At 45.2% G+C, this 57,671-nt stretch carries 47 protein-coding genes and 1 pseudogene (2 of these 48 only partly in view); 38 read left to right on the plus strand and 10 right to left on the minus strand.

Annotated elements, in window-relative coordinates; translation table 11 throughout:
• Both MKX40_RS13690 and MKX40_RS13695 read right to left on the minus strand, forming a co-directional pair.
• Nucleotides 1-1,380: the 5' portion of a TrkH family potassium uptake protein gene (locus tag MKX40_RS13690; RefSeq protein WP_339242337.1), read on the minus strand. The gene continues 18 nt to the left of window position 1, outside the view; only the first 1,380 of its 1,398 coding nucleotides appear in the window; it begins with the start codon at nt 1,378-1,380; the stop codon falls past the left edge of the window.
• Complete coding sequence (locus tag MKX40_RS13695) at nt 1,364-2,029, minus strand: TrkA family potassium uptake protein (RefSeq protein ID WP_237175555.1); 666 nt, start codon at nt 2,027-2,029, stop codon at nt 1,364-1,366. Before MKX40_RS13695 ends, MKX40_RS13690 begins: the two co-directional genes overlap by 17 nt.
• Nucleotides 2,030-2,339: 310 nt before the next feature.
• Between MKX40_RS13695 and MKX40_RS13700 the strand changes: the two genes are divergently transcribed.
• The 6 genes from MKX40_RS13700 (at nt 2,340) to MKX40_RS13725 (ending at nt 9,440) form a co-directional block, all read left to right on the plus strand.
• A complete protein-coding gene (locus tag MKX40_RS13700; RefSeq protein WP_339242339.1) occupies nt 2,340-3,245 on the plus strand; it encodes an ABC transporter permease subunit in 906 nt (301 codons plus the stop codon).
• A 15-nt stretch (nt 3,246-3,260) separates the two neighbouring features.
• Nucleotides 3,261-4,151, plus strand: a complete 891-nt coding sequence (locus tag MKX40_RS13705) for a carbohydrate ABC transporter permease (protein WP_339242341.1) — start codon at nt 3,261-3,263, stop codon at nt 4,149-4,151.
• A 95-nt stretch (nt 4,152-4,246) separates the two neighbouring features.
• Nucleotides 4,247-5,545: a histidine kinase gene (locus tag MKX40_RS13710; protein ID WP_339242343.1), complete on the plus strand. Its 1,299-nt coding sequence runs from the start codon at nt 4,247-4,249 to the stop codon at nt 5,543-5,545.
• Nucleotides 5,535-5,993, plus strand: a complete 459-nt coding sequence (locus MKX40_RS13715) for an ATP-binding protein (protein WP_339242346.1) — start codon at nt 5,535-5,537, stop codon at nt 5,991-5,993. The genes MKX40_RS13710 and MKX40_RS13715 overlap by 11 nt, the downstream gene beginning before the upstream one ends.
• Nucleotides 5,994-5,997: 4 nt before the next feature.
• Complete coding sequence (locus MKX40_RS13720; protein WP_339242348.1) at nt 5,998-7,677, plus strand: response regulator; 1,680 nt, start codon at nt 5,998-6,000, stop codon at nt 7,675-7,677.
• A gap of 119 nt (nt 7,678-7,796) precedes the next feature.
• Nucleotides 7,797-9,440 carry an extracellular solute-binding protein gene (locus MKX40_RS13725; RefSeq protein WP_339242350.1) on the plus strand — a complete coding sequence of 548 codons (1,644 nt, stop codon included), beginning with the start codon at nt 7,797-7,799 and terminating at the stop codon, nt 9,438-9,440.
• 81 nt (nt 9,441-9,521) lie between these two features.
• Here the strand turns inward: MKX40_RS13725 and MKX40_RS13730 are convergent, their stop codons facing one another.
• Both MKX40_RS13730 and MKX40_RS13735 read right to left on the minus strand, forming a co-directional pair.
• Complete coding sequence (locus MKX40_RS13730; RefSeq protein ID WP_339242352.1) at nt 9,522-9,782, minus strand: hypothetical protein; 261 nt, start codon at nt 9,780-9,782, stop codon at nt 9,522-9,524.
• A gap of 95 nt (nt 9,783-9,877) precedes the next feature.
• Nucleotides 9,878-10,006: a DUF4023 family protein gene (locus tag MKX40_RS13735; protein ID WP_047842809.1), complete on the minus strand. Its 129-nt coding sequence runs from the start codon at nt 10,004-10,006 to the stop codon at nt 9,878-9,880.
• Between the two features lie 204 nt (nt 10,007-10,210).
• On the opposite strand from MKX40_RS13735, the gene MKX40_RS13740 reads away from it, so the two are divergent.
• The 4 genes and pseudogenes from MKX40_RS13740 (at nt 10,211) to MKX40_RS13755 (ending at nt 13,615) form a co-directional block, all read left to right on the plus strand.
• Nucleotides 10,211-10,963 (plus strand): helix-turn-helix domain-containing protein, encoded by a 753-nt coding sequence (locus MKX40_RS13740; protein ID WP_339242354.1) that lies wholly within the window; start codon nt 10,211-10,213, stop codon nt 10,961-10,963.
• 123 nt (nt 10,964-11,086) lie between these two features.
• Nucleotides 11,087-12,250, plus strand: coding sequence for an MFS transporter (locus tag MKX40_RS13745; protein ID WP_339242356.1), 1,164 nt, complete (start codon nt 11,087-11,089; stop codon nt 12,248-12,250).
• Nucleotides 12,251-12,468: 218 nt separating this feature from the next.
• Nucleotides 12,469-12,989: pseudogene (locus MKX40_RS13750) on the plus strand (sugar O-acetyltransferase).
• A 38-nt stretch (nt 12,990-13,027) separates the two neighbouring features.
• On the plus strand, nt 13,028-13,615 hold the full coding sequence (locus MKX40_RS13755) for a sugar O-acetyltransferase (protein WP_339243055.1): 588 nt from the start codon (nt 13,028-13,030) through the stop codon (nt 13,613-13,615).
• 201 nt (nt 13,616-13,816) lie between these two features.
• Here MKX40_RS13755 and MKX40_RS13760 read toward each other — a convergent pair whose 3' ends face one another.
• On the minus strand, nt 13,817-15,250 hold the full coding sequence (locus MKX40_RS13760) for a glycoside hydrolase family 1 protein (protein ID WP_339242358.1): 1,434 nt from the start codon (nt 15,248-15,250) through the stop codon (nt 13,817-13,819).
• A 527-nt stretch (nt 15,251-15,777) separates the two neighbouring features.
• Here MKX40_RS13760 and MKX40_RS13765 point away from each other — a divergent pair.
• Together MKX40_RS13765 and MKX40_RS13770 are read left to right on the plus strand one after the other, a co-directional pair.
• Nucleotides 15,778-16,746 carry a LacI family DNA-binding transcriptional regulator gene (locus MKX40_RS13765; protein WP_339242360.1) on the plus strand — a complete coding sequence of 323 codons (969 nt, stop codon included), beginning with the start codon at nt 15,778-15,780 and terminating at the stop codon, nt 16,744-16,746.
• A 211-nt stretch (nt 16,747-16,957) separates the two neighbouring features.
• A complete protein-coding gene (locus MKX40_RS13770; protein ID WP_339242362.1) occupies nt 16,958-17,251 on the plus strand; it encodes a DUF3817 domain-containing protein in 294 nt (97 codons plus the stop codon).
• Between the two features lie 99 nt (nt 17,252-17,350).
• Here the strand turns inward: MKX40_RS13770 and MKX40_RS13775 are convergent, their stop codons facing one another.
• Nucleotides 17,351-17,488, minus strand: coding sequence for a hypothetical protein (locus tag MKX40_RS13775; protein WP_339242363.1), 138 nt, complete (start codon nt 17,486-17,488; stop codon nt 17,351-17,353).
• A gap of 119 nt (nt 17,489-17,607) precedes the next feature.
• On the opposite strand from MKX40_RS13775, the gene MKX40_RS13780 reads away from it, so the two are divergent.
• The 6 genes from MKX40_RS13780 to MKX40_RS13805 all read left to right on the plus strand — a co-directional run bounded on the left by MKX40_RS13780 (nt 17,608) and on the right by MKX40_RS13805 (nt 24,183).
• Nucleotides 17,608-17,952 carry a thioredoxin family protein gene (locus MKX40_RS13780; protein WP_339242365.1) on the plus strand — a complete coding sequence of 115 codons (345 nt, stop codon included), beginning with the start codon at nt 17,608-17,610 and terminating at the stop codon, nt 17,950-17,952.
• 135 nt (nt 17,953-18,087) lie between these two features.
• Nucleotides 18,088-19,110 carry a LacI family DNA-binding transcriptional regulator gene (locus MKX40_RS13785; RefSeq protein WP_339242367.1) on the plus strand — a complete coding sequence of 341 codons (1,023 nt, stop codon included), beginning with the start codon at nt 18,088-18,090 and terminating at the stop codon, nt 19,108-19,110.
• 116 nt (nt 19,111-19,226) lie between these two features.
• Nucleotides 19,227-20,216 carry an ABC transporter permease subunit gene (locus MKX40_RS13790; RefSeq protein ID WP_339242368.1) on the plus strand — a complete coding sequence of 330 codons (990 nt, stop codon included), beginning with the start codon at nt 19,227-19,229 and terminating at the stop codon, nt 20,214-20,216.
• A 15-nt stretch (nt 20,217-20,231) separates the two neighbouring features.
• Entirely contained in the window at nt 20,232-21,119 is an 888-nt protein-coding gene (locus tag MKX40_RS13795) for a carbohydrate ABC transporter permease (RefSeq protein WP_017688674.1), read from the plus strand.
• Nucleotides 21,120-21,156: 37 nt separating this feature from the next.
• On the plus strand, nt 21,157-22,800 hold the full coding sequence (locus MKX40_RS13800; protein WP_339242370.1) for a sugar ABC transporter substrate-binding protein: 1,644 nt from the start codon (nt 21,157-21,159) through the stop codon (nt 22,798-22,800).
• Between the two features lie 36 nt (nt 22,801-22,836).
• Nucleotides 22,837-24,183: a glycoside hydrolase family 30 beta sandwich domain-containing protein gene (locus tag MKX40_RS13805; protein ID WP_339242371.1), complete on the plus strand. Its 1,347-nt coding sequence runs from the start codon at nt 22,837-22,839 to the stop codon at nt 24,181-24,183.
• A 113-nt stretch (nt 24,184-24,296) separates the two neighbouring features.
• Here MKX40_RS13805 and MKX40_RS13810 read toward each other — a convergent pair whose 3' ends face one another.
• The gene (locus MKX40_RS13810) at nt 24,297-24,704 is read right to left on the minus strand and encodes a hypothetical protein (RefSeq protein ID WP_244660886.1); all 408 of its coding nucleotides are present in this window, start codon (nt 24,702-24,704) and stop codon (nt 24,297-24,299) included.
• 307 nt (nt 24,705-25,011) lie between these two features.
• Here MKX40_RS13810 and MKX40_RS13815 point away from each other — a divergent pair, with 307 nt between their 5' ends.
• Nucleotides 25,012-26,001, plus strand: coding sequence for a hypothetical protein (locus tag MKX40_RS13815; protein WP_339242373.1), 990 nt, complete (start codon nt 25,012-25,014; stop codon nt 25,999-26,001).
• A gap of 57 nt (nt 26,002-26,058) precedes the next feature.
• Nucleotides 26,059-27,147, plus strand: coding sequence for a glycoside hydrolase family 99-like domain-containing protein (locus MKX40_RS13820; RefSeq protein WP_339242376.1), 1,089 nt, complete (start codon nt 26,059-26,061; stop codon nt 27,145-27,147).
• 26 nt (nt 27,148-27,173) lie between these two features.
• On the opposite strand, the gene MKX40_RS13825 is transcribed toward MKX40_RS13820, so the two are convergent.
• Nucleotides 27,174-28,019 (minus strand): AraC family transcriptional regulator, encoded by an 846-nt coding sequence (locus MKX40_RS13825; RefSeq protein ID WP_339242377.1) that lies wholly within the window; start codon nt 28,017-28,019, stop codon nt 27,174-27,176.
• Between the two features lie 122 nt (nt 28,020-28,141).
• Here MKX40_RS13825 and MKX40_RS13830 point away from each other — a divergent pair, with 122 nt between their 5' ends.
• A complete protein-coding gene (locus MKX40_RS13830) occupies nt 28,142-29,599 on the plus strand; it encodes an alpha-L-fucosidase (protein ID WP_339242378.1) in 1,458 nt (485 codons plus the stop codon).
• A 122-nt stretch (nt 29,600-29,721) separates the two neighbouring features.
• Here MKX40_RS13830 and MKX40_RS13835 read toward each other — a convergent pair whose 3' ends face one another.
• Nucleotides 29,722-30,651 carry a ChbG/HpnK family deacetylase gene (locus MKX40_RS13835; RefSeq protein ID WP_339242381.1) on the minus strand — a complete coding sequence of 310 codons (930 nt, stop codon included), beginning with the start codon at nt 30,649-30,651 and terminating at the stop codon, nt 29,722-29,724.
• Between the two features lie 360 nt (nt 30,652-31,011).
• On the opposite strand from MKX40_RS13835, the gene MKX40_RS13840 reads away from it, so the two are divergent.
• Nucleotides 31,012-32,397, plus strand: coding sequence for an exosporium glycoprotein BclB-related protein (locus MKX40_RS13840; protein ID WP_339242383.1), 1,386 nt, complete (start codon nt 31,012-31,014; stop codon nt 32,395-32,397).
• 130 nt (nt 32,398-32,527) lie between these two features.
• On the opposite strand, the gene MKX40_RS13845 is transcribed toward MKX40_RS13840, so the two are convergent.
• Nucleotides 32,528-32,962: a hypothetical protein gene (locus MKX40_RS13845; RefSeq protein ID WP_339242384.1), complete on the minus strand. Its 435-nt coding sequence runs from the start codon at nt 32,960-32,962 to the stop codon at nt 32,528-32,530.
• Between the two features lie 1,002 nt (nt 32,963-33,964).
• Between MKX40_RS13845 and MKX40_RS13850 the strand changes: the two genes are divergently transcribed.
• From MKX40_RS13850 to MKX40_RS13925, 16 genes are all read left to right on the plus strand, one after another.
• Nucleotides 33,965-39,217 carry a S8 family serine peptidase gene (locus MKX40_RS13850; protein WP_339242386.1) on the plus strand — a complete coding sequence of 1,751 codons (5,253 nt, stop codon included), beginning with the start codon at nt 33,965-33,967 and terminating at the stop codon, nt 39,215-39,217.
• A gap of 201 nt (nt 39,218-39,418) precedes the next feature.
• Complete coding sequence (locus MKX40_RS13855) at nt 39,419-40,180, plus strand: YheC/YheD family protein (RefSeq protein WP_339242388.1); 762 nt, start codon at nt 39,419-39,421, stop codon at nt 40,178-40,180.
• Between the two features lie 185 nt (nt 40,181-40,365).
• Complete coding sequence (locus tag MKX40_RS13860; RefSeq protein WP_339243057.1) at nt 40,366-41,538, plus strand: GntR family transcriptional regulator; 1,173 nt, start codon at nt 40,366-40,368, stop codon at nt 41,536-41,538.
• A gap of 221 nt (nt 41,539-41,759) precedes the next feature.
• Nucleotides 41,760-43,061: a glycoside hydrolase family 125 protein gene (locus tag MKX40_RS13865; RefSeq protein WP_339242390.1), complete on the plus strand. Its 1,302-nt coding sequence runs from the start codon at nt 41,760-41,762 to the stop codon at nt 43,059-43,061.
• A 96-nt stretch (nt 43,062-43,157) separates the two neighbouring features.
• Nucleotides 43,158-44,537 carry an extracellular solute-binding protein gene (locus MKX40_RS13870; protein ID WP_339242392.1) on the plus strand — a complete coding sequence of 460 codons (1,380 nt, stop codon included), beginning with the start codon at nt 43,158-43,160 and terminating at the stop codon, nt 44,535-44,537.
• Nucleotides 44,538-44,604: 67 nt separating this feature from the next.
• Nucleotides 44,605-45,471, plus strand: a complete 867-nt coding sequence (locus MKX40_RS13875; protein ID WP_091016580.1) for a sugar ABC transporter permease — start codon at nt 44,605-44,607, stop codon at nt 45,469-45,471.
• Nucleotides 45,472-45,493: 22 nt separating this feature from the next.
• Nucleotides 45,494-46,318, plus strand: a complete 825-nt coding sequence (locus tag MKX40_RS13880) for a carbohydrate ABC transporter permease (RefSeq protein ID WP_339242395.1) — start codon at nt 45,494-45,496, stop codon at nt 46,316-46,318.
• Between the two features lie 18 nt (nt 46,319-46,336).
• Entirely contained in the window at nt 46,337-49,129 is a 2,793-nt protein-coding gene (locus MKX40_RS13885) for an alpha-mannosidase (RefSeq protein WP_339242397.1), read from the plus strand.
• Nucleotides 49,130-49,601: 472 nt separating this feature from the next.
• The gene (locus MKX40_RS13890; RefSeq protein WP_339242399.1) at nt 49,602-50,606 is read left to right on the plus strand and encodes a Gfo/Idh/MocA family oxidoreductase; all 1,005 of its coding nucleotides are present in this window, start codon (nt 49,602-49,604) and stop codon (nt 50,604-50,606) included.
• Between the two features lie 24 nt (nt 50,607-50,630).
• Nucleotides 50,631-51,554, plus strand: a complete 924-nt coding sequence (locus MKX40_RS13895; RefSeq protein ID WP_339242402.1) for an AraC family transcriptional regulator — start codon at nt 50,631-50,633, stop codon at nt 51,552-51,554.
• Nucleotides 51,555-51,566: 12 nt separating this feature from the next.
• Complete coding sequence (locus tag MKX40_RS13900; RefSeq protein ID WP_339242404.1) at nt 51,567-52,664, plus strand: Gfo/Idh/MocA family oxidoreductase; 1,098 nt, start codon at nt 51,567-51,569, stop codon at nt 52,662-52,664.
• Between the two features lie 158 nt (nt 52,665-52,822).
• Nucleotides 52,823-53,536, plus strand: coding sequence for a glycosyltransferase family A protein (locus MKX40_RS13905; RefSeq protein WP_339242406.1), 714 nt, complete (start codon nt 52,823-52,825; stop codon nt 53,534-53,536).
• A 178-nt stretch (nt 53,537-53,714) separates the two neighbouring features.
• Complete coding sequence (locus MKX40_RS13910) at nt 53,715-54,467, plus strand: FCD domain-containing protein (protein WP_339242408.1); 753 nt, start codon at nt 53,715-53,717, stop codon at nt 54,465-54,467.
• Entirely contained in the window at nt 54,464-55,669 is a 1,206-nt protein-coding gene (locus MKX40_RS13915; RefSeq protein ID WP_339242410.1) for a M20 family metallopeptidase, read from the plus strand. Before MKX40_RS13910 ends, MKX40_RS13915 begins: the two co-directional genes overlap by 4 nt.
• Before the next feature lie 2 nt (nt 55,670-55,671).
• Nucleotides 55,672-57,237, plus strand: a complete 1,566-nt coding sequence (locus MKX40_RS13920; RefSeq protein ID WP_339242412.1) for an ABC transporter substrate-binding protein — start codon at nt 55,672-55,674, stop codon at nt 57,235-57,237.
• A gap of 106 nt (nt 57,238-57,343) precedes the next feature.
• Nucleotides 57,344-57,671, plus strand: the start of a protein-coding gene (locus tag MKX40_RS13925; RefSeq protein WP_017688654.1) for an ABC transporter permease. Its footprint extends 590 nt past the window's final position; only the first 328 of its 918 coding nucleotides appear in the window; its start codon is at nt 57,344-57,346; its stop codon lies off the right edge, out of view.

The following is a 57,671-nucleotide window of genomic DNA, read 5'->3' on the forward strand; positions in this document are numbered from 1 at the left end:
GTCCTCTGCATAACCGATTTTGGATGTGCGTTTCTTCTGAGCCAGTGCAAAAGCCAGAGTTAATGGTCCCAATCGTCCTGCAAACATCGTAATAGAGACTATAATTTTACCGGCAACACTCAACTCACTTGTCAGACCCATCGAGAGTCCTGTGGTGCTAAATGCTGAAGTAGCTTCAAACAAAACATCCAGAAAATGATTTTCTAGAATGTCTTCGGATATGGATAGCAGAATGGAAATCCCAAGCACAAAGGCGAGAGAACTTAAGACAACAGCGAGTGCACGCATTACTGTTTCTTCTGCAATTTTACGCTCAAAAGCATGAATCTGTCCGCCGCCCCGAAATGTTTGTATGGTCGCAAGAATAAGGACCACAAAAGTATTGATTTTAATTCCTCCACCTGTTCCGCCGGAAGAAGCCCCAATGAACATTAGGATAATAATGAAAAATTGGGATGTGGCCAACATACTTCCAATGTCAATGGTATTGAATCCAGAGCTTCGAGGAGCAGTACCCTGAAACAGAGAAGCCCATATACGTTCACTGTAAGATAAATCAGCAAACGTAGAAGGGTTCCAACTCTCGAGTAAAAAAATAGTGAGAAATCCAAACAAGTACAGAGAAAAACTACCGATTAACACAATTTTTGAATGAAGGGAGAGCTTTCTCCATGAACGTTTGCGGAATACATCCACAACCACAATGTAACCCAAGCCGCCAATGATAAAGAGCGTAATGACTGTGAGATTAACAATCGGGTCACCAACAAATGGGGTAAGGCTATCACTCCAAAGAGAGAAACCCGCATTATTGAAGGCAGAGATGGAATGGAATATGGCGTAATAGAAAGCTTGTCCCCATCCCAAATCACTCTGCCAGCGCAATGTAAGAACCACCGTAGCCAGAGCTTCAAAAGCAAAGGCTATAAGTACAATATACATGGATAACTTAACCAGACCTTGAGCAGAGGAGGTGTTGGTGGCTTGTTGAATAAGAAGCCTCTGTTTCAAACCAATCCGTTTCCCCAGAATAATGGCAACCATTACACCTAGTGTCATAAACCCCAGTCCACCAACCTGAATCAAAATCATGATGATGACCTGTCCGAATGTTGAAAAGACACTCCCTGTATCCAGTACGATAAGCCCGTTTACACAAATTGCAGAAGTAGCTGTAAACAGAGCATCAATTAACCCGATTGATTTTCCGTTACTGGAAGATACCGGTAGTGCTAACAATATGGCTCCGATCCAGATAAGGGTGAAGAAGATGATCATGATCAGTTGAGGAGGGCTCATATTATTTTTTAGCTTGTTCACAATGGATTCAATCTTATCTAGCGGCGAATTTCCATGTGTGCTTTTATTTCTTTGGTTCATAGTCACTCTCCAGATTCCGAATGTCATCGTTACTGCCTATTAACAGGAGCATATCTCCCGCACGGACTATGTCTTCTGCCATGGGTGAGATATTCAGGTTATTCCCCGTTTTGATGGCGATAACGGTACATCCATATTCTGCCCGAATGTTGAGTTCCAGAAGTGTCTTCTGATTCATACTTAAGGGTGCTTTGATTTCAACCAGATTATAATCTGAAGACAATTCAATGGAATCAATAATGTTGTCTGAGCTAAGCTGATTCCCCAGCCTTGTGGCCATGTCACGTTCAGGATAGACGATCTGATCCGCACCAATCTTGCTAAGCACACTGCCATGGTTATCATTTTTTGCTTTGGCTGTTACTTTGGGTACATTAAGTTCTTTCAATAACAGAGTGGTCAGTATGCTTGCTTGCAGATCTTCGCCAATCGCGACAATGGCGTGTGAAAAATTGCTTGCTCCAAGCTCCATAAGGACTGATTTGTCAGTGCAATCTGCTTGTACCGCATGGGTTGCCACCGTTGAAATCTCCTGAACAAGAGTTTCGCTTTTGTCTACAGCGAGCACTTCATGCCCATTTTTAATGAGTGTGTGTGTCAAGCTTGAACCGAATCGTCCAAGACCAAGTACCATAAATTGTTTTTTCATAATATCCCTCATTGTAATCAAAATAAATAACAGTTTACTCTACACCCTAATGGTAAATATTACATTACGTACACTGGAATGTAAGGTTTCATATCGTAGTTGCAAATTCCTTCCACCATGTCTATGTATAAGCATATCTCAAAAGAGTTCATTCTAATGGCTTAACAATAGAATTGCAACTGATTCGTTTCTTTTTTGGTATGCTTTTGAACTGTGGAAAGCAGTCAACAAAAGATACCTAAAGTAAATAGCCCACACTGTTGCGGTGAAAGGGCTGCTCCTATAATAAACGTTGAAGGAGGAGTCAGCTATGCGTTCCAACTACAAACAATTCATCCGAAACGTTCCGCTTCATCTTATGATTCTACCCGGACTGCTGATTATTATTGTATTCGGTTACATTCCGATGGCGGGGCTCTCTATTGCCTTTCAGGATTTCTCTCCCATTGCCGGATTCAAAAACATGAACTGGGTGGGGTGGGATAATTTCAGGTATCTGTTCGATCTGCCCGGTTTCTCGCAAGTTGTATGGAATACGGTGTTTATATCAACGATGAAAATTGTGTCCGGCTTGGTTATTCCGGTACTTGTAGCCTTATTACTCAACGAGGTTCGCAAGACAGGTTTCAAAAGAACGATTCAGACTGTAATTTATATGCCTCACTTTTTCTCTTGGGTTATTCTGGCGGGAATCATCGTGGATGTGTTATCTCCCAGCACAGGGATCGTTAATATGTTGCTAAAAGCCCTCGGAATTGACCCAATTCAATTCCTGGCCAGTAACGAGTGGTTTCCATACATACTTGTCATCACAGACCAATGGAAAGAATTCGGATTTGGTACGATTATCTATCTTGCTGCCCTCACGAATATTGATAAGTCACTCTACGAGGCCTCTGTTATGGATGGAGCGGGAAGATGGAAACAGACATGGCATATCACACTGCCCGGCATTCGCCCGATCGTCATTTTGATGGTAACGCTTAGTCTGGGGAATGTACTCAACGGCGGTTTTGACCAAGTGTTCAACCTCTATAATCCATTGGTATACGAATCAGGAGATATTCTCGATACGATGATCTATCGGATCGGATTGCAGGATGCACAGTATTCTGTATCCACAGCGTTGGGGCTGATCAAATCTGTCGTTTCGTTCATTTTTATCGGACTTGGTTATTTCTTGGCCTATCGGTTCGCGAATTATCGGATATTCTAGAAAGGAGGCAGAGTCATGCACCACGCTTCAAGAGCCTATCGGTGGTTCCTAGGGTTTAACTACGTCATCCTGACGATTCTTGCCTTGTTATGCCTGTTCCCGATTGTGAATATATTAGCGATTTCATTTAGTTCAAGTGATGCGGTCAAAGCGGGGAGCGTCACATTCTGGCCTGTGGATTTTACATTGTCCTCCTATCAATACATTCTGGAAAATCAGCAATTCCTGAACTCATTCGGCACGAGCCTGCTACGTGTCATTCTGGGGGTTACGACCAATCTGATCTTCACAATTCTGGTAGCTTATCCGCTCTCCAAAGAGGCTGCCAAATTCCGTTCAAGAACAGTCTATGCCTGGATATTCGTATTCACCATGTTATTCAGTGGAGGATTGATCCCGGGTTACCTGGTGGTTAAGGAAGCGGGCTTGTTGGATTCCATCTGGGCTCTAATTTTGCCGGGTGCTGTTCCGATCTTTAATGTACTTCTAATGCTTAATTTCTTCCGGGGATTGCCGAAGGAACTTGAAGAGGCCTCCTGGATGGATGGGGCAGGACATTTCCGCACGCTATGCAGCATCTATCTTCCTATTTCACTTCCCAGTATTGCGACCATCACGCTGTTCGCCATGGTGGGACACTGGAACGCCTGGTTCGATGGCATGATCTACATGAAAAGTCCGGAAGGTTATCCGCTTGCTACATATCTTCAGTCCATGTTACAGCAGGTGACGATGATTCAGAGCGAGATGATGACGCTGGAGGATGCGACACTCTTAAGTCAGGTATCGGATAGAACTACCCAAGCTTCCCAGATCTTTTTGTCCGTTATTCCGATTCTACTTGTGTATCCGTTCCTGCAGCGATATTTCGTTCATGGGCTTGTAGTCGGAAGTGTAAAGGGATAAGATCGGTAGGAGGAAAACCAATCGATTGAGGAGCCGATTTCTGGCTCCTTTTTTGCTATTGAGGTGAGAAGAAAGAGGAGAGGAGAGATGGAACATTGAGATTCATTTGGGGGAGATGGAGAGAGTCATCCATTGTCGTCAAACTGATGATTGCTTTTATACTGGTCATTCTGCCCCTGTACGGGATAAGCATTATGATTACGCAACTCAGCTCCAAACAAATGCAGACGGAGGTGGAGAAGGCCCATGAGTCCAAATTGTACTTCTACCATAATCATCTGCAATTCGAATTGGAGCGGATGAGTGCGCTGGTTACCGAATTTTCATTTGATGAACCCATGTCCACGCTAAGTACAAGAGCTGCGATTATGAGTAGCTATGAAATCACGTCCAGCCTGAACAACATTCACAATAAGTTGGGTCAGATCATGGTGACGAGTCCTTATATTAGTGATGTTGTGTATTACGTTCCCGCTCTGCATAAACGAGTCAGTGCGGCGGACGGGATTCGGGATGTAGAGGATACCGAGTGGAAGAATCTGCTCGCGACAATGGGGAATCTGAATGGCGAATTATCGCATTCCAATAACGTTCTCTATTTCCTGAAAAGTAATCCGTATAACATGAACCATGAGGAGCCACCCAATTTCATATTAGGAATACGCTTGTCTGCTGAAGAACTGAAACATCGTTTGCAGCAACTGTCGGAAACGGGTGAAAGTGAGATTACACTGAGTTTTGGTGAACACCATAATGTAGTCATCTCTTCTTCAGAGCAGGCAGCACCTGTAAAACCGATTCGAACAGTTCCGCCTGAACCGTCTCAGTCCATGCAAGTTACAAAGTTCCAATCTGATTCATATCTCTATTATTCTTTACACGATAAAGATCATTCGTTCACGCTGACGGCCACTATTCCGCAGGATGTGCTGAGCGCACCACTGGAACAATACAACGTATGGTTATGGATGGTGACCTTCATGTCGGTTGTAATTATTATTGTCTTCTCTTTTTCGATCTATAGATCGATTCACCAACCTTTATCGTTGCTCATCCGAGGATTTAGAATGGCTGAACAGGGCCAGACAAGTGTATATATTCCTTCATCCAGAAGGGATGAATTCGGCTATTTGTACTCCCGATTCAACCATATGATAGAACGCTTACATATTTTGATCGATGAGAATTATGTTGCGCGCATTCGAACAAGTGAGGCGGAACTCAAACATCTGCAATCCCAGATTCAACCTCACTTTCTATACAACAGTCTGTTCAGCATCAAGCAAATGGCTGAGGTGGAGAATGTGGAGCTCATTCAGGAATTCACCGACTACCTGGGTCAATATTTCAGGTATGTCTCGGGATTCTCATACGGAGGTATCGTTGAGGGCTGAGATTGACCATGCGCTGGTCTATGCATCCATTCAAAAAATCCGGTTTGGTTCGAGGATTCAATTGGAATTAGAGGATCTGGACGCAAGATACAGAGTCATTTCCGTTCCCAGAGTCATGATTCAGCCGATCGTAGAGAATGTGTTTGAGCATGCACTAGCCAAACGCAGCGAAGGAGGTATCCTACAGATCTCGTACCAAAAGGGCCTGGACAATCTGTCCATTCGCATTGAGGATGATGGGGATCAGTTAAGTCATGAAACATTGAATTATCTGCAATCTGCATTTGAGGAAACAGAGCGGAAACATGGAAACGAAGAGATAACCGGGCTCATCAATGTGAATCAGCGATTAAGAATCAAATTCGGGGCTGGTTATGGTCTTACAGCGCAGCGAAGTGAGCTCGGTGGGTTGTGCATTATAGTGAAGATTCCATGGGAGGGGGAGTAACGTCATGCAGAGAATGCTCATAGTAGATGATGAACCCGTTATTCTGGACGGACTGTATGCGTTTTTTCAAAAAGCAAATCTTCAGGACATGGAGATAATCAAGGCATACTCGGCCTATGAAGCTATCGATTGGCTGAACTTGGTAAAGGTTGATATTGTACTCAGTGATATCTGTATGCCTGGCATGGACGGCATGGAATTAATTGAACAGATTATGGATCGGTGGCCACGATGCAAAGTCCTCTTGCTGACAGGTCATAACGAATTTGATTATGCACACCAAGCTATTCGGAATCCTTGCGTTGTTGATTACCTGTTAAAGACAGAGGGCATGAATCACATTCGGGATGCGGTAGAACGGGCATTAACACAAATCTCCGAAGAGAATGATTTTCGCTACCAAGCTGCATGGTTTCGGAGTAAATTGCCACGAGCGCTGCCCCAGTTACAGCGTCAATTGCTGCTAGATGTGCTTAAGCGAACGGAAAGCCATGATATCATTTCACTTCAGGAAGAACTTGATGCTGTACAGCTACCTTTCGAATCCGATCAACTCGTTATTCCAGTAATCATCCGGGTAGAAGAATGGAACAACTATCAGTCCCAGGCCGATCGCAGCTTAATCCGCTATGCCGTTGCCAATGTTGCAGAGGAACTGCTGCAGGACAAGGCCAAGGTGAAGGCAATTGATCTGGACACTCAGGTCATCGCTTGCTTTATTCAATCGCAGGGGGGGCATCCGCCCCACGTATCTAATACTGAAGGGGAGCGGGGAAGTCAGCTGGATAACTGGCAACAAACTCTTCGTTTTGTCTATGGCACACTGGAGTCTGTGCAGCAATCCTGTGCGGACTGTTTGAACCTGTCCGTATCCATCATGGTTAGTGAGCAGGCGGTAGAATGGAACAGGGTTAATCAGGCTATTGCGCAGTTGCGTCTATCGATTCATGAGAGTCCGGGGCTGGGGATGGAGAAGCTGTTGCGTGTCAAAATCCAGGATAAATTGCCTTACACTCCTAGCATGATGAATCAACAGGGTGTCGTAGTTCTGCATCTGGAGCACATCAAACAGCGAATAACAGCAGGTGACCGGGAGTGGATGGAGTCCTTCCATAAATGGACCGAGGCTGCGAAGAAAGGACTTCAAGATCCGTTCTTTCGAATGAAAACCTATACTGGCGCAGCCAATGTGTTCATTGAAGTCCTACACGAATTAGGACTGTATGAATCGGCAATGGAAGAGATAGCGCTGTCCCGAATGCTGCATTTTGACATCCATACCGCATGGTCCGAACTGGTTATCTTTTATCAATCTGCATACGAATGGATGATCTCCAAACGAAGCAATGCTCGTCTGAATGACCAATCACAGATTCTGATCACGATCCATCATTATATCAAGCACCATCTGGAGGACGACCTCTCACTCACACGGATCGCACAGGAAGTCTCTCTTAACCCTTCTTATCTGTCACGCTGGTACAAACGGATTACAGGCAAAGGCATATCCGACTACATCCATGACCTTAGAGTGGAGCGAAGCAAAGAGTTGCTTCTGGGTTCGACCTGTAAGATGCATGAAATATCTGCGAGGGTTGGGTTTAGCGATCAGCATTATTTTTATCGTTTCTTCAAAAAAGCGACAGGCTGCACCCCTCAAGAGTATCGGGATCAGAAAAGTTAGAGGATTTCTCAAAGGGTAAATCAAAGATACTAGATGTAAACGGGGTACACTCGAAGTGATAGCGCTTCCTTTGTAATATAAAATTATACCTCACGGGAGGAGAAAAAAGGGGGATTCGCATGAATATATCATTCAAGAAGTTTTCATTATTAACATTAACCATGGTACTAGCCACCACACTTGCAGCCTGTTCGTCCGGTGCGGGAAGTGCCGAGAATGAAGCTGAGCCAAACACACAGCAGGATGCGGGAGGACCACTTACGAAATACGACCCACCCATTAAATTAACTTCTACCATGAATGAAACGGGGAAAGAATCGCTAGCCGAAGGAGATACACACGCCAATAACATCTGGACCAGAGGGTATAAGGATGAACTCGGTATTGATGTATCGTACGAATGGATTGTTCCGGATGCCAATTATAACGATAAGATGAATGTTACGCTCGCGAGTGGTGATCTGCCGGATGTACTGAAAGTGAGCGCTGTGCAATTCGAACAACTGCATGAAGCGGGAATGCTGGAGGATCTGACCGAAGTATATGACAAGTATGCATCTGAACTGGTGAAGGAGTTCATGTCTGCTGAAGATGGAGCAGGTTTGAAGCCGGTAACCAAGGATGGAAAAATATACGCCATGGTTAGCTTCCCAGGTTCGTTGGATTCCTCGGATATGATCTGGATTCGTCAGGATTGGCTGAAAAAGGTTGGGCTTGAGGCACCTAAAACCATGCAGGATGTCATCCAAATTGCGGAAGCCTTTACCTTCGAAGATCCAGACGGAAATGGCAAAGATGATACGTACGGCATTGCCTTAAACAAGGATTTACCTATCAACGCGTTCTTGCTCGGCTATCATGGTTATCTCGAAACCTGGATTAAGGATGCTTCAGGTCAAGTCGTGAATGGAACGATCCAACCGGAAGTGAAAGAAGGATTGCGTGAGCTCCAGACTCTGTATCAGAAGGGCGTTCTTGATCCCGAATTTGGCGTTAAAGATTTTGCTAAAATGATGGAGGATGTGAATGCTGGCAAGTCAGGCATGTTCTTCCTGCCACAATGGGCACCTTTCCAGGTTAGCAGTATGATTAAGAAAGACAAGAACATCGACTGGATGCCTTACCCGGTTCAATCGATTGATGATCAGCCAGCAAAAACACAGAACCATCTTAGTCTGGGCGGCATATTTGCTGTTCGCAAAGGTTACGAGCATCCCGAAGCGTTAATTAAATTGCTCAATTTCCAGGCTGAAAAAATGTTTGGTGAGTCTGCGCAGGAAGAACGGGCTGCTTACTTAAATGGACTGACAGGTCTTGGTTTTCATAATGCGACGGTTTCTAACCTGCCAGCCAACAAAAATGTGAAGGCGCAGGACGAAGTGGAGCAGGCGCTTCAAACAGGAGATACGTCCGGATTGGAACTCGAAGCGAAGCTGTTCTATGATGATATTATGGATTATCGGAATGGTAATCTCGACAAGTGGCATATGGAGCGGATATTTGGCCCAGAGAGTTCGCAAGGTGTGATTAAATATTATCGGGATAATGACCTGATTGTCATGAATGAATTCATCTATGCACCAACGAGAACAATGAATACCAAGCAAGCTACGCTGGATAAATTGAGAGCCGAGACGTTCCTGAAAATCATCTATGGTAACCTGTCGATTGACGAGTTCGATAACTTTGTTGCCAATTGGAAGAAACTCGGCGGTGATGAGATTACACAGGAAGTGAATGAAACAATCGCTGCTAATCAATAAAGGATTAATTGTTATAATCCAAGAATGAAAAATGAGAAAATGGTGCTCTCCTAAAGGGAGCACCATTTTTTTCGGGTCTGATTATCTGCGTTTCAATAACAGAACTCCACTGATGGCTGATGTTTTCTGGCGGTATACCACTTTGAATCCAATATCGTTGTCCAACAAACAGTTTAATGCATTGATCAATAATGCCCCGGGAACTAATGTAAATGTACACGGAGCGGTGTTTCCAATCACACGTACGCTTTGAATTCTGCGCGCAGAACCAGGCACGAGCGGATTTCTGGACCAATAGATTAACACCAGATCTGGTTGTCGAACAGCATTGACACGAGCCATACTAATCATCTCTTTTCTATTAAAGGTTCTTAATAGTAGATGAAAAGTAGAGGAAAAGGTGCTAGACAGAAGTCATGCTGTTCAATAAATAGACTCTACTTATTCGTAGAATGCTGTTTCGATGGTAACTTGTCTCCAGGTGTTCCCTTGCCATTGTTTTTATTGTGACGCGCTTTTTCGGCATTTTCATTAACTTTCTTCACAAAATCTTGCGTGCTTTCCATTAAAAATTACAGCTCCTTCCACAAGCAAAATGGGTATCCGATTCTTAATATAACCACTGGAAAGTGATTTTATTTTGGGGACAACGCTTAATTTAATTTTGATTCAAACAATCCCACGTTAGGTGGGACATACTGGACATGGGAAGTATAGCCGTCTAAACTAGATAGACCAGACATAATAAGAAGGGATGCGCCGATCCAAATATGTTGCAGAAATTCGGTTTTACACAATATGAGAGCCAGGTATACGAGGCTATATTTGCACAAGATGAACCGCTTGATGCCACATCCATTGTTAATTACTCGAACGTTCCCAAAGCCAAAATATATGAAGTGCTTAATCGACTGATCGACAAGGGAACGGTGCTGACCACGATGGATGGAAAGAAAAAATTATATATGGCCGTAGATATTCAGTCCGTTATTCATAAGATCAAGGCAGATTTTGATAAAGATATCGAGGAACTGAAGAGTTACAAAATCAAACGTACATTCACGGATGAACATATCTGGACGTTAAAAGATGAATCATCCATTGGATCAAACATTGAACAACTTATCGAGGAAGCGGAATCATCAATTCTTTTCCTGGCATGGAATGAGCGAATGGAGAAATATCGTGAACTGCTGGAGCAGAAGGAAAGGCAGGGAGTGTACGTTGAAGTGTTAGCCGTAGGGGGAATGGAGACCTCCTTAACGCGTAAATACTCGTTGATTCCATTACTTGACGCGCCGGAGCCATCACAACTGCTCATTGTGGATCATGCTTATCTGTTGTTTGCCGGTGTGGAACACGATTCATGGCGAGCCATCAAGACGATGTCCAAACCGATTGTTAAAGCCATGACTGATTATTTCTACCATGATGTTGCCCTTACTCAAATTACAAAAAAATATGGTGACCAACTGTTGCAGGATGCTGAAATCGAGCGATTGCTCACCAGGTTGATCTATTAAACTATTCTCCAAGAGAATAGTTTTTTTGTTATAACTTTATTTGAAAAAACAATGAAAATAACTATTGAAACTTTCATTCCTATGAGTTACTATCGTAGTTGTAACTTTTGAGGAGGATTCAACATGAATAAGAAAGTATATGTGCTTGCTATCGCAGCATTTGTGGTCGGAACCGTTGAACTGATCTTGGGCGGCATTCTGGACCTGATTGCTACGGATCTTCATCTATCCCTGGCTAAGGCCGGATATTTAATTTCTAGTTTCTCACTTGTCTATGCGTTATCTGCGCCGATTTTATTAAATATGACGGCTAGATTCGAGCGTAAAAAGGTATATATGTGTACGCTATTTGTATTTCTGATCAGTAATCTCATCTCTGCGTTCAGCACCAGCTTCTACATGCTGATGGCGGGTAGAGCTCTCGGAGCCGCGACGGGTTCACTTATTTTTGTGCTCTCCCTGACGCTTGCAGCGCGCATTGTGGAACCACAGTATAAAGGACGCGCGGTGGGGACCATTACCATGGGAGGCAGTGCCTCACTTATCCTTGGTGTACCACTCGGTATTTTTGTAGGAAACTTGGCTGGCTGGCGTGAAGTGTTTATGTTGATTGCCATACTGACCGCAGTGGTTATGGTAGCTATCTGGATTGCGATGGATCGAGTGCAGCCGATTCCTGCTGTATCCCTGAAGAAACAGCTTACAGCGCTGTGGAATCCGAAAATGTTGGCAATCCATGCGACGACTTTGCTTGTACTTGCGGGTCATTTGACTTTATATGCGTATTTTACACCATTTCTGCAAGAAACCCTGGGTGCCAGCGCAACGATGGTTACCTTTATCTATATGATGTTTGGGATCGCTGCTGTTGCAGGTGGAGGCATTGGGGGCATGTTATCGGATCGTCTGCATCCTGCTAAAGCGATCGTCATTGTTCTGATTCCCTTTATCGTGAGTATGGCTATCATCCCGTTTAGTGTTCAATTGCCTTTGATTGCCTTCTTGATATTGTTAAGCATCTGGAGTGCACTGAGCTGGACGGTTACACCTGTACAGAATAGTCTGATTATCAAAACGTCACCGGAAACAGCTGAAACACTAATCAGCACCAATTCCGGTATAGCACATGCAGGTATTGCACTCGGTACCTATATCGGTGGCATGGTGATCGATCATTCATCGATTCTGCACACCGGATGGGTCGGCTCTGTACTCATTTTGCTTGGTTTGGTGTCTGCCATCTACGCCATTAGCGTGAAGGAAAAAACCATTCAGGCGGTTGCTTAGAATAAAGAACTTAGACAAAAAATTTGAACCTCTGCAATCCCCTAGTCAATGGGGTGTAGAGGTTTTTGGCTACTTTACGAGATTGTGCGTGAGTAGAATATACTGTTTTCATATAGAGCAAGACTTGTTTTATTCATCGTAATCTATATAATTAAAATAGTTTTAAAAAGTATTATCTAATGTTAAATTATATGATGTGTACCAAGGGAGCAGTGATCATGACTACAAAGACGGAAAAACAAAAAATGCTGGATGGCGAGCTGTACATGGCTTCTGATCTCGAATTGTCTAAGGATCGAGAATATGCACGCAGAATGACGCGCACATTCAATCAAACGACAGAAACGGACGGAGAGCTTAGAACCAAGTTACTGAAGGAACTGTTTGGATCTACAGGTGAACATCTGGGTATGGAACCTAATATTCATGTGGATTATGGATATAACATTCATGTGGGCAATCATTTTTATGCCAACTTTAATTGTACGATATTAGATGTGTGTGAAGTTCGTATTGGAGACTATTGTTTAATGGGGCCAGATGTACATATCTATACAGCTACTCATCCACTCCATCCGCATGAACGCAATACGGGGGCAGAGTATGGCAAGCCAGTCACGATAGGGAATAATGTCTGGATAGGGGGAAGAGCCGTCATAAATCCGGGTGTTAGCATAGGGGATAACATATGATCGTGGGCGGCAATCCAGCCAGAATCATTAGAGAGATAGAGCTTTAACAAATGTATAGATAGAAGGTGGGAAGTGCCAGGATATGATGACTGAAAAAGAAAAATCTCAATTAGGGCTCTTATATAATGCCAATTATGATAAAGAGTTGATTGAAGAGCGTTTGTATGCCAAAGGACTTTGTTACGATTATAACCAGCTCCATCCAGGCAAGATCCATGAACGAGAAGCGTTAATTAAGAAACTGCTCGGGAAAACGACTGATCGTTTCCTGATTGAACAGCCCTTTGTATGTGATTATGGTTATAATATTGAAATTGGTGAGAACTTCTATAGCAATCATAATATTGTCATGTTGGATGGAGGCAAAATCAGTTTTGGAGATAACGTTTTTATTGCTCCAAATTGTGGTTTTTATACTGCTGGCCACCCTTTTGATGTAGAGCAGCGCAATGAAGGTCTGGAGATTGTTGGACCCATCACGGTAGGGAATAATGTGTGGATCGGTGGCGGTGTGACCGTTCTTGCCGGAGTTACCATCGGAGACAATACGATCATTGGAGCAGGGAGCGTAGTGACCAAGAGTATACCGTCTGGGGTGATTGCAGCGGGCAACCCTTGCAGGGTCATTCGCGAGATAACCGAAGAAGACAAAACAAAGTACAGCAGGATGTAGTGAAGAACATATATAGTAAAGAATAGGATAACAGCTAATGAGAATGCCCGATGTTTATCGTTTAACATCGGGCATTTATAATAGCACCCCCCAGACAGTAAACATGCCAAGGTATCGTATAACCGACACTTTTTCACGTAATTTGTTGGGGGATAGACGGATATATCTGTTACATTTGCTAAAACATTTGCTTGAGAAACTTTATCGCTGCAAACTTTTCCCGTTACTGCTGATTACTTCTTTGTACCAATGGAAGGATTTTTTACGGTAACGTTCGAGTGTTCCTGAACCATCGTCATGACGATCAACGTAGATGTAGCCATAACGTTTTTTCAACTGAGCAGAAGACGCACTGACCACATCAATGCAACCCCATGATGTATAACCCATAATTTCAACGCCATCTTCAATGGCTTCGCCAACCTGAACCAGATGATCATTCAGATACTGGATTCGGTAATCATCTTCGACTGTTTTCTCACCGTCAGCACCCGTGATTAACTCATCGACAGCGCCAAGACCATTCTCTACAATAAACAGTGGTTTCTGATAACGGTCATAGAACATGTTAAGCACATAACGTAAACCTTGCGGGTCAATCTGCCATCCCCATTCACTTGCTGGTAGATAAGGGTTAGGTACGCCGCCAAGCAGGTTACCTTCACCTGCGATTTGTTTCTCCGGGTCTGCCGTCTGACAGATACTCATGTAATAACTGAAAGAGATAAAGTCTACCGTATGAAGCAACATTTCCTCGTCGCCAGGTTCCATATGAATCTCGATTCCATTCTCCCGGAAGTAACGTTTCATATAACCAGGGTAGCGGCCTCTTACATGCACATCACCGAAGAAATAGTTGCTGTGTTCGAATTCCATGACTTTAATCATATCGTCTGGGTTCGGTGTCAGCGGGTAGGTAGGCATACTGAGCATCATACAACCAATCTGTGCCGTAGGAATAATCTCATGACAGAGTTTCACAGCAGAAGCACTCGCTACAAATTCATGATGGATTGCCTGATACAGATCTTGCTTGCTGAGCTTCTCCTTTGGCGTGTAGATGCCTCCACTCATGAAGGGAGCTTCCAGAATCGAATTGATTTCGTTAAAGGTAAGCCAGTATTTTACTTTGTTTTTGTAACGGTTGAAGACAGTGGTTGCATAACGCTCGTAGAATCCAACCATTTTCCGGTTAACCCAGCCGTCGTATTCTTTAGACAAGTGAAGAGGTGTCTCATAGTGGGATAACGTTACGAGTGGTTCGATCCCGTATTTGTGACACTCGTCAAATAGATCGTCGTAGAACTGCAGACCTTCTTCATTCGGTTCCAGCTCGTCCCCTTTTGGGAAAATCCGGGACCAGGCGATGGAAGTACGGAATACTTTGAAGCCCATCTCTGCAAACAGTTTTACATCTTCCTTGTAACGATGATACAGATCGATACCGATCAGTTTCATGTTATCTTCGGTTGGTTCTTCCGTGATCGGGCCCATGATGCCTTTGGGAGCTACATCCTGAGTAGATAATCCTTTGCCACCTTGATTGTATGCACCTTCAGCCTGATTGGCTGCAATTGCGCCACCCCACAGGAAATTTTCCGGGAATTGATAAGTTTGATTTTGAGAGTTGCTCATCTGTATCGCTCCATTCATCAAATTTTATTTAAGAGGTTGTTCAAAAAGCCCGCTTTTGATTACAAAAGATGCCTAACGGCATCATCAGCATCGAATATGGAATTCAGCCGAAATGTCCGTTGCTCACGTAGTTTTCCCTACGCTCTGCTACTCCATTTCTATCTTCATCCCATCTTCTCGGTACTGAAAACTGATCTTTTTCAACACGCACTTTAAGGTGATCCATGTATGACATAAAAAAGCTTAAACGTTGTAACGGGTTACACGTCAAGTTTTACTTTTGATCCTAATCTGAGGCATACTATTATTCGAAGTAAGTTCAACTAAAATTTACACGAAAACGGAGAGGACAGAAATAACCAGAAGAAGCGAAGCGGTCGCCTTTATCCCCGGATTTTCCCGTTTAGATAAGGGGAATTAAAAAATCTGGGGATAACAGCGATCGGAAGGTTGTTCTGTCATCGAAGTTCCAGTGTAAATAATCTTGGTTGAACTAATATCGTTCGTTAGCAAGAAAGGAGTCTCCGATGTCCAAGTTTGATGAAATTATGAAGCGGTCCGGTTACTCAAAAGCGACAGTGTCACGCGTGATTAATCATTCTCCGCATGTTAGTGATGAAGCAAGGCAGATCATCACGGATATTATGAAACAGTTGAATTATATTCCCAACCGAAATGCGATATCGTTATCAACAGGGCAAACGAAGCAGATTGGAATTGTGACCTCTACCACAGGAGAAATCATTCTTACATTCATGAATCAATTCATTGATACAGCTATGGATTTTGGATTTCAGACGATTATCTATACATCCCGTGGAGATCCGGAGATTGAATTGCAAGCGTTCGAAGATCTGCGCAGTAAACGAGTCGATGGGCTGGTGATTATCGCTTGTGTCAATGACCCTCGCAAGTTGAAAGCATATTGTGAGTATGGTCCCATTGTCTCCTGGCAGCGAATGGGGAATGACGAGATTCCTTCTGTGGCGATGGATCAGGCAGAAGGGTATACGTTAGCTCTGGAGCATCTGGTTTCGAGAGGATATACTCGAATTGCAAATGCATTTGGCAGGGCTGAAAGTTTGAATACCCAGAGTCGCCGTGAAGCTTATGAATCTTATATGAAGAGCAAAGGGTTACCTGTGTGGTCTGAAGCGTATCAATATTCTGTATTCAGCTCCACAGATGGCGAAGAAGCGATGTGCAGAATGGCAGAGGGGCCAGAACTTCCACAAGCTGTATTATGTTCGAATGATTATGCAGCCATCGGCATTCTGAGTGAAGCACGCAGACGAAATATCCAGGTACCGGAACAACTCGCCATTGTGGGGTTTGATGATATTGAGCTTTCCCGTGTTCTCGGAATCACGACCATACACAATCCGATCGCAGAGCAAGCCACCCAAGCATTTCATCAATTATGGGCTGTATTGGGTAAAACAGAGCTGAAAACCGAGAAGCTGACATACCAGCTGATTGAGCGTGAGACAACTTGAATCCGTAAGACCTGAACCTGATGGGGGAATCGGGTTTTGTGGATTCAATAATTATTCAAATTTGAAGCATTTTCGAATTAACCTCATACGTTATACTGAGGATAAGCTTCAGAACAACATATCTGTACGGAGATGTGGCGTGAAGTTTTCGTATCATGTTACAAGTTACATATTTCACAAACGATTAGCGGGAAAGGTGAGAATGGACCTTATGAAAACAGTGACAGGCCGATTCAGAATTGCGGGCATATGGGAGGGTGTATCATTACTGCTATTAATTTTTATTGCTATGCCTCTGAAATATTTTGCAGATATCTCTTCCGCTGTAGCCGTAATGGGCATGATTCATGGTATTTTGTTTCCTTTGTACCTTATTGCGCTAGTGCATCTGGCTGTGGTCAAAAAGTGGAAGATTACGCGCTGGCTGATGGGTGGAGTGGCCGGTCTTCTGCCATTTGGAACTTTTGTATTTGAATCTTATCTTCGAAAGAGAGATTGGAATTAATATGTAATAAAAGAGGCAAAATCAATAAAATACAAATCAAAGCAGGCGACCCAGTACGGATGTTATCCGAAGAGGTCGCCTGCTGAGTTCTATCGAGTTTTATTTCACTACACCTGTTTGACGATCGGACAACAGGCTTACTCCAACATCGCCAGAGGCATTGGACACAGGTGCATAGGCCGAGAAGGAAGTAACAACAACTAGGGCAGTGAACAGAAATAAGAATGATTTTTTCATACCATAACCTCTTTCTTATGGGGATATATTCCATTTAATTGTAACGCACATAGGCTATACTTGAAAAGAAAAAATTTTAACTAAGAAAGCCATTGAATGATGGAAAGGGTTGAGTTTCTGTGAAAGATATTCATGAATTAACATCCATAGAAATGGTTGAAGAGGCTATTCAGCAAAATGAATTCGTTTTTTTGTATGTATCTCGTCTGGAGTGCAATGTATGTCACGCTTTACTTCCGAAGATCAGGGCGTTGCTTGAACCTTATCCATCCATATATTTGGGGCACATTGATGCTAACGTAGTGGAAGAAGTCGCTTCCAGGTTTCTTATTTTTACCGTTCCAACAATGATCATGATTGTGGAGCAGAAGGAATATATTCGAGCGGATCGTTTTGTGCGCTTGGAACGTCTGGAAGAGCAGCTGCAACAGATTTACTCCATGTATAACCAGGATGGGGAATAGAAAGCGAAAGCTTCAGGAACGGCGGCTCATACGTGAGCCGTTTTTTGTGCTCGAAAATTAAAGTGTTGCCATGAAAACGGTTTTATGATAATTTAAACATTATAAAAACGTTTTTATAGCAAAGGAACAAAAATTATGGCAAAAATAACGATTAAAGATGTAGCAAGGGAAGCTGGCGTATCCATATCTACCGTCTCCAACGCTTTAAATGGTGTAGATGTCTTAAACCCGGAGACGAAATCACATGTCCTCAAAGTGGCAGAGCGATTGAATTATGTGCCCAACCTGAATGGCAAGCTTTTGAAGTCCGGCCAAACCAAAATGCTCGGTTTTTTCACTACAAGTGTATCGGGCCCGTATTTCTATAAGCTGGTTGAATCGATGTCTCGCGAATGTGATCGTCTTGGGTATGGTTTGAATGTATTTGTGACCAAGGATAAACACGTTATTATGAGTAATATTCTGGGTCGGCGGGTGGATGGTGTCATTATATACGAAGAGCTTCGGATCGATGAGCAAGATATTATCGCCATGGAGAAAGACAAGATCAAGGCTGTTTTTCTGGATCGGGTCTATCAGAGCGATACGATGGGAAGTGTCATTTTTGACTCGTATGTGGCTGCTTACGAAGCAACCAAGTATTTGATTGGGCTGGGGCACAAGAAAATTGCTTATATTTCCGGTGTGGACACGATGTTCGATAGTGTGCAACGTAGAGATGGCTATCTGGCTGCTCTGCATGAATACCAGCTTCCAATCGATGAAGATTACATTATACAGGGGTATTTTGAAGAGGATAGCACATATAGTGCTATAAAATCTTTTCTTCATTTGCATCCCGGCAAGCGGCCGGATGCATTTCTTGCAGGGAATGACTTGAGTGCAATTGGCTGTATGCATGCGTTGAAGTCAGAGGGCTTTGAAGTGCCTCAAGATGTTAGTGTCGTAGGTTTCGATGATATTGATATCGCACAGTATTTTTCTCCACCGCTCACAACGGTAAGAAATCAGATTGCAAGACAGGGTATCCTGGCCATCAATCAACTGGTAGGCATGATCAAGGAGAAAGAACAAGGGGCAGCGCAAAAATTGGCGGGTGAACTGGTGGTTAGAGGTTCAAGTCATGTGAAGATCGACCGGAAAGACTATCGTACATAAGTTGACTCAGCTGCTTCTCCGGTCTTTTTTTACATAAATACAAACAAAGGGGGTTTTTATGGCGAAAAATAAAAACGTTTTTATAATAAACGTAAGGCGGAGGGGAGTACAAAAACGTGGATAAATTAGCCGTAGAAACTTCAACCGGTAAACATACGATCGGTCCTAACGGAAAGAAGCCCATCGGGCAACGGATCAAAGAATTCATAGTGGATTATCGAAGACAATGGGAGATTCAATCCATGATTATCCCTGGCATTATATTTATGATTATTTTCTGTTATATCCCGATCTACGGATTGACGATTGCCTTCAAAAATTACACGGTCATTGATACGCTTGCTACGGCTCCATGGGTAGGACTGGATAACTTCAGAATCATTTTGTCTGACAAATACTTCTGGGATGCAGTTGTGAACACACTGGGGATCAGCTTTTTGAAACTGGGGATCGGCTTTGTCATTCCGATTATTCTTGCGATCATGATCTATGAGTTAAACAGCGGACGCTTCAAAAAGTTTGTGCAAACGGTTTCATATTTACCCCACTTTTTGTCCTGGATCGTACTCGGGGGAATGCTGATCACCTGGTTTTCAACAACGGGCTTATTTAACCAGTTGTTGCTTAGTCTTGGAGTGATATCGCAACCGCAGAACATTTTGCTGGATGCAGGCAAGTATTGGTGGATTGCTACCTTATCCGATATTTGGAAAGAGGCAGGCTGGGGAACGATTCTGTATCTGGCGATTATGGCGAAGATTGATCCTACGTATTATGAAGCTGCCAAAATCGATGGTGCAAGCCGTCTCAGACAGATATGGAATATCACTTTACCTAATATGCGCTCCATTATCAGCCTCAATCTGATTCTAACTGTAAGCGGTTTATTGGGGTCGAATCTGGATCAGACTCTGGTTCTCATGAACTCCCAAAACCGCGATAAAGCGGAAGTCATCAATTCATACGTGTATCGTATGGGGATGTCTCAGGGTGACTTTTCATATGCCACGGCCGTTGGATTGGGTGTCTCAATCATATCTGTCATTCTGCTCGTCACGGCGAACAAAATTACCAGCAAATTAAATGATAATCAATCTGTGTTGTAGAAGGAGGCATCCCGCGTGAATGGAAAGGTGGCAAAAGAAGATCTCGATAGTCGGATCTTTGATACTTTAAATATGATTTTGTTAATCATCTGTACGATCGTTATTCTGGTTCCGCTCTGGAATGTCATTATCTCTTCCTTTAGCTCAGGCAAAGCGTTGGCGGAAGGTGGATTCATCTTCTGGTCACCGGAATTCTCGCTGGAGAATTACAGAGCAGTATTCAACGATCAAGGCATATGGCAGGCTTTCTTCATATCGGTGTCCAAAACAACGATTGGTGTTGTTACACATGTGTTCTTCTGTGCCATGGTTGGTTACGGTCTGAGCAAAAAGTACATAAGAGGCCGTAAATTATATGTTGCCATGGGTGTCATCACAATGTTCTTCTCCGGTGGCATGATCCCAACATATCTGTTAATCAAATCCCTTGGATTGTTAAACAGCTTCTGGGTGTACATTATTCCGGCGTTATTCAGTTTCTATGATGTCGTGATTCTGATGAATTTCTTCCGAAATGTCCCGGATTCTCTGGAGGAGTCGGCTAAGATTGACGGCGCAGGGGATTGGCATATTTTCCTGAAAATATTCATTCCACTCTCCATGCCTGCCATGGCTACAATTGCGCTATTTAATGGGGTGGGGCAATGGAACGACTTCATGACAACCAAGTTATACATTACCGATCAGTCACTGTATCCACTTCAGATGATGCTGTATGAGATTATCGTTCAGTCCCAGACCCAATCCATGCAAAATGTTGGGGGTTCGGCTGTGATCGAAACAACGACCAAAGGCGTGCAGTTGGCCACAATTGTCATTACAACACTCCCGATCGTGCTGATCTATCCCATTGTTCAGAGATACTTTATCTCGGGAATGATGCTGGGTGCGGTCAAGGAATAGAAGAAACAAATACCCCAATATGAGGAGGAACAAAAACATGTTGAAGTTGAACAAGGCATCAGGAAAAAAAGGGATTACATTGTTCGCGACATTACTTGCAGCAGTGATTATGATAACAGGTTGCAGCGGTGGATCTGGGGGCTCCAGTGAAGGGAATTGGGTATCCATTGAAGATCGGTATACGGTAGACCCGGAAAAGCCGGCTTGGCAGTTGGATAAAAAGGAAGAAGCTACAGACCTGACGTGGTACGTCAATGCGGACTGGTGGAACACCGATTTTGGCAAGGACATTGTCACGAAGAAAATTAAAGAGGATCTGAACATCAATATTAAATTCATCACGGGTGATGATACCAAGTTAAATACCTTTTTCGCCGGCGGAGATATGCCTGACCTGCTAACGGTATTTGACTCCAATTCTCCAGTGGTACAAAAAGCCGCTACCTGGGCTATGCCGCTGAACGATCTGGCGGAGAAATATGATCCTTATTTTAATAAAGTTGCGGCTGCCGATACATTGAACTGGTTCCAATTGGCGGATGGCAAAACCTATGGTTATCCGAACTATTCCAATACACAGGAGGATTATGATAGCGGTAACATTCCTGCCAAAACGGCATTTATCATTCGTAAGGATGTGTACGAAGCTTTGGGTAGTCCGGTCATTGGAACGCCAGAGGAATTCCAGAGTGTGATGAAACGAATTAAGCAGGAGTTTCCTGCGCTGATTCCGTTTGGATTCAACTCCATTGGTGAAGGAACAGGTTCACTCGGGGATACATTGCAAGATTTCATCGGCGTCCCGCTGGAGACCGAATCGGGAGAATTCTACGATCGCAATCTGGATGAAGATTACCTCACGTGGTTGAAGACATTGAACACCGTGTACAGAGATGGCAATATCAGTGATGACAGTTTTGCTGATGATGGAACGGCTTTTGAGGAAAAAGTAAAGTCTGGTAAATACGCGACCATGCTGCTTGACGGTACACCTCAACAAGGAGGAAACCTGCAAATATACATGAGTGCCAACCCGGGCAAAGAATATATTGCAATTGATGGTCCGCAGAGCACCAAAGGCAATGCCCCGACATTGAATCAATCCGGGATAACCGGGTGGATGATCAATTACATCTCCAAGGATTGTAAAGATCCGGCCAAGGCGATTCAAATTTTCACATATTTGCTGAGTGAAGAAGGACAGACACTTATGAATTACGGGATCGAAGGGGAGACCTTCCAAACCAAAGCCGACGGTAGTGTCGAATTACTGCCAGCAGTGAAAGACATGCAACTGAATAACGCAGATCAATTCAAAAAGGATTATCGGATGGGTGAGTTTATGTTCTTCGGCCATGATCGTCACAAAGCACTCAGTGCAGATGCTTTTCCGGAAGCGATTAAACAGATGCAGGAGTGGGGCAAAGGCAAGCTGAAACCACACTTCATTCTGGAAAACATTAGTCCGGACCAAGGTACTCCTGAAGCTCGTGCGTTGTCAGCAATCAATACGAAATGGAATACGACACTGGTCAGCATGGTGCGGTCCAAGGATGATGCGTCGTATGACAATGCATTGGCTGCTTACAAGTCATTTTTGGGTGAAAACCGCTGGGAAGAGATTGTGAAGGTACGAAGTGAAAAGATGAAATTGAACAAAGAGAAACTAGGTATTCAATAATAGAAAAATGAAATATGAAATATGAAGGAGAATCTTATGACTACATTCAAAATGTACAAATCCACAGGAGAAGATGAATGTTTTGTATCCGTGTCCTCGGATCAATGGCAACCTCTTGCCCCTGAACTGGAGACAACCACCATCCATCTGAATGATCAGCTAACGTATCAGGAGATGGACGGATTTGGTGCTTCTTTTACCGATTCATCTGCCTATTTGATCAACCAGATCTTGAGTGAGGAGCAGCGGGAAGAGGTTATGACCCGGCTGTTCCATCCTGAGAAAGGTATTGGGCTCTCGGTCATACGTAATCCGATGGGCGCTTCGGACTATGCGAGAACGGTATACAGTTATAACGATATGCCAGAACAGCAGACAGATCCAGAATTAACCCGGTTCAGTATTATGCATGATGAAGAGGACGTTATTCCGTTAACGCAAAAGGCGTTGGCATTGAATCCTGAACTGAAACTGTTTGCTTCACCATGGAGTGCTCCCGGCTGGATGAAAACAAGCGGATCGATGATTACCGGACAATTGAAAACGGAATGGTATCCTGTTTATGCCGAATATTTCGTGAAATACATTCAAGGGTATAGAGAGCATGGATTACCGATCCATGCCATCACGCCACAGAATGAGGCGCTTTATGAACCAGGGCATTATCCCGGTATGTTGATGCCAGCCGAAGCGCAAGCGGATTTTATCAAAAACCATCTCAAACCAGCCTTTGTTCGTAACGATATTCAAACCAAAATTCTCTGTTACGATCACAACTGGGATCAACCGGACTATCCACTTACTGTGCTGGAACAAGTGGGAGAGGCAGTGGACGGCGTAGCCTGGCACTGGTATGGGGGTGATGCATCTGCTCAAACAAAGGTATACGAAGCCTTTGCAGGGAAAGAAGTACATTTCACCGAAGGCTCAGGAGGGGAGTGGATCCCGCCATTTGAACAAGCCTTCTCGAATGTGATGAGAACGGGGATTCAGATTCTGCGCAATTACAGCAAGTCGTTGGTACTTTGGAATATGGCACTGGACGAGAACAATGGGCCTACGGTTCCTGGTTTTGGCCGCAGTACGTGCCGTGGTATCGTGCAAGTGAATCAGCAGACGAAGGAGCTTACGTATACACTCGATTATTATGCCTTGGCACACTTTAGTGCCTTGATTCGTCCAAAGGCTGTTCGCATTGAATCAACGTCCAGTGATCATGCGATCTGTTCCGTGGCTTTCAAAAATGTAGACGGTTCCGTCGCACTAGTCCTCTTCAATGATGGAGATGGGACGGGTAACGTACAAGTTAAGCTGCGCGACGATACATTGATGAAGTTTCAGCTGGAAAGCAAGAGTGCCTTGTCTGTATTAATCAAAGGTTGATCAATGGATGAAGTTATAAATAGGTTTCATCAGAAACGAAAGCAAAAGAAGCGACGTCCAGAGAATACATGGACATCGCTTCTTTTGCTGACATTACCTGTGGATGGATCACCTTATAAAGGTTGAATGGCAAGATTGGGCGTTCCACTACTCTCATCAACGAACAGAATATATTGATTGCCAGCGGTCCCCGTTAAGACTAGACCGGGTTGACCTGCAACACCAGGATTGTAATACCTGAGCTGCTGTACAATCGGCAGAGCTACTGGAAGCACTGGTTGATTAAGTGCCATTAATTGTGTAGTAGCCTTGACGCTGTCTCCAGCTTCAATAACACCGCCTACACCCAGATTATTAACGATAGAGGAGCTGGCATTAATTTGGAGGCTGCCTGCTACGGTCTGGCTACCATTGACCTGTAGATCAACGCCAATGGTTTCATTACCATTGACTTGCAGATCCTGATTAATGGTCTGATTACCGGTGACAAGGATACTATCAAATGTTGGCAATGAGATCATCTCCTATATAGTATTCTTATATTCTATGAGGACAAGATTTGAACCGACCCGGGTGACTACACATTATATGTACGAGATAAAGCCCGTTTTACATGATGAGCCAGTGAAGCCATTAATAGAAGAAACCATGCCACTATTTCGTGCATATTGTAGCCAGAGAATGTTTTCGTACGGAACGGGAGGGTTTGCTATCCGAAAGAAGTCCAAAATGCAGGTTAAGTCTATAAAAAAGAATCGTTCAGTTCACGATGCAAACCAGTTATTTCTGAGACAGATGCATGCAGTACTGAACAGAAAACTCAAATCCATGCGCAAACATATGGCAGTACAGCAGTTGGATCTCAAGCAACAATGGTTGAAAATGATGCAGGAGGAACATGCAACTAATCGAGTAAAGTCCAAAGTGATCTATAAGGAGTTAAATGTGCTTCTGATTACACCGTGTAATGACCGGGAAATGTCATCACATTGTGTACTGATTGAACATAGCCTTAAACATCTCGTGAGGCATGTAAATGAGATTAAATATATAGAATCCGTTTCAGCCAGTCTGTCTGCTATGGAGGTTGACCTGATTCTGATTGTTGGAAGTGATGAACAATTGCCGAATGAGAATATCACAGCTCTAAAAGAATCCACCGTCAAAAAAGCAATTTGGTTGTCTCCGAATCAAAATGGAAGTCAGAGCGAAGCCATATTGCCATGGTTTGATCACGTGTTTGTGCAGCATTCATGGTCAATAAGCGACCAGTTGCATCTGGCAGGCTCTGCTCTTAATGAACTATTAATGCCCCCTGATCCCCATATTTTCTGTCCGCAAGCTGTTCCCCCGGAGTATGAATCGGATGTTTATATCATCGGGGATGCAGAACCGGGTGGCATCATCACAACTTTTGCCAAATCGGGTCTTCTGGATAACAAAAACGTTCGGGTGGACGGGAAGGGGTGGACTCCGCTTGGGGATTTCTATCCCGTTCAAAGACATGAAGCTCGTCAGATGTTGTATAACGGAAGCAAACTGGTCATTCATAGTGGAGAATCAATCAAACATTTGATGGAAATTGCCACATGCGGGACGTTTCAGCTCATAGGGCCATCGCTGAATCAGAGTAACATGGTAGACCTTGGTATCTTTCAGCAATACACTTCCGGTGAAGAACTCATTCAGAAGTTTGAATATTACTGGCAGAATATTGATGCAAGAAGACTGGCCGCTAGCCATGCTCTGGCATACATGAAATACAATCAATCCCATCTGCAAAAAACACTGCGACTGTTGGATATCATTTTTATATAACCATCAAGAATCTCAGGGTGTATGCTGTATCATGTTGCTCCATTGGAGGCGTTCTGATTGAAGGTAATTGCTCTGCATCTACCCCAGTTTCACCAGATTGAGGAGAATGACCGTTGGTGGGGGGAAGGTTTTACTGAATGGACCAATGTAAAAAAAGCCACTCCCCTATATTCGGGTCATCATCAGCCGAACCAGCCATTTCAGGGGAAATATTATGATCTTTCCGATCCGGATGTGCGAAAGTGGCAAGCAGAAACAGCTAACCAGCATGGCATTTATGGATTTTGTTATTATCATTACTGGTTCAAAGGCAAACGATTGCTGGAAAAACCGGTGAATGAAATACTGAGCAGTGGAGAGCCTGATTTTCCATTTTGTTTGTCTTGGGCCAATGAAACATGGACAAGAAAATGGGATGGCCAGGAATCGGACATTCTCATGGCCCAGAACTATGGGGATCAAGATGATTGGGAAGAGCATTTTAAATATCTGGTAAACGTATTTAAGGATAAACGATATATTCGAGTCGAAGATAAACCGCTATTTCTGATCTATCGGCCAGCAAGCATTCCTCGATGTGAGGAAATGATACAGTTTTGGCGTGAATTGGCTCTGGAGCATGGCCTGAAAGGGATCCATTTTGTGCAGACCATTGGCGGGTTCCCTACATTTAATCATCAGATCTTTGATGCAAGTATGGAATTTGAACCACATTACACGTTTGCACATGGACATATGAATGGAATCTGGATCGAAATGAACATTGAGGGTCGGCAGCATATTGCTGTGAATTACGACAAAGTATGGTCCTCCATTCTGGAACGAACACCTCATCGTAACGGAGAAATGATCTATCCAGGTGCTTTTGTCAATTGGGATAATACACCGCGAAGAGGCGTTGACGGCCAGAGTACGCTAGGGTCAACCCCAGAGAAGTTTGGGATATATCTGGCGAGGCAGATGGAGAGAGCGAGGACAGTGTACAATAGTGAATATCTCTTTGTTAACGCCTGGAATGAATGGGCGGAAGGGGCATATCTTGAGCCGGATCAAAAATATGGTTACGCTTATTTGAGAGAACTCAAAAAAGTAATCCAGCAAGAGTTGTTGAACAGAAACAAGTCTGTGGGAGGGAGTTCCGAATGAGGGAACTCTCTCTTAATTGCGCTTGTTCATAAACCCTGTTTCGTAGTCAGTACTGTTGTTTGTCTACGGTACTCCGTAGGTGTGAGCCCTGTATGCTTTTTGAATTGTCTGGAGAAATAGTACAAATCACTGAAACCGAGATGCTCTGCGATGGCGGTGATTGTGTTCGGGGTGCAGGTCAGTAATTCCTTGGCTTTATCAATTTTTTTGCCAGTAATGTAGAGGATCGGAGGAAGGCCAATCTGCTGCTTGAAGAATCGAATGAGATAATTCGGATGCATGTAGGCAATCTGGGCCAGATCCTGAACTGAAATATTCTCTTCAATGTTGGAATCAATGTAAGCCAGAATGGTGGATAGCTTCTCCATAACCGGTACGTTAATAAAAGAGATCTGATCCAGATCGAGATTCATTATATAGTGGGACAGTAACTCGGTCAGTTTGCTCTTGGCCATCATATGGGCATAGACTGAGTCGGATTTTGCATATGCAAGGATACTGCTGAAAATCCCCTGAATCAACTCAGGTTGATCCAACGTGCAGCTATTCGGAAATTTCAGAATTTGGAACAAATTGATTCCTCCAACCTTTGCACTAAAGTGACACCAATACTTGAGAAAAGGACGGTCATTAATGGCAGAATAGGATTGTTTGATTCCTTCCGGCATTAAAATAAGCTGATTAGGCGTAGGGTAAAACTCTTCGTTCCCAATCTTGAGCCAGCCTTCACCTTCACATATGAAATAAAACTTGCTGTAATCGGGTGTATAATCCAGATCTCTCCAATCGATGTCGCAACGATTATAGTTGACCATGAATAATTCAACTTGCAGATTGGACAGATAGTTTGTAAGCAACGTTTGGTGGTTCATGTTATTCATCTCCATACAAGGTTAGTATTGTCCATCTAAAAGTTAGTGTTCTGCATGTTTAACCTGTGGCCTTAACACTACAATACAAGTGCAGACGATAACGGAAGGAATGAGAACAGTTCATGGACAAAAAGGAATATTTGCAACAGATCGAAGCAACAATTGAGAACGGTAAATTTAAGGACAACTGGAGTTCGCTCAGCGCTTTCCAAGTTCCAGAATGGTACCCAAAAGCGAAATTCGGTATATTCATCCACTGGGGGCTGTATTCCGTCCCGGCTTATGATAGCGAATGGTATTCGCGAAATATGTATATTCAAGGCTCCAAGGCTTATGAACATCACCTTGCGGTGTATGGACCTCATAAGGACTTTGGCTATAAAGACTTCATCCCGATGTTTCGTGCAGAGAAGTTTGATGCCGATGAATGGGCAACTTTATTCAAACAGGCCGGAGCCAAATATGTTATGCCTGTAGCTGAGCACCATGATGGTTTTCAGATGTACAAGAGCTCTATCTCTCACTATAACACATATGAAATGGGCCCCAAACGAGATATTCTGGGCGAGATGAAGGTTGCATATGAGAAGCAGGGATTAACCTTATGTGTATCGTCCCACCGTGCGGAGCATTGGTTCTTCATGTCTCACGGGAAGGAATTCGAGTCAGATATTCAAGAGCCCCTGAAACGTGGTGATTTCTATTGGCCTGCCATGCCAGAACCGGATCATCATGATCTGTATGGTTCGCCTCCGACCGAGGAGTATCTGGAAGACTGGTTGATTCGTTGCTGTGAACTGGTAGATCAATATCAGCCAAAGGTATTCTATTTCGATTGGTGGATTCAAACGGTTGCATTCAAACCCTATTTGAAGAAATTTGCGGCCTATTATTATAACAAAGGCGAAGAATGGGGCGAGCCTGTTGCGATCAATTATAAACATGAGGCCTATATGTTTGGCAGTGCCGTTCCGGATGTGGAGCGCGGACAGTTCGCTGATCTAAAGCCTTATTTCTGGCAAACGGATACGGCTGTCGCTAAAAACTCATGGTGTTATACGGAAAATAATAACTATAAAACGGCCGAGGAGATCATTCGGGATCTCGTCGATATTGTAAGCAAGAACGGAAATCTTCTGCTGAACATTGGCCCCAAAGCAGACGGCAGTATACCCGATGAAGATCACGACATTTTGCTGAGCATCGGCAAGTGGCTTGAAGTGAATGGAGAAGCGATCTATGACACGACATTCTGGCGTACGTTTGGCGAGGGTCCAACCGAGGTGAAGGAAGGGCAATTTACGGATGGGGATACCAAGGCGTTTACGAGTGAAGATATACGGTTTACGATAAAAGAAAGCAGTCTGTATGCCACGGTTCTTGCCTACCCGGATAACGGAGTGATTCACATTAAATCGCTGAAGGAAGGTTCTCATCATTTCCAAGGCGTTATTCAAGACATTCAAGTACTTGGACACGAAGAAAAACCGCAATGGGAGAGAACTACGGACGCACTGACAATCACAACGACAACTGTGAAGAGTAATGCACCGATTGTTTTCAAAATTGAATTGGATTAATCTCAAAGATCATTCTCAATACGGTTATTATAAAAAGGGCGCATCCAGGAGTATTGTTCTCATTGGATAGCGCTCTTTGGGTTGTTTAACTTTTGCAGTAATAATCAATATTCTGCAATGACTTACACTCTTTTCCGGGTTCGAGCGGTAGACAGGCGAGACTTGATACCTCGTTTTTTGAATAATCGAGGTGTCTTTCGTTTGCGTTTAACTGCACGATTCGGGTTGTGACGGGAAGTTTTCTTATTTATGGGTTGTGGTGTTGATGGACGTATGGGGAGTTCACATGGTTCCTCCGGTGATTTTTTCAACGCTGTGTAGTTAACAGGCAAGATATTCAATGCCCGCATCGTACGGGGAATTACCTCGTTCATGAACACGGCAAGTTCCCGCTCACGAATGTCCGTCCATTCCGAAATCCCAAGCAGAATATCATCCACATAGCCGGGGTGACATACAATCTCAGTGGTTCCTTCTTGCAGCGTAAACAAATGATGAAGCAGTCGCTGCAAACCTTCATTGTCTCCATAAGTATCCAACAATATCATCTCGGTCATTCGGGGAACAGGCGCTTGGGGAATGGAATGAACGATCTGAGATTTGCGGAGTGGTACATTTTCCCGAATGGCTTTTTCCGCCATAATTTGATATATCATGGGATCGTTCTGATGCAGCAAATGATGGGCATCCAAATGTGTAGGGTAACGAAAGGCTTCTATAAACCGATTCCATTGTGCATCAAGTTCTTTAATGATATCAGCGGGATCTCGTACATATACACTATTTCCGTTATGAAAATAACCATCTTTTTTCACTAAAGAAGATACGCTTCCCGGATCGCAAACAGGGCATCCGTAGGTGAGGTTGAAATGCAAACCGATCCCGAAATCAGGTAGCGACTGTGCAGCATGCACTGCATGATCAAAGCCCGGCATATTGACCATCATCGAAGTACTCGTAATTCCTCCTGATTGATAAGCTTTAATAATGCCATCGTTAATGGCAGGTGACAATCCAAAGTCGTCTGCATTAATAATTACTTGCCTGCTCATGTCCAGTGATCCCCCTCCCTCGGATTGAAAAAATCGAATAGTATCTAGCTAATATATTAAAGGAACAAACAAGGGGATCGTACATTCGCACAGGTTTGCTAAAAATCTTGCTCGTATCAAATCAATACATGACCGTTTCGTCGAATGTGTCAAATTCAGTCTAAACACTGCAAAGTAAGGATGTATGTCCATCCCTGGGGAGAGATATTCAGTTCATATTGCGAATATAATTCACGTAAGTGCTGTCAGTATGGCTCAAACAGACTTGGTATGAAGTAATCTCAGCTGCACAATATCGCGGAAGCACAATGGCGTTATGGGTGTGTTTACTCGGACTCACTAAGGAGGCGATTCCGTCAGATGAAGCCAAAAAAACGTATAAAATTTGGTGGAAACATATTTAAGAAAAATAGAGGAGGAGAGGAACATCACAAGTGCTTTGAAATCGAAGCGGAATTGCTTTTCAAGCTGATTGGCGAGTTGAAAGGAGCCATTGTACAGGTTTTTGCCAATCCGACTTCACACAATGTTTCGCTTCTGATCGAGGTGTTGCGTAAATTACTGGCCCTGATTCATCACTCGGATTTGAAAAAGGGAACCCGCGCAGACCTCGAAGCAGTCTTGGAGCTCACAATTGTATCTGCAGAGGGTGTTCCATTCTCTCCAATTAGTGTGGCGACCAATTTGCAACAATTGCTGGATGTGCTGCTCTCTGTTATTTTACAGGGAAATATCGATTCGGCTGAAAAAGATCAACTTGTCATTTTGATTCGGGCAACTGAATTGGCTATTACTACAGGGCTAAGAAACATTGGGAATCAAGGTCCGGCTGGACCTGCAGGGCCTGCGGGTCCTCAGGGCGTACCTGGACCACAAGGCCCGGCAGGCGTTGCCGGACCTCAAGGTAGTGCAGGACCTGCGGGTACACCGGGAACAGCAGGTGTCACGGGAGCTACCGGCGCAACGGGTGCGGCAGGCCCTGCGGGTGGTGCAACAGGAGCGACAGGTGCAACGGGGAGTACTGGAGCTGTTGGTGCAGCAGGTGTTACAGGAGCAACAGGTGATCCTGGTGTAGCGGGTGCCACGGGAGTCACAGGTGATACGGGTGCAGCCGGAATTGCGGGAGTAACCGGGGCTACAGGTGCCACAGGTGATACGGGACTGACCGGCGCAACCGGGATTATGGGAGTAACTGGCAGCACTGGCGTAACAGGCGCTACGGGTTCGGGAGCTATTATACCGTTTGCTTCTGGCGGACCTGCCATATTGACAACCATTGCTGGTGGACTGGTAGGAACGACAAGTCTCATCGGTTTCGGAAGCTCGGCAACCGGAGTCAGCATTCTGGGTGGCACGATTGATTTGACGGGGACGGTTGTCGGCCCACTCATTAACTTTGCATTCTCTGTCCCACGTGATGGCGTGATCACTTCCATCGCGGCCTATTTTAGTACCACAGCAGCCTTGGCCTTGGTCGGTTCAACGGTGACCATCACCGCGCAATTATTCAGTTCACCTACTCCGGATAATGCATTCACTGCGGTACCAGGGGCCATCGTTACACTGGCGCCGCCACTCACAGGTATTATTGCTTTGGGAAGCATCTCCAATGGCATAACAACCGGATTAGCGATACCGGTGACAGCAGAGACACGTCTTCTGCTCGTATTCTCCGCGACGGCAACTGGACTCAGTCTTGTGAATACCGTTGTTGGCTATGCAAGTGGTGGCGTAAACATTACATGATGCGATATACATTTTGATCTGGGGCCGATTCAATCGTTTCTTTCAAAATCATAAAGTAACCCCATGACTCATGAGAGCCATGGGGTTTGAACTTTTTATACATAGCTGTGATATCTATTACTACCAAGCATTAATAGTAAATGTCATAGCTTCCACCATAACCATTGGGTGAGTAAGCCACAATTTTATGATACCCTTTCAAGTTCTCAAGAGTGATGCTTTTCGTTCCATAATCAGACACGATTACTCTTCCATCTCCCTTCAGGTTTCCACTCATATCTTCAACTTTAAATACATATTCCCCTGTTGTAAGAGGATTAAATCTAAAGGTGACACTTCCACTCAAGTAAATATCGGTACTATATCCTCCATTGAAATATTCTCTTATGGGATTTTGAGCAAAAATATTAATATCTTGTGCTTGGGACTGTTGTTGTGTCTGAACTTCCTGGGAGGAAGGGGGAGTTACCGTATGAGCTTCATCAGCGAATACCGCTGGAACAGATGCTAAAAGCACCGCCATGGAAGAAAGAGCTGCAATTGCTGTTTTTTGATATTTTTTCACAATCAAACATCTCCTTATGGTATATAAAATTTAAAATAGAGTAGAGTTCGTACTTGTCACAAAGACAAAAGATCAATAGAGCAGTAGCTTTCCTCACAGTCATTTCCTAGGATGAGAGTAAGGTTGATCTGGCGCCAAATGTATGTTACAAGATAATCGTACATTTTATTCCAAATATATACAATAAAGTTTGCAGGATTTTCCATGCTGTTTTTGTTAAATATATACTTTATTCATATATAGTTCACAAATTAACATTTATTAGATTGAATGATTACGGAGAAGAGCCCCGCGATTCAAACGCACGATGAACGAAAAAGGTAACAGCAGGATAGATGTCTACTTGACCCCTGGGTTTGAATAGTAACCTTGACCATCAAAACATAGTTTCATAGAACTACTAAATTTGATCATTTAGCAAAATGGAATGCATAATTGCGAAAAAAGAGTATGAACGCGTAAGCGACATGAGACACATAAAAGCATTTAATAGGCTTATTTTCTATATTTTTCAATAAAAGCGCTTGTATATATCGAATAATGATTCTATACTATACCAATAAAATCCAATTAAATTCCTAATTGACTATTATATGTAATTTAAATATTTGCACACTCACTCGAATCACGATCGAAAGTCATATTCACCACTCCTTAGAAAGCGTTCTGCTAACGCTCCTGATTACCCTTCCATATGAATGCTTATAGACATTCACTCTCGTCGCATAACTCAAACATCCAACCTATTACACTCGCGTCTTAACCCTTGAGGTATCAAATCTCCTAAACTACCAAGTGAAAAAACATAGATGAATCGGTGTGTCTCTTCTGACTCATATTGTCCCTAATTCCCTAACCAAACCTGTAAAGGAGGTGAGGCTTTATGTGAAATCCAGGGCGTTTATTCCGTCCGTAATCAAGGTTAGTCTACCGTTTTATTCTGCAGAGAAGGGCATATGTACCAGACTAAATTACAAAACCGGGTAAAGGGAGTGGAAAAGTTTGATAAAGATTAATCGGTTACGCAAGCCCATCTCTATAGTGCTCTCGCTTCTCCTTGCATTTTCGATCATTCATCCGGTTTCAGCTGAAAACTCCACATCATCCAAATTGGATATGAAATCTGGACTTGCCAAAGTTTCGGAGGCCAAAGTAAACGCCAAGTTGACCAAAGAATTTGAAGGTAGTGAATATGTTACCTATCTGGTGAAAATGAAGGAACAGGTGGATACAGCAGCAGTCTCCAAGCAGGCCCTCGAAAAGGCGACTATCGCCAAACAAACGCCTTCAGCCACAAAGCTGTCCGTTCGGAATTCAGTCGTCAGTTCTCTGCGAGAAACGGCCTCACGTTCACAATATCCATTGGAAACTTATCTGGAAAAGGAAGTTGACCTGGGCAAGGTCAAAGAATATAAAAGCTATTTTATTGTCAATTCACTGGCAGTGACGAGTACCAAAGAAGTCATGGAACAGATTGCGCTGCTGCCTGAGGTAGAGAAGATTCTACCGAATGAGACACGATACTTACAGAAAGCCGAAGTGAGTAAAGAACCGGCGAGTGCGGCACCAGCCAAAGATGCTGTGCAAACGCCAGCAGCTAAAGACGCTTCAGTCGGAGTCAAAGATAAAGAGCCTGCTGCAAAGGACAAGCTTGCAACAGAGAACGTGGAATGGAACCTGGATTACATCAATGCGCCAGCCGTATGGGATCGGGGCATCGATGGAACGGGGATTGTCGTTGCCAATCTCGACAGCGGTGTGGACTATACCCACCCTGCGCTTCGCAGCAAATGGCGGGGACTGGATGCTTCGGGCAATATTGTTGATCCCGAACTGAGCTGGTATGATCCGCACAGCAATGCTTCGCTTCCTGCGGACGGAGACGGACATGGTACTCATACAATGGGGACGATGGTTGGCTCGGAACCAGATGGTACCAATCAGATCGGGGTTGCTCCCGGTGCGAAGTGGATAGGTGTACGGATATTTAATCCGGAAACAACAGATGCCATTATTCTGGATGGCGGACAATGGTTGATCGCACCGGTGGATGCGGAAGGTAATCTGCACCCTGAACTTGCACCGGATGTCGTCAACAACTCATGGGGCGGAGGCGCAGGACTGGATGAATGGTTCCGGCCGATGGTGCAAGCCTGGCGTGATGCTCAGATTTTCCCGGAATTCTCTGCAGGAAATGTGAGACTGGGTAACCCGGGCGGACCTGGTTCTGTTGCTAACCCGGCCAACTATCCTGAAAGTTTTGCTACAGGAGCAACGGATATCAACGGAAATCTGGCTTCGTTCTCCCTGCTGGGTCCATCTCCGTATGGCGAGATCAAACCGGAAGTATCTGCCCCTGGTGTCAATATCCGTTCAGCAGTTCCGGGTGGTGTCTATGAGGGAGGCTGGAACGGAACGTCAATGGCAGGCCCGCATACCACTGCACTTGCTGCACTCCTGCTTCAGGCCAACCATTCCCTTACGGTGGATCAGCTGGAGCAGATCATTACAGATACAGCCACACCGAGAACAGATAGTCAGTATCCGACATCTCCTAATAACGGCTACGGTCACGGCATTATTAATGCGCTTGATGCGGTGGGTTCTGTACTCGAAGGAATCGGCACAGTATCCGGCAGAGTGGTTACAGCCGGAGATGATCTGGAAGAGCCGGTACTGGAACACACACCTGTCAATTCAGCCTTTACAGGCATTGATATTCCATTAACGGCGCATGTGACAGATAACGTCGCGGTAGTCTCCGTCGAGGCTTTTGCCAAAACGACAGGTACCAACCAGTACGTCTATCTGCCGATGAATCGAATTGCCGGAGATAGCAAAGATGGAACTTACACAGCAACCATTCCTGCCTTTCTCATTGAGCCACAAGGTGTGGAGTATTATATCCGCGTGAATGACTATGGCAATAACGGATTCGATAGTCAGGTATACAAGGTGGCTGTCTCCAATGGTGTTCAACCCGGATATCTTCAGGATTTTGAAGAAGATCAGCTGGGCTTCACCACTGGCGGTACGGGAAGTACATGGGTATGGGGAGCACCAAGCAGTGGTCCTGGTAGTGCATACTCCGGTGAAAAGGTGATTGCAACCAACCTGCAAGGTACTTATCTGGCGAATAGCAATGCATATCTGCTTGCGCCGCCAATTGATCTTACTGAGAGCCCGGAAGGCGCGTTATTGTCTTTCAAACACTGGTATGATCTGGAGAATAACATCGACTTTGGCAAGGTATATATCGCTTCCGAGGATAGCGATTATGTGTTCGAAGAGTTGTTAAGCTTCACGGGTACGGGTGGTAACTGGAAAAAACAATATGTGGACCTTCGCGCATACGCGGGTCAGCAGGTATTTATCAAATTCAATCTGACCAGTGATAACTCGGTGCAGAAGGCTGGTTGGTATATTGATGATTTCGCAGTTGAAGAATTGGATGAGCTTGCACCGGAAGCTCCTGCGGGATTGACTGCAACTGCCGATATTCTGGGCAACGTAGCCTTGAGCTGGACTGGAGCGAGCGATGAGGATCTCGAATCCTATGTCGTATATCGTTCCACAACCGCAGGTACAGGTTATGAAGGTATTGGAAGCACGACAGGAACAACGTTTACGGATACAACTACAGTTACTGATTCGACCTATTACTATGCCGTTGCTGCACTGGATTATAGTGGAAATGAAAGTGACAAGTCTAATGAGGTCTCCATTACAGTGGAGGTGCCTGAGGATATCTACATCGATCACTTCGACGGCAGTGATGATAATGGCTGGACTCATTCGGGAACCAAAGATGAGTGGGAACGCGGCATTCCGGTAACGGGACCTGCCAGCGCCGTTTCTCCGCCGAATGTGTGGGCGACTGATCTCGACAATACGTACGAGAATGGATCCAACTATTCGCTCGTATCTCCGGTCATCGATTTGACGGATGTATCCGAAGGAACACTCACGTTTAATCATTGGTACGAGATTGAGAGTGGATACGATTATGGATATGTGGAAGTCACCAAAGATGGTGGGACAACATGGTCAGAACTGGGCAAATTCTCACATAGTACAAACGGTAAACAATGGACACCGGTATTTTATGATCTGGATACACTTACAGGCAATGAAGTACAATTCCGGTTCCGTCTGACTTCAGACAACAGTGTTGTGAAAACAGGTTGGTTCATTGATGATTTCCGTGTACTGGGTGTTGCGGTGGAGACGGTTACAGAGGACAATGCCATCGTGCTTAACAGTGACAAACCAAAACCGTCCTATGATAACCCATGGTACAAAATTACGCGGACAGACAAAGCGGAATTCAACAAAACGAAACAGCAACAACCGGAAGTCGAAAAACCAGGCGCAGGTTCGGTTAATCCACAAAGCCTGCCTGCAAGTGCAACGGTTACCGTACTGGAAACCGGACGTTCGGTGAAAACGGATTCGGCTACAGGCAAGTACAGCTTCACACACGTAGCAGGTGATTACACATTAAAAGCTGAGGCGTATGGATATTATCCTCGTACCCAGCAGGTGACAATCACCGATGGCAGTGGAGCCAAAGCCAACTTTAATCTGGAGGCAATCCCGCATGGACAGATTGAAGGTGTAGTAACGGATGAGCGGACAGGACAACCACTGGCTGATGCTTCCGTTCTCGTGGTGGAAGATGCGAATGTAGGTGAAGTTCACACAGGTTCAGATGGCAGCTTCGTTATTCAGGTATTGGAAGGAAGCTACACTCTATCCATCCGGGCTGCGGATTATTACAGTAAGACGGTTACTGTGACTGTACCTGGTAATGGTACGGCAGAGGCGAATGTTGCCTTGAAGCCGTTCATCGGTTTTCCAGGGGAAATTGCTTATGATGATGGAACAGCAGAGAACGCACGAGCTTTTAACGCTGCGGATAACGCTTGGGCAGTTCGAATGACACCAGAGCTGGAGACCGCACAACTGACGGGTGCATCGTTCCGCTTCTGGAACACCGAATGGCCTGTACCTGGAGGTACAGCGTTCCAATATGCCGTCTATGATGCATCGGGTGCTGGCGGAGCTCCGGGACGACAACTAGCTGGACCATTTGACGGTACTGCACTTCGTAACGATCAATGGACAACCGTTGAATTCCCGGAACCGGTCATTGTAACGGGTGATTTCTATATCGTGTATGTACAGAGCTTAGCTGGAACTAGCGCTCCGGGACTCGCTACCGATGAGGATGGTCCAAATGCAGGTCGAAGCTGGCAGCGAGTAGGTGGGGCGTGGAGCACTTCACCTGCAGAAGAAGGTAACTACATGATTCGTGCAGTTGTGAGATATCCGGTAAATGCACCTGTGCTCACAGCACCTGCGAACACATATACGAATCAATCAACTTTCACCGTGTCGGGAACCTCTCCGGCATCCGGCGCTCAGATTAAGATCTACAACGGCAAAGATCTGGCTGGTACAACAACTGTCGCAAATGGGAAGTTCTCATACGGTGTGAAACTCCGTTCTGGGATTAATGCGATTACGGCCGAGGCTGTGGTGGACGGAAAAACAACCGACCGTTCACTGCCCGTTGTCATCATTTTGGATCAAACCAAACCACAGTTGACCATCACGAGCCCGACGGAAGGAAGCCGGATCAACACGGAAGTTGTTCATGTAACAGGTAATGTCGTGGAACAATTCCTCGATAAGTTGACTGTTAACGGACAAACCGTACAAGTGGGCAAAGACAGAAGCTTCAGTCATCGCGTATTGGTTAACGAAGGCGAGAACACGATAACCATTACAGCAACCGATCTTGCTGGCAACAAAACAACGGTAACCCGCACCGTATACGTGGAAACGGCGTTGCCAGAACTTACGAATATTACGCCAGCTGAAGATGTTCGAATCACATCAGGGGAGAGTGTCACCGTATCGTTTGACAGTAAACCTGGACTGCAAGCATCTTTCAGGATTCAGTTACCGCTGAATCTAAATGCCCCAGGGGCAGGAGAGATTCCATTGGTGGAGACTGAGCCAGGTCGTTACACGGGTACGTACACAACACCTTCATCCCTTACTCTTGAGGGTGGAGTCATTGTAATTCGTGCTCAGGATGCAGCTGGCAACAAAGTAGAAGCCGAAGCAGCTGGACGATTGTTCGTCAGCGCAGCACAGGAACAATCCAATCCAGAACCAGATTCGAGTCCTGAAGTGGACGAATCCAATGAACCTGCTCCATCGTCTGCTGAGGGTCTTCAACCTTAATTATTTCAAAGTATGTCATGGAAGATAACTGTATTTAGCACATTGAAGCAAGAAGCCGATAAGCCGAGGTATCCTGGCTTGTCGGCTTTTTGTTATACCCTCTTTTCATAGCTGACGCCTAAGATTAGTTCGAGCAAAATGCATATACTGCATGGTTTGCAGCATTAGGATTAACAAATACGATGACAGGAGGAGTGAACTGTGGGAGTTGATGCAGTACAACGATCCCAACCGTTACGAAGTAAATGGCTCAAAACCAAAATGTTGCTGAATAACTCGGCGATCAAACCATTTATCCCTGATACACAACGATATAGCCAATCCAACTTGAAGACCATGCTGGAGAAATATAGGATGGTATATGTCAAACCCGAGATAGGCACCTTTGGAATGGGAGTCATTAAAGCTGAAATGCACAATCAGCACTACTTCGCCTACCAGATTGGTCAAAAGCGTCTGACGTTCAACAGCTTTGAGTCATTCTATCGAAGCCTGACCCATCGAATTAAGCAAAAAAGCTATCTCATTCAACGAGGTATCCATCTGCTGCAACATAATAACAGGCGCTTTGACATTCGGGTAATGGTTCAATTAAATCCCGGGCAGGCGTGGGAAGCGACAGGGGTCATAGGCCGACTGGGTCATCCAAAGAAAATTGTGACCAACTACCATAGCGGTGCGAAGCCAATGAGCATTCACACGTTGTTGAGATCCCATGCCTCTGACAAGCGGATTAACGAATTGATCCAGGAGATGAATCACCTGGGCATCCATATCGCTCGGCACATGCGGAAGAAATACACGCGTTTGAGAAGCATTGGGGTGGATATCGGGCTTGATCGAAGTCTGACTCCATGGATTATTGAGGTAAACGCGAAGCCAGATCCCTATATATTCAATCAGTTAAAGGACAAGACAATGTATCGCAAGGTGATTCGATATTATCGTCAGAACGCACTATAATGAATGACGATGTCAAAGCGAATCCAGAAAATCATGTGAAAATAAATATGAAAATGAAGCATCCATCGGGATGCTTTTTCTTTTGCTTGCATATGACAGCAGGGAAGTATTCTCCTTTCTTCACATTAATGATATAACATGATATATTAGGATGTAGAACATGAGAAGTATGGGTATTTATGGAGGTGCTTGTATTGGGGAAAGACTCGGCATCCAAGCCGATGTATGAACAGATCTTTGAATCCTTGCGCGAACGGATACAGCTTCATCAATATCAAGTGGGTGAGCGTGTTCCTTCGGAGAAGGAATTATGTGATGAATTTGGAGTTAGCCGGATTACGACGAAAAAAGCGCTTGAGATGTTGGCGAGTGAACAATTGATTGTACGTCAGCCGGGACGGGGTTCTTTTGTAGCCGATACGGCAGAGGGTATGCAGGAAAGACCTAACAGACCTGCTCCGCATGGTGCGGTTAAAGATCCAGAGAAGAAGCTGCTCATTGGTCTGGTCATTACCAACTTCAGTGATATGTATGGTACAGAACTGTTATATGGCATGGAAGAAGCTTCACGAGAGCATGATTGTTTTCTCGTACTTAGACGATCCTTCGGGATTCCCGAGCAGGAGGAACGCAGCATTCAGGAACTGCTGGAACTGGGTGTGGACGGATTGATCATTTTCCCTGCACAGGGTGAATATTTCAGCGATGAGATTCTTAAACTGGTCGTGAACAAATTCCCGTTTGTTCTGATTGACCGGTATCTGAAAGGCATTCCAGCTTCTTCGGTCAGTACGGATAACGTAGGGGCGGCGAGAGAAGGGATGAATTATCTGTTCAACCTGGGTCATCGACACATTGCTTTTCTTACACAGCCTCCGGCCAACACCACACCGATTGAAGAACGAATTGAAGGGATTATTGAGGCACATCATGATCAAGGTGTGCTGGTGAACAGAGAATTGTGGTTGGAATCTTTTCTTTCGACATTGCCTAGTGTGTTCGATCCTCAGGTCGAGGTCCGCGATGTGGAGACACTGGTAGAACATTTGCAGAAATATCCGGAGATTACTGCACTCTTTGCTGCGGAATACCATATTGCTTTGCTAGCGGAACAGGCAGCCGATCGACTTGGTCTGAAGATTCCGGAGGATTTGTCCATCATTTGTTTTGACAGTCCAAACGCTGCCGAAGGAAGCCGGGTAACACATATGCGACAGAGTCAGTTTGATATGGGGAAACAAGCATTCGAGATGGTGCTCCAAAATATGCAGAACAACGAAATGGCAGTGAACAGGGTTGTTTTGCCTGCCCGATTGGTGAAGGGGAAATCAACGAGTATAGTGAAACAAAAGGGTTAATTTTAGCGGCCTATATTCATTGAGTGTAATCAGAGACTTCGTGAAAACGAGGTCTCTTTTTGGTATGGATAAAAAGGGAAACATCACCTTGATTGGTATATTATTTAGATTAAAAAATGATAATAACATGCTAATATACAAATAAATATATTGACATAACATTATATTCGTTTTAGGATGATGAAAGCGGTTAATAAACTGGATTACATAAGGAGGACAACATGCTGACACCCAGAGAAGATCAAGACATTTCCCCCTCGATATACGACATGATTGATCGAGTTAACAAACGTATGCCGGATTATCCGGAACTTAACCAAATGTTTAAAAACTGTTTTACCAATACGATGGCGACTACCATTCAGCGCAAAGAAGATGGAACAACTTTTGTGATTACGGGAGATATCCCTGCCATGTGGTTACGTGATTCTGCTGCACAGGTCAGACCATATCTGGTTCTCGCTTCAGAGGATGAAGATATCGCCGACATGATCGCTGGACTGGTTGAACGGCAACTGAATTATATTCTTCTAGACCCTTATGCAAACGCTTTTAATGAGACAGAGAGTGGGAAAGGACATCAGGAAGATCTAACGCAGATGAATGATTGGATCTGGGAACGGAAGTATGAGATTGACTCTCTGGCTTATCCAATTCAGCTCAGTTATCTCCTGTGGAAGAACACGGGAAGAACAACTCAATTCAATGATACGTTCCGCAAAGCAACCCAGATTATCATGCAGTTATGGCAAGTGGAGCAGCATCATGAGACGAAATCACCCTACACGTTCCGACGTCTGGATGCGCCCGAAACCGATACGCTCAGCCGAGATGGACGAGGTACTGAAACAGCCTATACAGGCATGACATGGTCGGGATTCCGTCCCAGCGATGATCGCTGTGAATATGGTTATCTTATACCATCCAATATGTTCGCCGTTGTGGCGCTGAGATATCTACAGGAAATTGCCGAAGTCGTGTTCGAGGATAAAGGGCTGTCAGCAACTGCTCAGCAGTTGGAGGAACAGATCAACAAAGGTATTCAGGATTATGGTACTGTCGAACATCCGGAATATGGCACCATATATGCGTACGAAACCGACGGGAAAGGCAATCACAATCTGATGGATGATGCCAATGTACCAAGCCTGCTGTCTTTACCTTATCTCGGATATGTTGATGAGAACGACGAGGTGTATCAGAATACACGCCGATTCATTCTATCCTCACACAACCCTTATTTCTATGAGGGAACAGCAGCAGCTGGAATCGGTAGTCCACATACACCGGATGGGTACATCTGGCATATCGCTTTATCGATGCAGGGGCTGACTACAACGGATCGCAACGAAAAACTGCGATTGCTCCAGCTTATCCAACAGACGGATGCGGGCACCGGACTTACCCATGAAGGCTTTTCGGCTAACGATCCACATGAGTATACCCGCCCATGGTTTTCATGGTCCAACATGCTCTTTAGTGAACTGATGATGGATTATTGCGGATTCCGCGTAGAGAAATAGGATTACGCACAGAAATAGATAGGAAAGCAAGAGAGAACCTGCGAGTACATCATAACGTTCGGAGTTCGTTGAATTCCGACAAGAGGAGAGCGAACCATGAGAAAAATATCTTTGAAAATGCCGGTAGCAGCAGTTATGACATCCTTGCTCATTCTAACGACAGCTTGTTCAGGCGGAAGTTCAAGTACAGGCACAACCAGTGATGGCAAGAAGGAAGTAACCGTATCGTTCCGTTCTTCAGGATCTGAAGATACACTTACGAAGTTTTTCCAATCCGGATTGGTGGATCAATTCGAGAAAGAAAATCCGGATATCAAAATCAACATTGCTCCTGTATTGGCAAGTGAAGGTGATTATACGTCCAAAATGGTTTTGCAGATGAAATCGCCTGACACGGCGCCTGATGTTATTGCCGAAGATACATCTATTATCAAATCCGATGCTGCTGCGGGATATCTGGAGCCGCTGGATACACAGGTTCAGGGCTGGTCCGATTGGGAAGAACACATCATCGACAACCTGAAGGCAGGGGTTACGGGTGAAGATGGCAAGGTATACGGTGTTCCGGCTACCTCGGATACACGCGGGATCTGGTACAACAAGGAATTGTTTCAACAGGCAGGTCTGGAAGTTCCATTCAAACCTGCAAGCTGGGCAGAAGTACTCGAAGCAGCACGTACCATCAAGCAAAAACTGCCAGGTGTGACACCGCTTAATATGATCGTGGGCAAAGCAAACGGTGAAGGGGTTACCATGCAGACGCTGGAAATGCTGCTCTATGGTACGGCAGACACATTGTATGACGATACCAGCAAGAAATGGGTCGTGAACAGCCCGGGCCTTCTGGATTCATTCAAATTCATAGATCAAGTGTTCAACACGGATAAAACAGGTCCGACTATGCAGGTCGCCTTGAATGGACAAGCTGGCAGTATTGCATTCCAGCAACAGTTCCCGCAAGACAAACTGGCGATGGCTGTAGATGGTAGCTGGGCAGGTTCGACATGGGCCGAGAACGGTGCTGCTCCAATTGCCAACGTCGAAGAGAAAATAGGTTTTGCGCCATTCCCGACACAAAATGGGGAAGCACCTGGAGCAACGACGATGTCTGGAGGATGGGCTTGGTCCGTTCCTGCACAAGCGAAGAACAAGGAAGAAGCTTGGAAATTTATCGAGTTTCTGATGAATAAGGAAAATGCGACTGCACGCGTAATAGCGGAAGGCAGCCTCAGTCCACGTAATGATTCCACAGAAGTTGAAGGGTATACGGATCGTCCATATACCAAAGAAGCACAGGAACTCTTGAATGTGGCTCACTTCCGTCCGGCGAACGATCAGTATGCAACGGTATCCGCACAATTGCAAAGTATCGTAGAGAGTATTGCCTCTGGCAAGCTGACGCCGGAAGACGGAATTACGCAATTGAAGGACAACGTATCCCGCTCCCTTGGCGCGGACAGCATCGAAGAGAAATAAGGATATCGATATATTCGGAGGGGGAGGAACAATCTCCCCTTTTTCCGGTTCGAATGGAGAGTGACTTATGAAAAGGAAAGCACCAGGCTCATTTCTGTTTCTCATGCCTTCCGTACTGTTATTACTCGTGTTTTTCATTGTTCCCATCATTCTGACGATCTGCTTTGCCTTTACGAATATGGCTCTGACCGGGGCGGCAGCCAAGAGTCTGGAGTTCGTCGGATTTCAGAATTTCATTAATATGTTCCATGATCCGGACTTCCGCATTAGTGTCTGGCGTACGCTGGTCTTTCTCATCTTCTCCGCAGTGATTGGTCAGGTATTGCTTGGGTTCATTCTGGCTCTTCTAATGAAGGAAAAAAATGTGACGTTCCGCCGGGTCATTGGCATCATCGTCATTGCTGGCTGGGTGACACCCGAGATTGTGGTGGCATTCTGTATGGTTGCCTTTTTCAGTGACAATGGTTCATTGAATCAGATTCTTGGCTGGTTTGGGGCGAATCCGATCTCCTGGTTGTTCAGTTTCCCAATGGTGAGTGTCATTATCGCAAATATTTGGCACGGCACAGCCTTTTCGATGATGGTCTACCAATCGGCTCTGGATGATATTCCGAAGGAAGTCGAAGAAGCTGCCATTATTGACAGTGCTACAGGGTTCCAGATCGTCAGACACATTACAATTCCAATGGTAAAAGGGTCGATCGTGACCAACATGATGTTGGTTACCCTACAGACACTGGGTGTGTTCACGCTGATCTATACGATGACCGGTGGTGGCCCGGGTACTTCGACACAAACCTTGCCAATCTTCATGTACAACCAGGCCTTTGTGAATTATCAGTTTGGATATGGTACAGCCATTTCGCTGGTTCTGCTGTTCATCGGTATCATCGCCAGCCTGTTCTACATGCGATCCATGAAAGTGAAAGTGTAACCATGAAGGAGGTTCGATCCCTATGGTCAAACATGGGCTTCAACGTAAAATCCAGTACGGGATTCTAGTCTTTCTAGGGCTCTGTTTTTTATTGCCGCTGCTCTGGATCATTTTGGCTTCATTTGATCCGAACGCACAGCAGGGCATCAAAATGCCCAGTACCTGGACCATTCAAAATTTCAAGGATGTACTCGGGGATGCGAGCAATCTTCGTTCATTCGGTGTCGGCCTGATTCTGTCGGGAGGGCAAGCGGTATTGGTTGTTTTGGTATCAGTACTTGCTGCGTATCCTCTGTCCCGTTATGAAATGAGATTTAAAAAGAGCTTCCTGTTATCCATTCTGTTCATGACAGCTCTTCCGATTACGGCCGTGATGGTTCCGGTATTTCAAATGTTTCTGTTCTTCAAAATGCAAAATAGCATCATTGCCACCATGCTGTTCCTGACCGCATCTTCACTTCCTTACGGTATCTGGATGATGAAAAACTTCATGGATTCGGTGCCCATTGATCTGGAAGAATCGGCATGGATTGATGGCGCGTCCGTCTGGAATGGCTTGAGACGAATCGTAGCACCATTGATGTTGCCAGGTATTGCAACGATAGCGATATTTACCTTTTCGGGAAGTTGGGGCAACTTCTTCGTGCCATATATCCTGCTCCAGACACCGGAGAAACTTCCGGCATCGGTCACGATCTATCAATTCTTCGGCAGCCACGGCATGGTTGAATACGGCAGATTGGCTGCATTTTCACTACTTTATACGATGCCTTCGGTTGTGCTATATATCTTCTCCCAGCGTTACATGTCCAAAGGCTTCAGCATGGGCGGGGCAACCAAAGGTTAATGACAGGAGGTACGCAACATGACAACCAAAAAGACGGCACATCTCATCTCGCATACCCATTGGGACCGGGAATGGTATATGCCTTATGAACATCATCATGTTCTTCTCATTGAGCTGATGGATAAACTGCTGGACACGCTCGATCAGGACCCGGAATATCGTTATTTCCATCTGGACGGGCAGACGATTATTCGTGAGGATTATTTGCAGGTTCGGCCTGAACAACAGGAGAGACTTGACCGCTATATTCGTGAAGGACGGATTCATTTTGGCCCATGGTATGTGTTACAGGATGAGTTTCTGACCAGCAGCGAGGCCAACTTGCGAAATCTGCTCATCGGTCATCGTGATGCTCGTCCATTCGGTGTGATATCCAAGACGGGGTACTTCCCTGACTCATTCGGAAATATGGGACAGGCACCGCAGATTCTGCAACAGGCGGACATTCATAACGCGATCTTCGGGCGCGGGGTAAAGCCTACCGGATTCAATAATGCCGTGGTTGATGCGGATAGTTACGAATCTCCCTATTCCGAGATGATCTGGCGTTCGCCGGATGGCTCGGAAGTGCTCGGTATTTTGTTCGCGAATTGGTACTGCAATGGGATGGAAGTTCCGGTTGAACCAGAGAAAGCTCAAGTATACTGGGATAAAAATCTGGAGGATGCCGAGAAATTCGCCTCGACTCCACATCTGTTGTTCATGAATGGTTGTGATCATCAGCCGATCCAGACGGATCTGCCTGAGGCTTTACGCACGGCGGCTGCGTTGTATCCGGATGTGGAATTTATTCACTCCAATTTTGACGATTACATTGAGGCGGTTACGAAAGATGTCCCTGAAAATCTGGCGACCATTGAAGGTGAACTTCGCAGTCAGCATACGGATGGTTGGGGAACACTGGTGAACACGGCATCCGCACGGGTTTATCTGAAACAGTTGAATCAGCAGGGGCAGACGTTGCTCGAAAAAGTAGCTGAACCACTGGCCGCCATGGCCCATGTAGCCGGGGTTAAAGATTATCCGCATCATCTGTTAACACATGCTTGGAAGATGCTGATGCAGAACCACCCGCATGATAGCATCTGCGGATGCAGTGTGGATGAGGTTCACCGTGAGATGGTGACCCGCTTCGCCAAGAGCAGACAGCTTGCAGAGAAATTGGTTTCCCAGAGCGCGCAAGCGATTGCTGAATCCATTCGTGCGCAACCTGCTGAGGCTTGGGGAGAGGAAGCCGTGCCGTTCACTGTATTCAACACGAGTGGGTGGAATCGAAATGGCATCATGGAGATGGATCTTATTGTGGACAAAGCCTTTTTCCCGGAAGGGCCTAATCCTCAGGCACTTGCACAGAAGGTGGAAAAAGATGCACTGCCAGCATATCAACTGGTCGATTCGGATGGACACACGTACTCGGCTGAAATCAAGGATCTGGGTGCACATTTCGGTTATGAACTTCCGAAGGATCGCTTCCGACAGCCTTATATGGCTCGTAAAGTTAGAGTGACTTTCCAGGCGGTGGATGTACCTTCGCTGGGTTATAAGACGTATGCTCTTATTCCAGTTCAGAAGCAAACAGAGATTGCTGAAGTGCCCGCTACGAGCGAACTCGTTCAGGTTCAGGGAATGATGATGGAAAACGGTCATTTGCGGGTGACGATTGAAGAGAATGGTACGGCAACGATTGAAGATAAGGTCTCCGGTGCTGTATACAGGGGCTTGAATTCATATGAAAATACCGGTGATATCGGCAATGAATACGTCTATCGTCAGCCTGACGGAGAGATGACGCTGACCACGAAGCATCTGAAGGCAGACCTGCGGATCGTGGAGCAATCTCCGTATCGTGCAGTCATGGAGAGTGTATTACACTGGGACATTCCTGCTGGAGCAGATGAACTGTTCGAGCTGGAGAAGCGCCAAATGGTTCCTTTTACAGAACGGAAGGCACAGCGGGTGAAGAACACGGTTCCGCTGGTAATTACGACAACGTATACGCTGGAAGCAGGCAGTAATATGGTCAAAGTAAAATCTGAATTTAACAATCAGGCCAAGGATCATCGGCTGCGTGCACTCTTTCCATCCGGACTGGTGACAGAGGAACATTATGCAGATTCCATCTTTGAGGTTGCCAAACGTTCGAACACACCAGCCAAGGAATGGGTGAATCCGAGTAATGCGCAGCATCAGCAAACCTTTGTACATGTGACGGATGGTGACCGTGGCTTGATGATTGCAAACAAAGGGCTGAATGAATACGAGATTTTACAGCATGAAGAGGGCAGTACGATTGCGGTAACGCTGCTGCGTGCTTCCTCGGAACTGGGAGATTGGGGTGTGTTTGAAACACCAGAAGCCCAATGTCTGGGACATCAGAGTGTGGAATATGCGATTATTCCATTTGCAGGTGATGCTGCACAGTCGGGAGCATGTGCTTCCGCATATGTGTATCCAATTCCGTGGACGACTGTGCAGCTAGGATCATTAGCACGCACTTTTGAGTGGGAAGTTCATGCCGGAGCTGATGGGCAGAAGGTGGAGTTGCCTCTGTCGAAGCAATGGTTAGCGTGGAATACACAAAGTTCGTCACTAGCCTTCTCCACATTGAAGATCGCGGAGGAAACGGGAGACGTGATCGCTCGCTGGTATAATCTGAATACCGAAGCCGCAGAGTTGAACGTTCAGCCTGGATTCGAATGCGCCTATGTCTATGAGAGCGATGTGCTGGAACGGGTCAAGGACACGTTGGAAGAGGACAGCCAGACGATATCCGGGTTCAAGATTGTTACACAAGGGTATGCGTTACGTTGAGTTGATGTTTGAACATTATTATCTTAGGAACCTCCTGTTCGCGGTAGCGTGGACAGGAGGTTTTGTCATGTGTCCCGTTAAATGCACCCACACCCAAAGTAATATGGGAAAACCGCATACATACCTAATGATATACGTGTCGTGATTTTATACATTTATTGTCGTGAGTTTCTATTAAAAATACATTAACTCTGTGATAACTTATAGATAAATGTCAGAATATTATATAAGATGAATGTAACATTTACATGTAAACGAAGAGTGCAGAACCAATCTGTAGAAGCGGAGCGTTCACCTAAAAGCTTTCTGAAAGAAAGCTCCACCGGAAGCATACGCTATCCCCGGATTTTCTCCATTAGGAAAAGATTCAAAAAATACGGGGATAACAGTGATCTGAAGATGGTACTGCAATCGGAGTGGCTCAGTGTAAATTTTACAGGTTCAGCTTATATCCTTTGGAGGTAAAACAACAGTGACCATTCGAATTGGGAAAATTAGCTTGTGGCATGTTCACGCATGGGATTACATCAAGCAGGCACAGGAACATGAGGATACAGTCATCGCAGCGGTGTGGGATGAAGATGCCAAGCGGGGACAGGAAGCGGCTGAACGTTTAAACGTACCATTCTATGCTTCACTCGAAGATATGCTGGCTAAGGATGACATCGATGCCGTTATTGTAGATGCGCCAACCCGCATTCATGAAGAGGTGATCACCGCTGCTGCAAAAGCAGGGAAACACATCTTCACGGAGAAAGTTATTGCAGCGACACAAGCGGAATCCAACAGAATCCTTGATGAGGTAAAGGCAAACAAAGTCAAGATGACAGTCTCCTTACCACGTCTGAATGCAGGGTATACGCTCACGATTCAAGATGTACTTAACCAGGGATTGCTTGGCAAAGTGACTTATGTTAGAGCACGTTTATCGCATGGTGGAGCGATTTCGAACTGGTTACCTGAACACTTCTATGATCTGAAGGATTGTCAGGGCGGTGCACTGATTGATCTGGGCTGCCATCCTATGTATCTGGCCAAATTGTTTCTGGGTCAGGAAGTAACAGCGGTTAATGCGAACTTCGGATACATTACAGGCAAAGAAGTGGAAGATAATGCAGTTGCAACCTTGTTTACGGATTCCGGAGCAGTTGGTGTTGTTGAAGCTGGTTTTGTGAATAGCCATTCTCCGTTTACGATTGAGGTTCATGGTACGGAAGGCACCCTTCTCTACGGGACACCTGATGATAAGCTGTTGATTCGTACAAAAGCAGCACAAGGACAGTATGAAGAATGGACTGAACTTCCTTTGGCAGACAAAAGGGAAAGCGCATTCAATCAATGGGTCACACATATACAACATGATACGGATGCAACGGAAAACGTGCAGATCGCTATGGAGCTGACCCGGTTAATGGAAGCCGCGAATCTCTCTAACAAGGAAGGACGCAGAATCACTCTGAGTGAGTTGAAGGGTTAGGTTTTATAAAGGAGGTATGCAAACTTGAGCCTGTATCCTTATGAGAAAATGCTTGAACGGCAGGATCTCCTAGAGAGACTGGATATTGCAATGGTGTGGGGACATTATGAGATTCGCGTAATGCGATTTCATCTGACTTCTTTTCCAGCGGGCCGAGTTGTGGATTTCCATAATCATGCGGAGTTTGAATTTCATTTTATCCCGAGAGGTAAAGGTAAGGTTATTCTCGATGACCAGACACATGCACTCTCGGAAGGTATGCTGTATTTGACCGGTCCGGGTGTCGTTCATTATCAGGAGGCGGATGCCAAAGAGGATATGGATGAACTCTGTCTTCATGTGGATATCGTTCACAAGCCAAGAGAGCATGTCGATCCTTGGGAAGCCGCTGAATCTGAGGAGACGATTGAAAAGCTGAGAACGCTTCCGCATACCCCGGTGAATGATTATCATCGGGCGATGCAGTGTTTTTTGGAAGCCTATGAGGCATGTGATCAGAAATTATTAGGTTATTATACATCGATCAAGCAACTGGTCATTAGCATATTACTCAAAACCGTGCGCGCATACGACACCGGTGGGAATCGACCGGAAGCCCCTGTTCGGGACATGTCGGCGTATCGTTATGAGTATGCAGTGCAGTATATGGAGGCGAATCATCCTACAGCAGTCACGCTGGAGCATGTAGCTGAGAAACTTCATATCAGCAGCAGACAATTGCAGAGAATCTTCTATCAAGTACAGCCTGAGATGCCGTTCAGCCGCGTACTGGAGGATATTCGTCTGCGCGCCGTGTGCCGTAATCTGGAGGAAAGTAATATATCCATCGAACAGATCGCTCTCGCTTCAGGCTTCAATAATGCCAACTATTTGCATGCTGTATTTCGTAAACGTCTGGGGATGACCCCGTCGGCTTTTCGTAAAATGAAACAACCAATACTTAAGTGAGGGTGAATATATATGAGTAAAGTATATCGTATCGGAATTATTGGCTGTGGTGGAATCGCGAATGGTAAACATCTGCCAAGTCTGAGTAAACTGGATAATGTTGAACTGGTGGCTTTCTGCGATATTGTTCAGGAACGTGCAGATGAAGCCAAGCAAAAATATGGCTCTACAGATGCTGAGGTCTACACAGATTATCAGGAACTGCTCAAGGATGAGTCTCTGGATATTGTGCATGTGCTTACCCCGAATATTTCCCATGCCGAGATTTCCATTGCTGCCCTGGAAGCGGGCAAACATGTCATGTGTGAGAAACCAATGGCGAAGACGTCTGCTGAAGCACAACTCATGTTGGAAGCGGCAGAACGTACCGGTAAGAAACTGACGATTGGATACAACAACCGTTTCAGAGAAGACAGTCAATATTTGAAGAAGGTGTGCGAAGCGGGTGATCTGGGGAATATCTATTTTGCCAAAGCACATGCCATTAGACGGAGAGCAGTACCAACCTGGGGTGTTTTCCTGGATGAGGAGAAACAAGGTGGCGGTCCGCTGATTGATATTGGTACGCACGCACTTGATCTGACGCTCTGGATGATGGATAACTATCAACCAAAGGTTGTACTCGGCACGACCTACCATGAACTCTCGCAACGTGAAAATGCGGCCAACGCCTGGGGCCCATGGGACCCGAAACAATTCTCCGTAGAAGACTCGGCCTTTGGCATGATTGTGATGGAGAATGGTGCAACGATCATGCTGGAATCCAGCTGGGCGCTTAACTCACTGGACGTGGATGAAGCCAAATGCAGCTTGAGCGGAAGCGAAGCGGGTGCGGATATGAAGAACGGACTGCGCATCAATGGCGAGAAATTCAGCCGTCTATACACCAACGAGATTGAACTGAGTGCAGGCGGGGTAGCATTCTATGATGGCAAGAGTGAGAGCGCACCGGATGTGGAGATGAGAAAGTGGATCGAAGCGATTGAGAACGATCAGGAGCCAGTCGTTACACCAAAACAAGCGCTCGTTGTATCTCAGATCCTGGAAGCACTCTATGAATCTGCTCGTACAGGCAAGGCTGTATACTTGAATAACGCTAACGAAGCATAGAACAGAACGAAATACAGAAAGAACAGATTACAGAACCCTTTGTCCCGTTATTGTGGACAGAGGGTTTTTGGGTGTTGTGGTTACTAGCTATTGGTCCATACCAGACACTATTTCGGCACATATGCTGAGAGAAAACGGAGTTGAAAAGAGGGTATGTCTTGACTAAACATAAAACGAGTCATGGTGTTTCCATTGTTGTATGTACCAATCGGCCGCAATTTTTTGAGAACATCCTACAGAATTACAGTCGGCAGCATTATCAAAGCAAAGAGCTGATCATTGTTCTGAACCATGACCATATGAATCTGTCATTATATCAGAAACGCGTTCGAAATCTTGCCAATGTTCATGTATACCAAGTTCCGGAGAGCATATCGCTAGGACAATGCTTAAACGCCGGAATAACAAGGACTCGCTTTTCGTTGATCGCCAAATTTGATGATGATGACTACTATTCACCGCATTATTTGGCGGAACAGGTGAGAGAACTCAGACGGACCCAAAGTGATATTGTGGGCAAACATTCCTGTCTGGTCTACCTGGGTGCTTCTAAGACACTATTGGTCAGATCACCTACTGAGAAAAATAAACCGGTTGAATTTGTACAGGGCGGCACGATTTTATTCAAAAGGGAGGTCTTGAAAAAAGTCCGCTTCACGGACCGTTCAATAGGGGAAGATGTAACCTTCCTGAGACAATGCAGAAAAAGAGGATTCAAAGCGTACGCGACCTCACCATTCAATTATGTCTATCACCGTAGACAGAACAAAAAAAGCCATACGTGGAGAGCGGATGATAACTTCTACCTGGAGGGAAGCACCAAACTTGCGGTTACGGACGATTTCAGACCCTTTGCTTGCAAGAAACTATAGAGGAGAAAGAGATGCTTCTGCCCATTGCAGATGCGTCTTTTTTGTGCCCAAAATGGTTCAATTGGGAGGTGGTGAGAAAAAAATATGAATTAACTTGAAAAAAAGTATTGCATATAAGTTTAGTCGGAATTATATTAATGGTATAAGGTCTAGACCATATACAGATCGGAGTGTTTAGATGTCCAGTACGTTTTCATTTCGTTTTGAGAAAGTATCTACCAAAAAGGTTAGTGAGTTCATTAGAGAACAACTGGAAGAAGCCATTATTCTGAAGGAATTAATGAGTGAAGAACAGCTTCCAGCCGAGCGAGATCTGGCAGAGATTTTTAATGTAAGTCGCATTACCGTTCGTGAGGCACTCTCTTCACTGGAAGAGAAAGGTTTGATTGAGAAAAGGGTGGGTGCCAAAGGTGGAACATTTGTATTGCCTCTGACAGCCAATTCGCATAAACGGACCAGAGAAGAGATTAAACGGGATTGGGCACAGATGCTCAAGGTGTTTGAATATCGAACCATCATCGAGCCGGAGGGAGCTTTTCTCGCTGCTGAGCGGATCACCGCAGGCGAACTGGAGCTTCTGGAGAGCTATATGGAGCAAAGTATAGAGCCAGACTGTACAAGGGAATGGTTCAGAGCGCTGGATGTGAAATTTCATCTGACCATCGCCAAAGCTTCCGGGAATCCCTATTGCGAGAAGGCTGTCAGACAGATTCGGACCAAAATTAATCCGGCGCTCGACTTGATGCCTTATGATGACCGGATACGTACGGTCAACCATGGTGTACATATGGAGATTCTTGAAGCACTGAAGGCACATGACCAATTCAAGTCCCGAGAGATGATGAAAAAACATATCGAATTCTCGGCGGATGCAATCTATGCCCGTTTGGTTTCTGAATCGGATGAAAATGAAGGGAATGACAGCGAATGAATCGTTCAGAACTAATACAGCTGGCTCAGCCACTACAAGCCCAGTTAACTGCTTGGCGCAGAGATTTACATCGCCATCCGGAAATCGGTTACGAGGAGCATCGTACTTCCGCTATCGTAGCTGAACATCTGGAGAGCCTGGGTCTGGAAGTTACACGTAATGTGGGACAGACCGGGGTTACAGGCCTGCTTCGCGGAGAGACCGACGGACCAACCTTTGCCTTGCGAGCAGACATGGATGCTCTGCCAATCCAAGATCAGAAAGCAGTGGAGTACCGCTCGCAAGTGGAAGGCAAAGCGCATCTGTGTGGACATGACGCTCACACCTCCATCCTGATGGGAGCAGCTCAACTACTTACTGGACTTGGGAGACCGAAATCAGGCAACATCAAATTCATTTTCCAGCCAGCGGAAGAAGGACTTGCAGGAGCAAGAGCCATGATCCAGGACGGTGTTCTGGAGAACCCGAAGGTTGATGCCATTGCAGGGTTACACATGACCCCTGGACAGGACACGGGAACCTTGGGCGTAAGTCAGGGCGTTGCATTTGCATCAGCTGATCCATTGGTCATCAAGGTGTTTGGCAAGGGTGGACATGCAGCTCGTCCGCATGAGGGCATTGACGCGATTGCGGTATCAGCACAGGTTATCACCGCCTTGCAAAATATCGTCAGTCGGATGGTAGATCCGCTTGAACCCGCTGTAATCACCATTGGCAAAATCACCGGAGGTTATATGGGAACAGCCATCGCCCCGGAAGTGGAGATGATTGGTACGGTTCGTACACTCTCACCTGCCATTCGTGAACAGATGCCAGCTTTGATCGAGCAGGTTGTTAAAGGGGTCTGTGATTCTTTCGGAGCAGGATGCGAAGTTGTCTATGGAGATGGATACCCTGTTGTTGTGAATGATCTTGGCATGGTTGATCTGCTGACAAAGACCTGTGATCAGGTTAATGCGCAGAAGGGATGGAACTATATCAAACCCTCTACAGGGGGCGAGGATTTCGCTTTTTATTGTGAGCAGATTCCGGGTGTGTTTTTCAGACTAGGATCTGGTAATGATGAGGAACGTACTCGTTATCCACTCCACCATCCCATGTTTGATCTCGATGAGACAGCGATGCCATATGGTGTGGGCATGTTGTCAGCAGTAGCTCTTGAATTTTTGGCAAGGAATACAACTTCTGAGGGGGAGCAATGACAATGAAAAAAAGACAATGGACAGGCTTGTGGATCACCTTACTGGCAATCGTAATGGTACTCAGCGCTTGCGGAGGTAAAACGACAAGCACGAATGATAATACCGCAACAGGAGGAACGGACAGTGGAAGTCCAAGTACAACACTGACCATTGCTGCGGCAACAGATATTGAGAGTTTCGATCCGCACAACAACAACAACACTTCTAGTGAAGCGGTTCTGGTGAACGTTTTTGATTATCTGATCAAAAATGACAGTGAACAGAAAAAAGTGGCGGGACTCGCGACATCATGGGATCAGGTTGATGATACAACATGGAGATTCAAGCTGCGTGAAGGCGTAACCTTCCACAATGGCGATCCTTTCACTTCAGCAGATGTAAAATACACGCTGGAGCGCGTAGCCAAGGATGAGACATTGAAACAAAACAGTTATTTCAAAAATATCGTAGAAGTTAAAGCGGTGGATGACTATACCGTAGACATCATCACGGATGGTCCAGATCCGCTCTTGCTGAATCGTTTGTCCAAAATGGGAGCTGGTATTCTGCCGGCAAAATATATTGCGGATAAAGGATTTGATACTTTCCTGAAACAGCCGGTAGGCACAGGTCCTTACAAGTTCAGTAAATGGACCAAAGACGATCGTGTCGAATTGGTGAAAAACGAGAACTACTTCGACGGTGAACCCAAATGGAATGAAGTGGTATTCCGCGTTATTCCTGAAGCCTCCACACGTGTATCCGAATTGCTCGCTGGTGGTGTAGATGTCGCGTCTTCCATTCCGTCCACTGACATTGCCCGGATCGAAGGTGAAGAAGACAAGAAGATTGTCAAAGCACCAATCCAGCGTGTGCTTCAGTTGATCTTCCGTCAGACGGAAGGCAGCATCACGGCTGATCCAAAAGTGCGTGAAGCGATTGACCTGGCGATTGACAAACAAGGAATCGTGGACAGCATTGCCGGCGGGGCAGGTATTGTAACCCGCACATCCGTAACGCCAGGCAACTTTGGTGCTGATCCTTCATTGTACAAAACGTCACTTTATGACCTGGAAAAAGCAAAACAATTGCTGCAAGAAGCTGGCTATGCAGAAGGTGAAGCTGAGATGACCATCTCCGTTTCTGCACAATACAAAGAACAAGCTGAAGTTGTTGCAGCGATGCTGGAACAAGCCGGATTCAAAATCAATCTGGATGTCCTGGAAGCAAGTGCATTCAGTGAACGTTACAGCTCCAAATCATTCAAAGAAATCTTCATGATCGGTATTGGTAACTCCTTGTTCGATGCTTCGAATAACTACAATCGTTATATGTTGGAAGAAGCCAAAGGCGAGTCGGATTACAACAATCCTGAAGTAGAAAAACTGCTTCAATCTGCATTGGTGAATATGGACCCAGCGGCTCGTGAGAAAGAGTATCAGCAAGTACAGCAGATCTTCTCTGAAGAACGCCCAGCCGTATATCTGTACCAAATGGAAGGTGTGTACGGAACAAACGCCAAAGTGAACTTCGCGCCGCGCAGTGACGAGATGTTCTATGCTGACGAGATTACACCTGTTACACAGTAACATCGAGCATTATAACCGGTCATTGAAAAGATAAGGCCGTGAACGGCAGGGACTGGATAACCATGTTCCTGCCGTTCTTTTTCTTAACAAGGGAGGTGAACAAGGAATGGGCAAATACGTACTTAAGTCATTACTGCAGATCATTCCGGTGCTGTTCATTGTTTCATTAATTGTGTTCATTTTGGTTCGAGTCACCGGTGATCCGGTTGCGCTAATGTTGCCTGAAACGGCTACCGCTGAAGATCGTGCTGTCTTGACGCAGGCACTTGGTTTGGACCAGCCTTTATATACGCAGTACGTGAAGTTTCTGGGAAGTGCGATCCAGGGAGACTTTGGTCAGTCTTTTCGCTACAATCAGCCTGCATTAGAACTAGTGCTGGAGAGATTGCCTGCCAGCTTTGAACTGGCAGTAGCCGCCATGTTTTTTGCTGTAC

This window comes from Paenibacillus sp. FSL R5-0517, from assembly GCF_037974355.1.
In the GTDB taxonomy this organism is placed as follows: domain Bacteria; phylum Bacillota; class Bacilli; order Paenibacillales; family Paenibacillaceae; genus Paenibacillus.

Coding starts and splice junctions, on each gene's coding strand:
- MKX40_RS13825 (WP_339242377.1), bottom strand. CDS start 28,019: ATGAACCACCAAACGTTGCTTACAAACTATCTGTCCAATCTGCAAGTT.
- MKX40_RS13800 (WP_339242370.1), top strand. CDS start 21,157: ATGTTGAAGTTGAACAAGGCATCAGGAAAAAAAGGGATTACATTGTTC.
- MKX40_RS13770 (WP_339242362.1), top strand. CDS start 16,958: ATGAAAACAGTGACAGGCCGATTCAGAATTGCGGGCATATGGGAGGGT.
- MKX40_RS13740 (WP_339242354.1), top strand. CDS start 10,211: ATGTTGCAGAAATTCGGTTTTACACAATATGAGAGCCAGGTATACGAG.
- MKX40_RS13810 (WP_244660886.1), bottom strand. CDS start 24,704: ATGATCTCATTGCCAACATTTGATAGTATCCTTGTCACCGGTAATCAG.
- MKX40_RS13725 (WP_339242350.1), top strand. CDS start 7,797: ATGAATATATCATTCAAGAAGTTTTCATTATTAACATTAACCATGGTA.
- MKX40_RS13745 (WP_339242356.1), top strand. CDS start 11,087: ATGAATAAGAAAGTATATGTGCTTGCTATCGCAGCATTTGTGGTCGGA.
- MKX40_RS13875 (WP_091016580.1), top strand. CDS start 44,605: ATGAAAAGGAAAGCACCAGGCTCATTTCTGTTTCTCATGCCTTCCGTA.
- MKX40_RS13915 (WP_339242410.1), top strand. CDS start 54,464: ATGAATCGTTCAGAACTAATACAGCTGGCTCAGCCACTACAAGCCCAG.
- MKX40_RS13880 (WP_339242395.1), top strand. CDS start 45,494: ATGGTCAAACATGGGCTTCAACGTAAAATCCAGTACGGGATTCTAGTC.
- MKX40_RS13785 (WP_339242367.1), top strand. CDS start 18,088: ATGGCAAAAATAACGATTAAAGATGTAGCAAGGGAAGCTGGCGTATCC.
- MKX40_RS13765 (WP_339242360.1), top strand. CDS start 15,778: ATGTCCAAGTTTGATGAAATTATGAAGCGGTCCGGTTACTCAAAAGCG.
- MKX40_RS13840 (WP_339242383.1), top strand. CDS start 31,012: ATGAAGCCAAAAAAACGTATAAAATTTGGTGGAAACATATTTAAGAAA.
- MKX40_RS13885 (WP_339242397.1), top strand. CDS start 46,337: ATGACAACCAAAAAGACGGCACATCTCATCTCGCATACCCATTGGGAC.
- MKX40_RS13865 (WP_339242390.1), top strand. CDS start 41,760: ATGCTGACACCCAGAGAAGATCAAGACATTTCCCCCTCGATATACGAC.
- MKX40_RS13805 (WP_339242371.1), top strand. CDS start 22,837: ATGACTACATTCAAAATGTACAAATCCACAGGAGAAGATGAATGTTTT.
- MKX40_RS13760 (WP_339242358.1), bottom strand. CDS start 15,250: ATGAGCAACTCTCAAAATCAAACTTATCAATTCCCGGAAAATTTCCTG.
- MKX40_RS13695 (WP_237175555.1), bottom strand. CDS start 2,029: ATGAAAAAACAATTTATGGTACTTGGTCTTGGACGATTCGGTTCAAGC.
- MKX40_RS13900 (WP_339242404.1), top strand. CDS start 51,567: ATGAGTAAAGTATATCGTATCGGAATTATTGGCTGTGGTGGAATCGCG.
- MKX40_RS13775 (WP_339242363.1), bottom strand. CDS start 17,488: ATGAAAAAATCATTCTTATTTCTGTTCACTGCCCTAGTTGTTGTTACT.
- MKX40_RS13870 (WP_339242392.1), top strand. CDS start 43,158: ATGAGAAAAATATCTTTGAAAATGCCGGTAGCAGCAGTTATGACATCC.
- MKX40_RS13755 (WP_339243055.1), top strand. CDS start 13,028: ATGACTGAAAAAGAAAAATCTCAATTAGGGCTCTTATATAATGCCAAT.
- MKX40_RS13910 (WP_339242408.1), top strand. CDS start 53,715: ATGTCCAGTACGTTTTCATTTCGTTTTGAGAAAGTATCTACCAAAAAG.
- MKX40_RS13705 (WP_339242341.1), top strand. CDS start 3,261: ATGCACCACGCTTCAAGAGCCTATCGGTGGTTCCTAGGGTTTAACTAC.
- MKX40_RS13815 (WP_339242373.1), top strand. CDS start 25,012: ATGCGCAAACATATGGCAGTACAGCAGTTGGATCTCAAGCAACAATGG.
- MKX40_RS13835 (WP_339242381.1), bottom strand. CDS start 30,651: ATGAGCAGGCAAGTAATTATTAATGCAGACGACTTTGGATTGTCACCT.
- MKX40_RS13730 (WP_339242352.1), bottom strand. CDS start 9,782: ATGGCTCGTGTCAATGCTGTTCGACAACCAGATCTGGTGTTAATCTAT.
- MKX40_RS13700 (WP_339242339.1), top strand. CDS start 2,340: ATGCGTTCCAACTACAAACAATTCATCCGAAACGTTCCGCTTCATCTT.
- MKX40_RS13735 (WP_047842809.1), bottom strand. CDS start 10,006: ATGGAAAGCACGCAAGATTTTGTGAAGAAAGTTAATGAAAATGCCGAA.
- MKX40_RS13920 (WP_339242412.1), top strand. CDS start 55,672: ATGAAAAAAAGACAATGGACAGGCTTGTGGATCACCTTACTGGCAATC.
- MKX40_RS13720 (WP_339242348.1), top strand. CDS start 5,998: ATGCAGAGAATGCTCATAGTAGATGATGAACCCGTTATTCTGGACGGA.
- MKX40_RS13830 (WP_339242378.1), top strand. CDS start 28,142: ATGGACAAAAAGGAATATTTGCAACAGATCGAAGCAACAATTGAGAAC.